Annotated in this window: 42 protein-coding genes (1 of these 42 running past the window's edge); 27 read left to right on the top strand and 15 right to left on the bottom strand. The window is 54.4% G+C overall.

Annotation, left to right across the window (positions count from 1 at the left end):
* The first annotated feature begins 233 nt into the window (after positions 1-233).
* The 3 genes from ACXJJY_RS03720 to ACXJJY_RS03730 all read left to right on the top strand — a co-directional run bounded on the left by ACXJJY_RS03720 (position 234) and on the right by ACXJJY_RS03730 (position 2,677).
* Positions 234-581: a PAS domain-containing protein gene (locus tag ACXJJY_RS03720; RefSeq protein ID WP_456385363.1), complete on the top strand. Its 348-nt coding sequence runs from the start codon at positions 234-236 to the stop codon at positions 579-581.
* A 4-nt stretch (positions 582-585) separates the two neighbouring features.
* Positions 586-1,368, top strand: a complete 783-nt coding sequence (locus ACXJJY_RS03725; protein WP_456385364.1) for an MBL fold metallo-hydrolase — start codon at positions 586-588, stop codon at positions 1,366-1,368.
* 199 nt (positions 1,369-1,567) lie between these two features.
* The gene (locus tag ACXJJY_RS03730; protein ID WP_456385365.1) at positions 1,568-2,677 is read left to right on the top strand and encodes an OmpA family protein; all 1,110 of its coding nucleotides are present in this window, start codon (positions 1,568-1,570) and stop codon (positions 2,675-2,677) included.
* A gap of 14 nt (positions 2,678-2,691) precedes the next feature.
* Here ACXJJY_RS03730 and ACXJJY_RS03735 read toward each other — a convergent pair whose 3' ends face one another.
* The gene (locus ACXJJY_RS03735; RefSeq protein ID WP_456385366.1) at positions 2,692-3,099 is read right to left on the bottom strand and encodes a hypothetical protein; all 408 of its coding nucleotides are present in this window, start codon (positions 3,097-3,099) and stop codon (positions 2,692-2,694) included.
* A 175-nt stretch (positions 3,100-3,274) separates the two neighbouring features.
* Between ACXJJY_RS03735 and ACXJJY_RS03740 the strand changes: the two genes are divergently transcribed.
* The 7 genes from ACXJJY_RS03740 to ACXJJY_RS03770 all read left to right on the top strand — a co-directional run bounded on the left by ACXJJY_RS03740 (position 3,275) and on the right by ACXJJY_RS03770 (position 12,578).
* Entirely contained in the window at positions 3,275-4,618 is a 1,344-nt protein-coding gene (locus ACXJJY_RS03740) for a TolC family protein (protein WP_456385367.1), read from the top strand.
* 21 nt (positions 4,619-4,639) lie between these two features.
* The gene (locus tag ACXJJY_RS03745; RefSeq protein ID WP_456385368.1) at positions 4,640-5,674 is read left to right on the top strand and encodes an efflux RND transporter periplasmic adaptor subunit; all 1,035 of its coding nucleotides are present in this window, start codon (positions 4,640-4,642) and stop codon (positions 5,672-5,674) included.
* Positions 5,674-8,943 carry an efflux RND transporter permease subunit gene (locus ACXJJY_RS03750; RefSeq protein WP_456385369.1) on the top strand — a complete coding sequence of 1,090 codons (3,270 nt, stop codon included), beginning with the start codon at positions 5,674-5,676 and terminating at the stop codon, positions 8,941-8,943. The genes ACXJJY_RS03745 and ACXJJY_RS03750 overlap by 1 nt, the downstream gene beginning before the upstream one ends.
* A 57-nt stretch (positions 8,944-9,000) precedes the next feature.
* A complete protein-coding gene (locus ACXJJY_RS03755) occupies positions 9,001-9,414 on the top strand; it encodes a bacteriohemerythrin (RefSeq protein WP_456385370.1) in 414 nt (137 codons plus the stop codon).
* Positions 9,415-9,497: 83 nt separating this feature from the next.
* On the top strand, positions 9,498-11,678 hold the full coding sequence (gene rlmKL / locus ACXJJY_RS03760) for a bifunctional 23S rRNA (guanine(2069)-N(7))-methyltransferase RlmK/23S rRNA (guanine(2445)-N(2))-methyltransferase RlmL (protein WP_456385371.1): 2,181 nt from the start codon (positions 9,498-9,500) through the stop codon (positions 11,676-11,678).
* Positions 11,675-12,226 carry an NUDIX hydrolase YfcD gene (yfcD, locus tag ACXJJY_RS03765; protein WP_456385372.1) on the top strand — a complete coding sequence of 184 codons (552 nt, stop codon included), beginning with the start codon at positions 11,675-11,677 and terminating at the stop codon, positions 12,224-12,226. Before rlmKL ends, yfcD begins: the two co-directional genes overlap by 4 nt.
* 10 nt (positions 12,227-12,236) lie before the next feature.
* Entirely contained in the window at positions 12,237-12,578 is a 342-nt protein-coding gene (locus ACXJJY_RS03770) for an Mth938-like domain-containing protein (protein WP_456385373.1), read from the top strand.
* 80 nt (positions 12,579-12,658) lie between these two features.
* Here ACXJJY_RS03770 and rph read toward each other — a convergent pair whose 3' ends face one another.
* The 11 genes from rph to iorA form a co-directional block, all read right to left on the bottom strand.
* Positions 12,659-13,363, bottom strand: coding sequence for a ribonuclease PH (gene rph / locus ACXJJY_RS03775; RefSeq protein ID WP_456385374.1), 705 nt, complete (start codon positions 13,361-13,363; stop codon positions 12,659-12,661).
* A 25-nt stretch (positions 13,364-13,388) separates the two neighbouring features.
* Positions 13,389-14,687, bottom strand: a complete 1,299-nt coding sequence (locus ACXJJY_RS03780) for a phenylacetate--CoA ligase family protein (protein ID WP_456385447.1) — start codon at positions 14,685-14,687, stop codon at positions 13,389-13,391.
* Positions 14,688-14,733: 46 nt separating this feature from the next.
* The gene (locus ACXJJY_RS03785) at positions 14,734-15,459 is read right to left on the bottom strand and encodes an ABC transporter ATP-binding protein (protein WP_456385375.1); all 726 of its coding nucleotides are present in this window, start codon (positions 15,457-15,459) and stop codon (positions 14,734-14,736) included.
* Positions 15,459-16,226, bottom strand: coding sequence for an ABC transporter ATP-binding protein (locus ACXJJY_RS03790; protein WP_456385376.1), 768 nt, complete (start codon positions 16,224-16,226; stop codon positions 15,459-15,461). The genes ACXJJY_RS03785 and ACXJJY_RS03790 overlap by 1 nt, the downstream gene beginning before the upstream one ends.
* Before the next feature lie 3 nt (positions 16,227-16,229).
* Positions 16,230-17,324 (bottom strand): branched-chain amino acid ABC transporter permease, encoded by a 1,095-nt coding sequence (locus ACXJJY_RS03795; RefSeq protein WP_456385377.1) that lies wholly within the window; start codon positions 17,322-17,324, stop codon positions 16,230-16,232.
* Complete coding sequence (locus ACXJJY_RS03800; protein WP_456385378.1) at positions 17,324-18,214, bottom strand: branched-chain amino acid ABC transporter permease; 891 nt, start codon at positions 18,212-18,214, stop codon at positions 17,324-17,326. The genes ACXJJY_RS03795 and ACXJJY_RS03800 overlap by 1 nt, the downstream gene beginning before the upstream one ends.
* Positions 18,215-18,284: 70 nt before the next feature.
* Complete coding sequence (locus ACXJJY_RS03805; RefSeq protein ID WP_456385379.1) at positions 18,285-19,424, bottom strand: ABC transporter substrate-binding protein; 1,140 nt, start codon at positions 19,422-19,424, stop codon at positions 18,285-18,287.
* Positions 19,425-19,492: 68 nt separating this feature from the next.
* Positions 19,493-19,924, bottom strand: a complete 432-nt coding sequence (locus ACXJJY_RS03810) for an ACT domain-containing protein (protein ID WP_456385380.1) — start codon at positions 19,922-19,924, stop codon at positions 19,493-19,495.
* A gap of 36 nt (positions 19,925-19,960) precedes the next feature.
* The gene (locus tag ACXJJY_RS03815) at positions 19,961-21,259 is read right to left on the bottom strand and encodes a phenylacetate--CoA ligase family protein (protein WP_456385381.1); all 1,299 of its coding nucleotides are present in this window, start codon (positions 21,257-21,259) and stop codon (positions 19,961-19,963) included.
* Between the two features lie 82 nt (positions 21,260-21,341).
* Positions 21,342-21,923, bottom strand: coding sequence for an indolepyruvate oxidoreductase subunit beta (locus tag ACXJJY_RS03820; protein WP_456385382.1), 582 nt, complete (start codon positions 21,921-21,923; stop codon positions 21,342-21,344).
* Entirely contained in the window at positions 21,923-23,731 is a 1,809-nt protein-coding gene (gene iorA, locus ACXJJY_RS03825; protein ID WP_456385383.1) for an indolepyruvate ferredoxin oxidoreductase subunit alpha, read from the bottom strand. The genes ACXJJY_RS03820 and iorA overlap by 1 nt, the downstream gene beginning before the upstream one ends.
* A gap of 385 nt (positions 23,732-24,116) precedes the next feature.
* Between iorA and ACXJJY_RS03830 the strand changes: the two genes are divergently transcribed.
* From ACXJJY_RS03830 to ACXJJY_RS03845, 4 genes are all read left to right on the top strand, one after another.
* On the top strand, positions 24,117-25,055 hold the full coding sequence (locus ACXJJY_RS03830; RefSeq protein ID WP_456385384.1) for a patatin-like phospholipase family protein: 939 nt from the start codon (positions 24,117-24,119) through the stop codon (positions 25,053-25,055).
* Positions 25,055-25,690, top strand: a complete 636-nt coding sequence (locus ACXJJY_RS03835; RefSeq protein WP_456385448.1) for a LysE family translocator — start codon at positions 25,055-25,057, stop codon at positions 25,688-25,690. The genes ACXJJY_RS03830 and ACXJJY_RS03835 overlap by 1 nt, the downstream gene beginning before the upstream one ends.
* Positions 25,691-25,769: 79 nt before the next feature.
* Positions 25,770-26,420, top strand: a complete 651-nt coding sequence (locus ACXJJY_RS03840) for a DUF2959 domain-containing protein (protein ID WP_456385385.1) — start codon at positions 25,770-25,772, stop codon at positions 26,418-26,420.
* A gap of 304 nt (positions 26,421-26,724) precedes the next feature.
* A complete protein-coding gene (locus tag ACXJJY_RS03845) occupies positions 26,725-27,654 on the top strand; it encodes a Tim44 domain-containing protein (RefSeq protein WP_456385386.1) in 930 nt (309 codons plus the stop codon).
* A gap of 158 nt (positions 27,655-27,812) precedes the next feature.
* Here the strand turns inward: ACXJJY_RS03845 and ACXJJY_RS03850 are convergent, their stop codons facing one another.
* Entirely contained in the window at positions 27,813-29,024 is a 1,212-nt protein-coding gene (locus ACXJJY_RS03850; RefSeq protein ID WP_456385387.1) for a hypothetical protein, read from the bottom strand.
* A gap of 15 nt (positions 29,025-29,039) precedes the next feature.
* Positions 29,040-30,134: an alpha/beta hydrolase gene (locus ACXJJY_RS03855; RefSeq protein ID WP_456385388.1), complete on the bottom strand. Its 1,095-nt coding sequence runs from the start codon at positions 30,132-30,134 to the stop codon at positions 29,040-29,042.
* Positions 30,135-30,265: 131 nt separating this feature from the next.
* Here ACXJJY_RS03855 and ACXJJY_RS03860 point away from each other — a divergent pair, with 131 nt between their 5' ends.
* From ACXJJY_RS03860 to ACXJJY_RS03920, 13 genes are all read left to right on the top strand, one after another.
* Positions 30,266-30,391, top strand: a complete 126-nt coding sequence (locus ACXJJY_RS03860; protein WP_456385389.1) for a hypothetical protein — start codon at positions 30,266-30,268, stop codon at positions 30,389-30,391.
* Between the two features lie 1,736 nt (positions 30,392-32,127).
* The gene (locus ACXJJY_RS03865; protein WP_456385390.1) at positions 32,128-40,257 is read left to right on the top strand and encodes an SDR family NAD(P)-dependent oxidoreductase; all 8,130 of its coding nucleotides are present in this window, start codon (positions 32,128-32,130) and stop codon (positions 40,255-40,257) included.
* The gene (locus tag ACXJJY_RS03870) at positions 40,244-44,935 is read left to right on the top strand and encodes a type I polyketide synthase (protein WP_456385391.1); all 4,692 of its coding nucleotides are present in this window, start codon (positions 40,244-40,246) and stop codon (positions 44,933-44,935) included. The genes ACXJJY_RS03865 and ACXJJY_RS03870 overlap by 14 nt, the downstream gene beginning before the upstream one ends.
* 272 nt (positions 44,936-45,207) lie before the next feature.
* Positions 45,208-45,489, top strand: coding sequence for an acyl carrier protein (locus ACXJJY_RS03875; RefSeq protein ID WP_456385392.1), 282 nt, complete (start codon positions 45,208-45,210; stop codon positions 45,487-45,489).
* A 10-nt stretch (positions 45,490-45,499) separates the two neighbouring features.
* On the top strand, positions 45,500-47,104 hold the full coding sequence (locus tag ACXJJY_RS03880; RefSeq protein WP_456385393.1) for an alkaline phosphatase family protein: 1,605 nt from the start codon (positions 45,500-45,502) through the stop codon (positions 47,102-47,104).
* Between the two features lie 6 nt (positions 47,105-47,110).
* Complete coding sequence (locus ACXJJY_RS03885) at positions 47,111-48,022, top strand: alpha/beta fold hydrolase (RefSeq protein WP_456385394.1); 912 nt, start codon at positions 47,111-47,113, stop codon at positions 48,020-48,022.
* Positions 48,023-48,070: 48 nt separating this feature from the next.
* Positions 48,071-49,540, top strand: a complete 1,470-nt coding sequence (locus ACXJJY_RS03890) for a hypothetical protein (protein WP_456385395.1) — start codon at positions 48,071-48,073, stop codon at positions 49,538-49,540.
* Between the two features lie 17 nt (positions 49,541-49,557).
* Complete coding sequence (locus ACXJJY_RS03895) at positions 49,558-51,927, top strand: HlyD family secretion protein (RefSeq protein WP_456385396.1); 2,370 nt, start codon at positions 49,558-49,560, stop codon at positions 51,925-51,927.
* A gap of 381 nt (positions 51,928-52,308) precedes the next feature.
* On the top strand, positions 52,309-53,124 hold the full coding sequence (locus ACXJJY_RS03900; RefSeq protein WP_456385397.1) for a sulfatase-like hydrolase/transferase: 816 nt from the start codon (positions 52,309-52,311) through the stop codon (positions 53,122-53,124).
* A gap of 10 nt (positions 53,125-53,134) precedes the next feature.
* The gene (locus ACXJJY_RS03905; protein ID WP_456385398.1) at positions 53,135-54,043 is read left to right on the top strand and encodes a sulfotransferase family protein; all 909 of its coding nucleotides are present in this window, start codon (positions 53,135-53,137) and stop codon (positions 54,041-54,043) included.
* A 90-nt stretch (positions 54,044-54,133) separates the two neighbouring features.
* Positions 54,134-54,556 (top strand): hypothetical protein, encoded by a 423-nt coding sequence (locus ACXJJY_RS03910; RefSeq protein WP_456385399.1) that lies wholly within the window; start codon positions 54,134-54,136, stop codon positions 54,554-54,556.
* A gap of 129 nt (positions 54,557-54,685) precedes the next feature.
* On the top strand, positions 54,686-55,636 hold the full coding sequence (locus ACXJJY_RS03915; RefSeq protein WP_456385400.1) for an extracellular catalytic domain type 1 short-chain-length polyhydroxyalkanoate depolymerase: 951 nt from the start codon (positions 54,686-54,688) through the stop codon (positions 55,634-55,636).
* Positions 55,637-55,898: 262 nt separating this feature from the next.
* Positions 55,899-57,284, top strand: a complete 1,386-nt coding sequence (locus tag ACXJJY_RS03920; RefSeq protein WP_456385401.1) for an efflux transporter outer membrane subunit — start codon at positions 55,899-55,901, stop codon at positions 57,282-57,284.
* Positions 57,285-57,468: 184 nt separating this feature from the next.
* Here the strand turns inward: ACXJJY_RS03920 and ACXJJY_RS03925 are convergent, their stop codons facing one another.
* Positions 57,469-57,671: the final stretch of an endonuclease/exonuclease/phosphatase family protein gene (locus ACXJJY_RS03925; RefSeq protein ID WP_456385402.1), read on the bottom strand. Its footprint extends 1,000 nt past the window's final position; 203 of the gene's 1,203 nt are visible here — the last part of the coding sequence; its start codon lies beyond the right edge, outside the window — the gene reads right to left on this strand; it ends in the stop codon at positions 57,469-57,471.

Genomic DNA, 57,671 nt, shown 5'->3' on the forward strand with positions numbered 1-57,671 from the left:
ATAAAAATCATGCTGTTTGGTGTAAAATCTCATGAGAAGGTCTCCTTGTGTTGAGGTTGATTATGTACCTGCTCCCATTATAGCAGCAACGGGCTGCCGGGAGCGAGGGGGCCTTCTCTATTATCAATGCGCTACACTCGGACGGCAATTCCGCTGCGCTCCATTGCCGCCGGTGAGCTTGGTCGTTCATCAAAACCAAAACGCAACAACACTGAAACACTACACATATCCCCATGCCTGATTTTGACTGGATCGAATGCTATCCAAACGCGGTCACGGTCTGCAACAGGGAAGGAATTATTGTCGCCATGAACCAGGCCTCGCGCCACAACTTCCGAAAAAGGGGCGGGGCAGACCTGATTGGCTCAAGCCTCTACGACTGCCATTCCATTGGCTCAGGCGAGATCATCCGCACCCTGATCCGTGAAGAGCGAAGCAACACCTATACAGTCAACAGGAAAAACCGGAGGCGCCTGGTCCATCAGGCGCCGTGGTACCGGGACGGCATATTCAGCGGCCTGGTTGAAACCATCATCGACCTGCCTGAAGACCTGCTGCCGGCCGGAGCAGGTGAGGAGTGAACACATGGAAGTCCTGTTCCTCGGCGTCGGCGAGGCCTGCGATGAACACCATGCCAACACTTCGGTCCTCCTGACCACCGGGACCGGCTGCCGCATCCTGCTTGATTGCGGATTCACCGCAGCCCACAGACTGTTTGCGCACTGCAGAAACGCCGCAGAACCGAATGCGGTCTGGATCTCCCACTTCCACGGCGACCACTTCTTCGGCATCCCCCTGCTGCTGCTGCGATTCTGGGAGACAGGAAGAACCGAACCCCTGACCATCATCAGCCAGCAGGGAGGCCGGGACAAGGTGCTCGCCGCCCTGGAGCTGGCCTATCCCGGATTTGAGGCCAAACTCCAGTTCCCGCTTATTTTCAAGGAACTGGATCCGGGGGCGAACCTGAAATTTGGCGGACTCACCTGGCAGGCCGCCCGCTCGATCCACTCCCGCCCCAACCTTGGCCTGCTGCTCCAGGACGGCCGTCACAGCCTCTACTACAGTGGTGACGGCCGCCCCACCCCTGAAACAGAACAACTGATGCAGGGCGCGGACCTCGTCATCCACGAAGCGTTCAGCTTAAAAGACAGCGTTGCTAACCACGGCTCTGTTCTCTCCTGCCTGGACCTGGCCCGGCGGGCCGATATCGGCCAGATGGCCCTGGTCCACCTGGAGCGTGGTGTCCGCTCCGGGATGATGAAGGAAATTTCGACCCTCCTGAAAGAAACTCCCCAGGTCTGGATACCCACCGAAGGTGATCGTGCTCACCCGGGAGGATCACTGCAAAATCTCACCGACTCCCGATAAAAAAAACAACCTGTATTGATAATACCTTGACTTCGTCAACCATGTGTAACGTAATAGATACTGATACGAAACCGTCCTCAGTCCGTAAAAAAACATTCATGGTACAGGCCCCTTGAGAGAGTCAAAGGTACCATGCTGTTCAAGGACATAGATACTGAGATTGACAAACACCCTGCATGAAACAGGGACGGAGACCAGAATGATCCCCCTGCCGACACCATTTAGCACAGGATGCGCCCTGAAAAGGCATTCACTCCTGACCATCTTTGGCCTGCTCACTCTTTTTCTCTTTCCCCTGCCGGCTTCCGCCTCTGAACCGCTCCTGGATGCCACCTACATAACCATGGCGGATAATTTCTTTATTCTTTACGACCCGTCCACGGCCATGTCCGAACCCTATCGGAATACCGGCATGACCAGACTGGAAATGGAAAAGGAAATTATTCGCCGATCCAACCAGAGTCTGCCTGAGCTGAACTGGCAGGCCGGTCTCTACCCGCACTGGAAAAACGGCCTGTGGCTGCACGGTTCACCCATGGGTTTCAAGCCCTACTACCGTTTACAGAAATACGACAAGGAGAAATACGGCGCCGCCCTGGAAAAGCTGCCGGTTATTCCCACCGGCCCGCCCATGCTCCAGGTCGGTCTCATGAAGCTCGAGCACCTGCTGGGTCTTCCCGGCCGCACCGAGGTTTTCATCTTTTCAGACGGGCAGCACTCCACCTATCCGGACCTGGAGCCGGACCCCCTCACCCAGGCCAGAAAACTTGCCCGGGAGTTCGATGTCTGTTTTACCATTGTTTCCAGCGCCAGGACCAGAGAGGCGAAACAGCTGCTGGCCGATATCGCCGCGGTCAACTCCTGCTCCCAGGTCATCGACTTTGACACAGTGGCCGCCCACCCGGAACACCTGCTGGGCAAACTCTACATGAAGACCAGTGATGTCCGGTTCAACAATGTCCTGTTTGATTTTGACAGGTATGAAATCAAAAAAGAGTACCAGGGCCTCCTGGACCGGCTGGGCACCTTCCTCAACGAACATCCCTCTGCCTACGTGGTCCTCTCGGGGTTCACCTGCAACATCGGCTCCGAGGCCTACAACATGCGGCTGTCCGAACGGCGCGCCAAAAGCGTTCGGGACTACCTCAAGAAAAAATTCAAGATCGATGTCCAGCGCATGCTCCTTTACTGGTACGGCTATGCAAACCCGGTGGCACCTAACGATACCGAAGCCGGACGGAGGAAAAACCGGAGGGTCACCATCGCCATCAGAAACACAGGCCCGGCAACCGGTCCCGGGACGCCCTGACCAGAAACGATGGTTCAGGAATTTCCCTCTGGTTCCGGCGCGGTGAGCCGGTGGATTTTTTCCCGGACCCGGCGCCAGAGAGAGCCGGTTACCTGCTTCAGTTTTTCCCAACTGCTGAGTGGTCCTTCCCGGCCAACCTTCAGTAGCTCTTCAGACTCTTCCCTGGCCTGAGCAAGAATCTTTTCAGATTTCCTTTCAACCTGTTCCATGGTTCGGGAGGATTTTTCCCGGGCCTTCTCCCAGGCGCTCCTGGCCGTATCGCCGGCGGCCTCTCCCACGGCCTCCACAGCTTCGGCGAGTTCTTTCTGCGCTTTTTCCCACTGGTCCTCTACCTCACGGGCCTGAACCCGAAAGGCAGCACATATCACAACCATCACCAGGATTCCACACCCGAGCTTACGGGCCCGCAACGCTCTCTCCATACCCTCAAATCCTTTTCAATCTGCCTGCAACCGATCATATCACCCCTGGCCCGGGATAAGTCTTGTCAGCAGCTGACACCCCCCGGACAAACCATTCGACTTTCGAGATAATATTATCTATAATTGATTTGCAGAAAATTTTCTCAATCTTTTCAAGCAGGGAGAATCCAGGGCCATGCGTCTGGGACGATTTATTCTACTGGTACTGTTCGCAGCCTTCATCTGGCAGCCACGATCCTCTGCAACCCAAACCCTTTCCCTTCCGGCTACCTGGAGTGTCGGAGAGGCAGTCAGATTTGCCCTGCAAAACAGCCCGGACTCAAAAATCGCCACCCTCCGGATTAAGGCCGCCAGGGCGGCCACGATGCAGGCCCGTTCCGCCTTCCTGCCCCGTCTGGATCTGAACGGGGAATACAACCGCACCGACAACCCCATGTACTCCTTTGGCAATATTCTCAACCAGGGCGTGTTCAACAACTCCATCGACTTCAATGACCCCGGGGTATCCGATACCCTGAAGCTGCAGGCAACCATCAGCTACCGGCTCTACAATGGTGGGCGCGACCAGGCCCTGATCACCGCGGCCAGAGAGAAAGAATCCGTTGCAGTGGAACAGCGCCATGCGGTGCTCAGCCAACTGGCCTTCGAAGTTGTCCGCAGTTTCTATACTATTGTTCTGGCTGAGGAAACCGTGCAGGCAAGACAGTCTGCCATCAAGGCCATCGAGGCCTCCCTGGCCGTGGCCCAGGCCCGCTTCGATGCCGGAGACCTGCTCAAGGCAGATCTGCTCAACCTGGAAGTCCAGCGTTCCCGGGCCAGGGAAAACCTGATCCAGGCACAACACGGTCTCAATCTGGCCCGACGAGCATTTCTCAACCTGCTTGGACTCGCCGAAGGAACAGTGGTGGTTGATCCCACCCTGGACAACATGCAGGAAATACCGAAAAACCTCAATCCGACGAACCGGCCTGAACTCAAGCGCCTGAACGCCATGATTCGGGCTGCCAGGGCCGGCGTTCGCCAGGCCCGGGGCGGACGCTACCCCACCGCCGACGCCTTTGGCAGCTGGCAGGCCGAAGAAGGCCTGGAACTGGACGGATCCGGTACCTCGTGGATGGCGGGCGTCAAACTCAATTACACCCTGTTCGACGGCCGACGGACCGCGGGCCAAATCGCCGAGGCCAGGGCCAGGCTGACCGAAGCCCTGGAACAGCGCCGAAAAATGGTCCTGTATATCAATCTTGAAATAGAACAGGCCAGACTGGCCCTGCAGCAGGCTGAAGAACGCCTCCAGGTTACGGAAAAAATGGTCGAACAGGCGCTGGAGACCGCCCGTCTCTCCCGCGAACGGTTCAAGGAAGGAGTTATCCTCTCCTCGGACCTTATCAGTGTGGAAAATCGGCTCACCGACGCCCTGGTCCGTTGTTCCCAGGCCCGGACAGAACGCCGTATCGCCATAGCCGATCTGCGCAGAGCAGTGGGCCTCAGCCAGTTCTCTGCTCCTGGTACCCAAAAATAATCACTCCTCAACGGTTATCCCATGAAACCATCCCTGCTCGTTAAGATGCTGGGCATCAGTTGCCTGCTTATCCTGACTGTTTCCACCTCCTCCCGGGCGGAGGAAGGGAAAAAACAGGTTGCTGCGCCACCACCGGTGGAAGCTACTGCTTCTGAAGTGGAAGTCACTAAACTCGTCGATCAGACCGAAGTGGTCGGTACAGTGGAAGCGGTCCAGCAGGCACGGATCTCCGCCAAGGTCAGCGGTACCATCAGCGAAATGCCCATTGTCCTTGGCTCCCGGGTGAAAAAAGGTGACCTGCTGGTCAAAATAGCTGCTGAAGAGATCTCGGCCCGGGTGCTCCAGGCCCAGGCCCAGCTTGAACAGGCACGGCGCAACCTGGAACGGGAAAAGAAACTGCTGGCCAAAAACGCCTCCACCCGGGAAACCGTTAAATCCATGCAGGACATGTATGCGGTCGCCAGGGCCGCCTATCGGGAAGCCCGCTCCATGCTCCGCTACACCACAATCACCGCACCTTTTACCGGCGTTGTCACCAGAAAAATCGCCAGTGTGGGCGACCTGGCCACCCCGGGAAGCCCGCTTCTGCAGCTGGAAAACAGTGACCGGCTCCAGGTGGTGGCGGCCATCCCCGAGGCCTTGGTGCTGGCCATCAAGCTCGGCGATACCCTGCCCATATCCATTCCGGCTCCGAAACTGGACCTGACCGGAACCGTGGCTGAAATCGCCCCTGCCGCCGACAAGGCAACCAGGACTTCTCCGGTCAAATTCGACATCCCCACCGCTCCCGGCCTGCGCACCGGCCAGTTTGCCCGGGTCCGTCTGCCGGCCGGATCCACACAGACCATGTTTGTGCCGGTGTCGGCCGTGGTACCATTTGGCCAGATGGACAAGGTGTTTGTGGTTGAAAAAAACATCGCCCGGCTGCGGCTGGTACGCACCGGTATGCAGAAAGGCAATCAGATGGAGATTCTGGCTGGCCTGGAACCTGGTGACATAGTAGTAACCGACAACAACCGCCATCTTGTGGACGGCACTCCCCTGATACTGCGCTAATGAACCAGGACAAAAACGACTCAAAAACAGTGGAGCATCCGGGATTTGCCGGTTGGCTGGCAGCCGCCTTTGTCAACTCCAAACTGACCCCCATCACCATTGCCGGATCGCTGCTGCTCGGCCTCCTCGCTGTTATCATGCTGCCAAGAGAAGAAGAGCCGCAGATCAAGGTTCCGATGATCGACGTCATGGTGGCCATGCCCGGAGCCTCGGCCAAGGAGGTGGAGCAGCGGGTTTCCATTCCCATGGAAAAGCTGCTCTATGAACTGCCAGGAGTCGAGTACATATATTCCACCTCCATGCCCGGCAAATCTTTGCTTGTAGCGCGTTTCTATGTCGGAGAAAGCCTGGAGACCTCCATAGTTCGCCTCAACCAGAAACTGGCCACCAATTTCGACCGCATACCGCACGGTGTCTCCCCGCCACTGGTCAAACCACACACCATCGACGACGTACCGGTCCTCGCCCTGACCTTTCACAGCACCAGATATGACCATTATACCCTGCGCCGGCTGGCGGCCCAGGTGGACGATGCCATAAAAAGCATCTTTGCCGTGGCCGAAACGAGGTTGATTGGCGGCACCCGTCGTCAGGTCCGCATTCAGTTCGACCCACTCCTGCTGGCCTCACGAAACCTCTGTGCCGGCGATCTGATCCCTAAACTGCAGCAGGCCAACCGCCAGTCCTACTCCGGTGACTTGCAGTCCATGAACAATGAAGTGCTGCTGCAGACCGGCACCTTCCTTTCTTCGGCCAGGGAGATACGCCGGATCGTGGTCGGGGTCCATGGAGGAAACCCCGTTTATCTGGAAGACGTGGCCAAAGTCCTCGACGGCCCGGAGGAGCCGGACAACTATGTTCTGTTTGGCCGGGGCCAGGGTGCGCCTGAAGAGGCTGCGGTCACCCTTTCGGTGGCCAAACGGCCCGGATCCAACGCTGTCAAAGTGGTGGAAACTGTTCTCGATAAAGTGGAGAGTCTCAAGGGTACTCTCATCCCCGAGGACATCGAGGTCACTGTAACAAGAAACTACGGCGAAACCGCGGCAGAAAAATCCAACGAGCTCCTGCTGCACATGGGAATTGCCGTCTTCGGCGTGGCCCTGCTCATTCTCTTTTTCCTGGGCTGGAGGGAATCCATCATCGTCATGCTTGCCATTCCCTCTACCCTGGCCCTGACCCTGCTGCTCTTCTACCTTTACGGGTATACCCTCAACCGGATTACTCTCTTTGCCCTGATATTCTCCATCGGTATCCTTGTGGATGACGCCATTGTGGTTGTGGAAAACATAGTCCGCCACCTGCGCCTCTCCGCCAACCGAAACCGCCCCCTCACCAAAATCGCCATAGAAGCGGTGGTGGAAGTGGGCAACCCCACCATTCTCGCTACCTGGGCAGTCATTGCCGCTATCCTTCCCATGGCCTTTGTCGGCGGACTCATGGGCCCCTACATGCGGCCCATCCCCATCGGCTCGTCCGCGGCCATGATATTTTCACTGCTCATCGCCTTTACGGTCACTCCCTGGGCCGCGGTGCGAATCCTGAAAAAGGACTGCAGCGAGACAGAATGCGCTGTTGAACCGGAAGATGACAAGGATCATGCTCCGGATGATTTCTTTACCCGGATGTATCACCGGATCATGGACCCGCTTCTGGCCCATGCCTGGGCCCGGATCGTGTTCTTCCTCATCATTACAGCCATGCTGCTTGGCGCCTGCTCCATGGTCTATTTCGGCCTGGTCAAGGTGAAGATGCTGCCCTTTGACAACAAGTCCGAATTCCAGATCATTATCGACATGCCTGAAGGGTCGACCCTCGAACAAACCACCCGGGTGGCCCTTGATATGGCGGCCGAGATCGGCAGAGAACCCGAGGTCATCAATTACCAGATCTATGCCGGCACAGCCTCGCCATTCAACTTCAACGGACTGGTGCGCCATTATTTTCTGCGCTCAGGGCCAACCATGGCCGACATCCAGGTCAACCTGCTGCCCAAGTCGGAACGAGACGAACAGAGCCATGATATCGCTAAACGGATCCGGCCGGTGGTCACTGCCATTGCCCGGAAATACGGAGCTGCGGTTGCTGTGGCCGAAGTACCGCCCGGGCCACCGGTTCTTCAGACTCTGGTTGCCGAAATCTATGGCCCCACCGACAGCGACAGGCTCAAGCTGGCAGCCAGAGTCAAGGAAATTTTTGAGACCACCGAAGGGGTGGTCGACGTGGACTGGTACCGGGAAAAGGATCGGGCCAAGACTGTGATTATTGTTGACGAGGAAAAAGCGGCCCTGAATCATATTTCTGAGTCCAGGATCACCCAGGCCATCCAACTGGCCATGGGCTCTATCTCTCTTGATCTCTTTCACCAGCCCCGGGACAAGGAAGAGATCAACATGATTCTGGAGCTGCCCCGGGCCATGCGCAGCCGGGTGGAAGGGCTGCTCAACATCCACCTGAGGGCAGGACAGGGTCCGGATGCACCGCTGGTACCGCTGCGCGAACTGGTCAGGGTAGAGGAACGGCCAGTGGACCAGCCACTCTACCGCAAAAACCTCAAACCGGTGATCTATGTGACCGGTGACGTGGCCGGAGCCGCTGAAAGCCCGGCCTATGCTATCTTTGCCATGAATCGAAAGCTTGCAGACCTGGACGGCCGGGAATTTGGGGCCACCAGCGAAAAAATCGATATATTCAACCTCAACCAGCCCTTTTCAGAGACCGAGCCTGCCATGAAATGGGATGGAGAATGGCACATAACCCTGGAAGTCTTCCGGGACCTGGGCCTGGCCTTCTGCGTGGTCATGATCCTGATCTACATGCTCATGGTCGGCTGGTTCAAGGATTATGTCATTCCACTGGTGGTCATGGCCGCCATCCCTTTCTCCCTCATCGGCATCCTTCCGGCCCACTGGGCATTTAACGCCTTTTTCACCGCAACCTCGATGATCGGATTCATGGCCGGGGCCGGAATCGTGGTGCGAAACTCTATTATTCTCGTCGACTTTATCGAACTGCGCCTTGGCCATGGCCTTCCTCTTGCGGAAGCCGTTGTCGAAGCCGGAGCCATCCGTTTCCGCCCCATGCTGCTCACCGCCCTGGCCGTGGTGGTTGGCGCCTCCGTTATCCTGGCCGATCCCATCTTCCAGGGTCTGGCCATAGCGCTAATGTTTGGCGAAATCGCTTCACTCCTCATCAGCCGGATGGCTGTGCCGGTCCTTTATTTCATGGTCAAAAAACACGAACTGCGGGCAAATCCGCAAATCAACACCTGAGCATCACAACAACCGGCAACCGGACAGATATCCAAATGCCGGAACCAGGGAGGAGCCATGGACATCATCGAAATATGGAAACCGGAATATATAATCGGGATAGAAGAAATAGATCGGCAACACAAGTACCTTTTCGAACTCTTCATCCTGCTGGATAATATTCGGACCCAGCCGGACAACCAGTTGTCACTCCAGCAGGCGCTTATCTCCCTGCAAGACTATGTGGAAATTCACTTCTCAAGCGAGGAAAAATATCTCCGGCATCACCCGGACTTCGAGGCGCACCGCAGGCTGCATGAATCCTTTATCGAAAAGGCCGGGGAATTTTCCGCCAGCTTCGAAGCAGGCACTCTCGATCTGGAACAGGTCGTCGAATACCTGAATAAATGGCTCCGCGACCACATCCTTGGCGTCGACATTCCCTACTTTAAGGAGCTGAAAAAAACATTTGACGGTCCTCTCCGTTCATGAACAACACGCCCGCAAGATCAAAGAAACCCTCCCCGTCCGTACAACGAACCACCCGCAGGAAACAGCGTGCCAGGGCACCTCTGATGTTCACCGCCACATGCGGGGCTGGCCTTGAATCATTGCTTGAACAGGAAATCAAGGATTTTGGAGGCCAAAACATCGTCACCGCGCCCGGAGCGGTTTCCTGGCATGGTCAACTCGAAAGTGGTTACAGAGCCTGTCTCTGGTCCCGTTTCGGCTCCCGCATACTTCTGGAGCTGGCCCGTTTCCCTGCTCCGGATGCCGACACTCTCTACCACGAAACCGGTACAATTGACTGGGATGCCCATTTCTCCCCAAAAAACAGTTTCGCGGTCTACTGCACCCTGACCAATGCCGAACTGAACCATTCAAAATATGCGGCCCTCCGGGTCAAAGACGCAATTGTCGATCAGTTCCGCATCCGGGCTGGCAGAAGACCCGATGTTGATGTCTCTGCCCCTGCCATACGCTTCAATCTTCATGTGCTGGAAAAAGAGGCCACCCTGTCACTGGACCTTTCCGGTGACAGCCTCCATCGCCGTGGTTATCGCCAGACAGCAGGCGAGGCACCGCTCAAAGAGACGTTGGCCGCGGCCATTGTTCACCTGGCCGGCTGGCGCCGAGATACACCTGCTGATACAGTCCTCCTTGATCCCATGTGCGGCAGTGGCACCCTGCTTATCGAAGCGGCGCTCATCTACGGAGATACAGCTCCCGGTCTCATGCGTCACCAGTTTGGTTTCATGGCCTGGAAAGGACACCGGCCCAAACTGTGGCAACGCCTCGTGGAAGAGGCCCTGGAAAGAGAGGCCCTGGGCATGGAAAGAAAATGGCCGCAAATAATCGGCTACGACGCCGACCCTGCTGTGGTGTCGGCGGCCCGGCAGAATATCGCCAAGGCCGGCCTTGAAGACAGAATCCAGGTGAGCCAGCGCCAGCTTGCTCACCTGGATTCACCCGCTTCCAGCGGCCTGATGGTAACCAATCCACCCTATGGAGAACGTCTATCCCGAAAAGAGGCGGTGAAATATCTTTATCGATGCCTGGGAAGAATTTTTCAGGATCGTTTTCCTGGTTGGCGGATAGGCTTCTTTACATCCAATCCAGACCTGGCCGACATGACCAGGCTGTCCTGGCAGAAAAGGTTCCGGCTCTACAACGGCCCCATAAAATGTCGCCTTCTGGCAGGTGTTACCAAAACAAAAGAGCCCGGACACGAAGCGAAAAACTCCTGGACCCTGCATGATGTGGAGAGTACCGGTCCGCCCCGTGATTTCGCCAACCGGCTGCGCAAAAACTGTCGCGATCTTTTTCAGTGGGCCAGTCGGGAATCGATAACCTGTCTGCGTATCTATGATGCTGACATGCCGGAATTCAACCTCGCGGTAGACCTTTATGAACAATGGGTTCATGTGCAGGAATACGCACCACCAAAAACCATTGACCCGAAAAAGGCCCGAACCCGACTCAACCAGGCCCTCCAGGTCATCCGTGACATGCTCCAGGTGCCCCACAGCCGAATTTTCATCAAGACCCGCCAGCGCCAGAAAGGAAGAACCCAGTACCAGAAGAAACAGGGCCCTGGCAAACTGTACGAAGTCCGCGAGGGAAATTGCCGTTTCCTGGTCAACTTCACCGACTACATCGACACCGGCCTCTTTCTCGACCACAGAACCACCCGGAGGATGGTTGGTGAACTGGCCAAGGGAAAACGGTTTCTCAACCTCTATGGCTACACCGGCTCGGCCACGGTACATGCGGCCATGGAAGGTAGCCTGTCGACCACCACGGTGGACATCTCCTCCACCTACCTTGCCCGGGCCCGCGCCAACATGTCACTCAATGGCTTTGGCGGCCCACAACATCTCTTCGTCCAGGCCGACTGCCTGCAATACCTGCGGGAGACCAGGGAACGCTTCGGGCTGATCTTTGTCGATCCGCCCACCTTTTCAAACTCCCGGCACCGGAAGGAAACCTTCGATGTCCAGCGTGATCACGAACAGCTGCTTCGCCTGGCCATGCACCGGTTATCCAAAAACGGCCTGCTTATTTTTTCGACCAATTTCAGAAAATTCAGGTTTTCCCGAGCCCTGGAGAAAGAATTCCTGACAGAGGAAATCACCGGTGACACCATCCCCCGGGACTTTCAGCGCCACAAAAATGGCTTCATTCACCGATGCTGGAAACTGCGCCACCGGGATGGTGTCCCTGAAAAGGACAAAATTCAACAGCCATCAAAATGAATCAGGGAGCAGAAGTCATGTATCCTGCGGCCTTCGAGACGGTACAGATCGTTGATGAAAACAACCGGGAAATAGCCGCTGTTCCGCGCCACATCATGCGCGAACAGAATCTCATCCACCGGGCCAGCTATATCCTTGTTTTCAACCGGGAAGGAAAACTCTTTGTCCAGAAACGAACCATGAACAAAGATGTGTATCCCGGATCTTTCGATATCGCTGCCGGGGGAGTAGTCCTGGCCGGAGAGAGCTATGAAGAGGCGGCACAAAGGGAACTGGCTGAAGAACTTGGGGTGAAGGGTGTAAAACTGAACTTTCTTTTTGACCGATACTACGAAGACAGTACCAACCGGGTCTGGGGACGCATCTTCTCCTGCAGGCACGACGGACCTTTTGTTCTCCAGAAAGAAGAAGTTGACTGGGGCCGGTTCATGGACATGACCGAGATAATGGCCCTGGGAGAACGGGAACCGGTAACACCGGATGGGCTCGAAGTTCTCAACCAACTGTCTGGGGATCCGGATCTGCTTGCAAAAATAAAAGAGGGCTGAACAACAGGATATGATTGAAGAGTACAGTTTCGGACATGTGCGAATACAGGGCGAGACCTATACTGCGGACATTCTTCTTCAGGGAGACCGGGTGCTTCCTGGGTGGTGGCGCAAAAAAGGTCATGGATGCAGCCTGGACGATATCCTGGAAGTGCTGAAACCCAAGCCGGAAGTCTTTATCCTTGGCACCGGAAGCCCGGGTCTTTTGCGACCGGATCCGGACCTGGAAAGGGAGCTGGCAGCCCGGGGAATACTCCTCATAGCCGAACCCACCGCCGTGGCTGTCCAGCGATACAACGAGCTGCTCAGGAAACGGGAGGCCATTGCCGGGGGACTGCACCTGACCTGCTGACCCGTGCCGGACCCGCAACCGGAAAGGTCGGGATCAACGGTCAACCCGGAGGATCTTTCCCGGCTTGTGCGGGGCGGACCTTATTCTTTCCAGAGCCTGAACAGTTTCTCTGTACCCTTTGCCGCCAACATGGCCATCCGGCCAAAATTTTCAGGTGCAAAAGGAGTTCTTTCGGCCGTGCTCTGCACTTCTATCCAGCGACCATCACCGGCCATGACAAAATTAGCGTCAACCTCGGCCTTGCTGTCCTCCTGATAGTCCAGATCCAGCAGAACCTCGCCGTCCACCAACCCGACACTGATGGCAGCCACCGGCAAGACAGAGGGCAGCTCCGGAACCATCTCCCTTTCCACCATCCGCTCCAGGGCCCTGCGCAGGGCCAGGGCTGCTCCGGTGATGGAGGCGCAGCGGGTCCCGCCATCGGCGTTTATCACGTCACAGTCAACCCGCAGGGTATGGGGTCCCAGTTCCGCCAGATCCACCATCATCCGCAAAGAGCGGCCGATCAACCGCTGAATCTCGTAAGTCCGGCCCGACCTGCCGGTAGCCGCCTCGCGCCGGCCACGGCTGTGGGTGGCGCAGGGAAGCATCCCGTACTCAGCCGTAATCCATCCCTGACCGGTCCCTTCCAGAAAACCGGGCACCTTTTCCTCCACAGTCACGCCGCACAGCACATGGGTGCCGCCCATCCTGATCAGTACCGAACCATCGGCATGGGGCTGGGCGTCATACTCCAGGGAAACTGTACGCAGATCATCAGCGGCCCGGTTATCTTTTCTGCTCATAGTATTGTTCCCGCTCTGATGACTGTTACAATTTTCTTTTGTCAACAACCCGTTGGGATTTACCCTTGGAGCGTTCCAGAGTTTTTTCTTCTACCAGTTTCACATCAACGCCGATCCCCAGCTCTGCGGCCAGGCGACCCTTGATAAGATCCACCATTTCCCTTTGTTTTTTCATGGAGTCAAAGAAAATGGACTCCACCACCTCGACCATGACCGTTACCTTGTCGGAGTGGTTTTCCCGCTCGATCACGATCTGATAATGGGGTTCCGTACCCTCGATCTCAAAAAGCACTTTTTCGATCTGGACCGGGAAGACATTGACTCCCTTGATAATCAGCATATCATCACTTCGGCCGATGATCCGCTGCATCCGGGTGAACGTCCGCCCGCAGGAACATGGCTCGGGAATGAGCCTGGTCAGGTCCCGGGTCCGATAGCGGATCATGGGAAAGGCCTCCTTGGTCAGGGTGGTGACCACCAGCTCACCCACCTCACCAGGAGCCACCGGCTCCAGGGTCTCCGGGTCGATAACCTCAAGGAGAAAATGATCCTCATTGATGTGCAGCCCGTTGCACTCCTGGCACTCGCCGGCCACTCCGGGCCCCATGATCTCGGACAGGCCGTAATTGTCGGTGGCGACGATGCCGAGCTTGTCACGGATCTCATGACGCATGGCCTCAGACCAGGGTTCGGCCCCAAACAGACCCACCCGCAGGGACAACCCGTTGGGATTGACCCCCATTTCCATCATGGTGTCGGCGATGATCAGAGCATAACTCGGGGTGCAGACCAGGGCCGTGGTCCGAAAATCCTGCATGATCTGGATCTGACGTTTGGTGTTACCGGCCGAAATGGGGATTACCGAGGCCCCAATCCGCTCAGCCCCGTAATGGAGCCCGAAACCACCGGTGAACAGACCGTAACCAAAGGCAATCTGGATAACATCATCCTTGGTGACCCCGGCGCCGGTCAGGATCCTGGCCACCAGGTTGGACCAGTTCTTGAGATCGTTGCGGGTATAACCGACCACCGTGGCCAGCCCCGTGGTTCCGGAAGAGGAGTGAATCCGGACCACATCGCGAAGCGGGACAGCAAAAAGGCCGTAGGGATAATTGTCGCGCAAATCCTGCTTGGTGGTGAACGGCAGCCGGCGGAGATCATCCAGGGACTTGATATCCTCGAAATTGACCTTCAGCTCATCAAATTTTTTACGGTAGAACGGCACATGGGTGCCCACCCGGTACAGGGTTGACTGGAGTCGTTCCAGCTGCAGCTGTTCCAGGCTTTCCCTGTCCATACATTCTTTTTCCGGTTCCCAGTACATGGCAAGTTTGAAGGTAGAAGTTTGAAAGGTGCTTTCAGGATAACCGTTACTCGATCTTTTCGCGGCCAAGATAGGCCCTCTGCACATCGCGATTGGCCAGCAGATCCTCGGCCGGACCCTGGAGGATGATCTTGCCGGTCTCCAGGACATATCCCCGGTCGGCAATGGACAGGGCGGCCATGGCATTCTGCTCCACGAGCAGGACCGTATTGCCCTCATCCCGCAAGCGGACAATCACCCGAAAAATATCCCGAACCACCAGGGGAGCCAGGCCGGTGGACGGCTCGTCCATCATCACGAGCCGCGGCCGGGACATGAGAGCCCGGCCCATGGCCAGCATCTGCTGCTCACCACCGGAAAGAGTTCCGGCAAGCTGCTGTCGTCGCTCCCGGAGCACCGGAAACAGATCATACTGATGCTCCAGCTCCCGGAGCACCGCGGCCTTGCCCTCTTTTTTCTGCAGTACATAGCCCCCAAGAATCAGATTCTCCTCCACCGTCATGGTGGCAAAAACCTGGCGTCCCTCTGGAACCAGCACACAACCGGCGGCGACAATATCCTGGGCGCTCATCTTCCAGCAGTCCCAGCTGCGAAACTCGATCTCTCCGGCCATTGGCCGTACCAGGCCGATGACAGTGGTCAGCAGGGTGGTCTTGCCAGCCCCGTTGGCCCCGATCATGGTGACGATCTCACCGCCGTCCACATGGAGAGAGATATTTTTCAGAACCCGCAGTTTGCCGTACCCGGCATCAAGGTTTCTGATCTTGAGCATCAGACACTGACCTCCTCGTCCTCACCCAGGTAGATCTTGATCACCTCGGGGTTCTGCTGGATTGCTGTCGGGACATCCTCGGCAATCTTCTGCCCGAAACTTAAGACCACAATTTCATCGGAGATGTCCATAACGAGCGACATATCGTGCTCAACCAGGAGAACAGTGATACCCATATCGCGGATCCGGGTGATGAGCCGGGCCACTTCAGCGGTCTCGTAAATATTGAGTCCGGCGGCCGGTTCGTCCAGGAGCAGCAGTTTCGGCTCCGTGGCCAGGGCCCGGGCCATTTCCACTGCCCGTTGCTGGCCAAAGGCCAGGCTGGTGGCCTCCATATCGGCATACTCGGCGATATCGAGCAGCTCCAGAAGCTCCATGGATTTATCCCGGATCTCCCGTTCCTCCCTCCATGTGGAGGGCAGATGGAACATGCCGGCAAAAAAACCAGCTCTGGAACGCACATGGCGCCCCACCATCACCGATTCAAGAGCGGTCATGCCGTGGAACAGGTTGATATTCTGAAAGGTTCGCGACATGCCGAGCGCTGCGATCCGATGCGGCTTCATACCCTGGATCTCATGGCCCAGGAACAGGATTCTGCCCGAAGTGGGTGTCAGATTACCGGCTATCAGGTTGAAAAGGGTTGTCTTGCCAGCCCCGTTTGGGCCAATCACCGCCTTGATGACCCCGTCACTGACCTGGAAACTGACATCATCCACAGCCCGCAGGCCACCAAACCGTTTACTGACCGACTCCAGCAAAAGCATACCCTAATGTCCCTCCACATCCATGCTTTTCCTTTTTCCCCGGCCCAGGATAGCTTTCAGGTTCAGGCTCAAAATGCCATTGGGCGCAAAGAGCATGACCAGGATCAATATAGCCCCGAACACGGCATCATCATAGGAACCAAAAACCCCACGCAGGGAGAGAAAGGTCAGGACCACACCCATGATCAAGGTGCCCCAGAGATTAGCCATCCCGCCCACCGCCACCAGGGCTACATAGCGGACAGACTTCATCACCGAGGCCTCGGAAGGGCCAATACCACCGTTGTAGTGGGTGAGGAAGACCCCGGCCAGGGCCGCATAGACGGCACTGAGTACAAAGACGTTGAGCTTGAAACGAGCCGTGTCGATACCCATGGCCTCGGCGGCTTCCTCGGAACCGTGAATGGCCCGCAGGGCCCGGCCAACCCGGGAGTCGATCAGGTTAAGCAGCAGGACAAGACCGATGATCAGCATGGCCCAGGCAATGTAGTAGTTTTCTACCCGGTGTCCGAAGTTGCCTGAAACCGTCAGGCCACCAAGACCGCCAAGGGCGGGCAGAATCGTGAATCCCGGAACCTCTGAGATCCCGTCGGCCTCGCCGAAATACTCACTGGCAAGCACGATGCGATAGATAATAGTGCCAAAGCCAAGCGTGGCCATGGCCAGGTAATGTCCTTTCAGCTTGAGCACAGGAATTCCAAGCACAAAGGCGATAAACGCCGCTACGCTGACCGCGGCCACACAGGCTGCCCACGGCGAGACCACCAGCAGCTGTTCGCCATAGAGATCCTGGCCCGCCATCAGCATGCCGAGCCTGCCAAGCCACTGCACCACGCCAATATCCTGCATGGCCAGAAGATTATGAGTGGTCAGGGCGGCGGAAATATAGCCGCCAATGGCGAAAAAACCGGCATGGCCAATGGAAATCTGCCCGGCATAGCCCATGAGCACCGACAATCCGATGACCACCAGACCGTAATAGGCAGCCATGGTCAGCTGGGTCAGGTAATATTGAGTCCCTGTGGTCGTGGTCAGGATCTGGACCAGAACCACCAGGATGGCAATGCCGGCAATGGGGAGAAACCAGGAACGACGCATCAGAACTCCTTCAACCTCGCGGCTTCACTGGAACCAAAGAGTCCATGGGGCCGGACAAAGAGAATGATCAGCAAAATGGTGATGGAGATCGCGTCCTGAAAGGCCAGCGGGACCACGGAAACCGAATAGGCCTCGATGACCCCGAGGAGAATTCCGGCCGCCACCGCGCCCATGGAATTTCCGAGTCCGCCGAGGATGGCCACCGTAAACCCCTTAATCGCAAGCGCTGTCCCGGAATCGTACTGGGTATAGGTTATCGGCGACATGACACAGCCGGCCAGGGCACCGATCCCGGCGCTGAGCATGAAGGAGAATGTGACCATGTTGCGGGTGTTGATACCACACAGGATGGCGGCTGTCCGGTTGGCGCTGCAGGCTCGCATTTCGCGGCCAAGCGGCGTGGCCTTGAAAAAGAGACTGAGCCCGGCCACCACCACGCCGCAGACCCCGATCACCCAGAGAACCTGGGGTGAAATCCGGGCCGGACCGATGGCTATGGTCGTAATCTCGTTACCGTAGAAATAGGGCAGAGAGCGGATGGATTCACCCCATATGTGGAGTGCCACTTCACGAATCAGAATAGACAGACCGATGGTGATAATGATCATCCGCAAAACGGATGGATTATCGAGCCAACGAATAAATATCATCTCGATCATCGCCCCGACCAGCATAGTGATGACCACGGCTCCGGCAATGGCCACCGGCAGGGGCACCACCTGCAGAAGAGAAATGGAAATCATCCCTCCAAGCATCACGAACTCACCCTGGGCGAAGTTGATGATCCCGGTGGTGTTGTAGATGATATTGAATCCGATCCCGACAATGGCATACATGATGCCATAGGTGATGCCGGCAAAGAGATACTGGAAAAAAAGTTCTGTTGTCATGTGCGATATGGCAAAAAAAACGGACAGAAGAGAAAAGGAACACTCTTCTGTCCGCCCGGGGAACGCCTTGTTAGTTACCCTCGTAGAGAACGAACCTGCCGTCCTTCACAGTCAACATGACAAAGGAATCCATGCCCAGACCATTGTGATCCTCAGGAGAAAAGCTGAACACGCCCCCGGTCCCCGGGAAATTCTTCAGGTTTTCGATGGCATCACGAACCCTGGCTCGATCCTTTCCGCCCTTTTCGATGGCAGCGGCGAGAATTCTCATGGCATCGTAGCCATGACCACCAAAGGTCGAGGCCTCTTCCTTATAGCGGCTCTCGTAGTCCTTTTTGTACTTCAGCAGCAGTTCTTTTTGCGGATCAGAATCCGGCAGAGAGTCGGCCACCAGCAGCCGGCCAGCCGGAAAAATGATGCCCTCGGCCGCCGCTCCGGCAGCCTTGACGTATTTGATATTGCCAAAGCCATGACTCTGGAACAGCGGCACATCCCAGCCCGCCTGGCGCATATTCTTGGCTATGATGGCCTGGGCCGGAACGATGGACCAGTTGACCACAGCCTGGATCTCTTTGTTGGACATAAGCTTGGCAACCAGAGCGGAGAGATCGGTAGCCTTCTTGTCATAGACCTCGGCCGCAACCACCTTGATGCCGAATTCCGGGGCGATCTTCAAAAGCTGGGCCTTGCCCGCCTTGCCAAAGCCTGTGTTACCGGCAACCACGGCGATCCTGGAGATCCCCATCTTCTTCATCTCTTCGTAGATCTTTTTGACGGCAAACGAATCCTTCTGGGGTGTCTTGAACACATAGCCTGCCACCGGATTGACGATCACCTCTGCCGCGCCGCAGGAAATGAGCGGGGTCTTGCCCTGTTCAGCGATCATCTTGATTTTCATGGTCTCGCCGGAGGTTGAAGGTCCGATGAGAGCCAGAACCTTCTCCTCTTCGATGAGCTGCTTGGCAAAGGAGATGGCCTTTTCCGGGCTGGCGCCAGAATCCTTGATAATCAGGTCGATCTTATCTCCATTGATACCGCCGCTGGCATTGATCTCGTCAACGACCATCTGCGCGGAACGCGCTTCAGGCGCTCCCAGAAAGGACGCAGGTCCGGTAACGGCAAAGATGGCCCCGACCTTGATTTCCCCGGCAAAGGCAGCAGGCGCAGCCAGCAGGCACAATGCCATGGATCCCAATACAATTTTTTTCAAGACTCCTTTCATACATCCCCCTCTATGAATTATGAATTTGTGAAGGTCAAAGCGTGGGCTTTGGGCCTTTACAGAGCACAGACCTGATCCCCGGTAAGAATAGTAAAACCGGCTGCCTGGAGAATTTCAATGGCTTTGTCCATATCATCGAACCGGAAGATGAGCACCGCGTTCTCGCCGGATTTATTGACAAAGGCATACATGTATTCCACGTTAAGACCTGATTTTTCCACTGTTTTCAGTACGCTTGCCAATCCTCCCGCCCGATCCGGCACCTCCACGGCAATGACGTTGGTCTTCCCCACGGTGAAGCCGTTTTCCTTCAGCGCCTGTTTGGCCTCCTCCACCTTGTCGACAATGAGCCGCAGAATACCGAAATCAGCGGTGTCGGCTACGGACAGTGCCCTGATATTGATATCTTTCTCAGCCAGGACAGAGGTAATCTCGGCCAGGCGTCCCGACTTGTTTTCCAAAAATACCGCAATCTGTTCTACACGCATGACAAACCCTCCAGGGGGCAGGAACGTCCCACCAGCTTAAATCTTCCTGTTATCGATAACCCGCTGCGCCTTGCCTTCCGAGCGCCGGATCGTCCGCGGTTCAACCAGTTTAACCGCACAGGTCACCCCGAGCAAATCTTTTATTTCCACCTGGATCTTCCTGGCCAGGGACTCCAGCACCTTGACCTCGTCGGAAAAGATCTGCTCGCTGACCTCGACCAGGACCGACATGGTATCAAGGTTGCCCTCGCGGTTGACCTCGATCTGATAATGGGGCTCCACACCCTCGATTCCCATAAGCACATGTTCAACCTGGGACGGGAAGACATTGACCCCGCGGATGATGAGCATGTCATCTGTCCGGCCGGTAACTTTTTCCATCCGGACCAGGGTCCGACCGCAGGGGCAGGGCTCGGCAATCAGCCGGGAGATGTCTTTGGTCCGGTAACGGATAATCGGGAAGGCCTCCTTGGTCAGGGTTGTAAAGACCAGTTCCCCGGCCTCGCCATAAGGCAGAGGCTCAAAGGTGTCCGGATCGACGATCTCCGGCAGAAAATGGTCTTCGAGGATATGCATGCCCCGGTCAGTGTGCAGGCACTCCATGGCCACACCCGGGCCGATAACCTCAGACAGCCCGTATATATCCACCGCCTTGATGCCGAGCTTGCGCTCCACCTCCTCACGCATATTCTCACTCCATGGCTCGGCGCCATGGATGCCGACCCGAAGCTTGAGCTCTTCGGGTGAGACGCCCACATCGGCCATGGCATCGGCCAGGTTCAGGGCATAGGAGGGAGTGGCCAGGAGGACAGTGGACCCGAAATCCCGCATAATGGTAATCTGGCGTTTGGTATTGCCGCCGGAAACCGGAATGACCGTTGCTCCGAGCCGCTCGATACCGTAATGAGCACCAAGACCTCCAGTGAACAGGCCGTATCCATAGGCGTTGTGAACCATATCGCCGCGGGTCACCCCGGCCATGGACAGAGCCCTGGCCATGACATCGGCCCACATGGAGATATCACCGGCCGTGTAGCCGACCACCGTGGGCTTGCCGGTGGTGCCTGAGGAGGCGTGCACCCGGACGACCTCCTCCATAGGTACGGTAAACAGGCCAAACGGATAGTTGTCGCGCAGATCATCCTTGGTGGTAAACGGCAGTTTGCGCAGATCGGCCAGGCTCTGGATATCATCTGGTTTGACCCCGGCCTCCTCCATCTTGGCCCGGTAGGGCTCCACCTTGTCATAAACCCGGCGCACCAGTTTCTGCAGCCGCCGCAACTGAATGGATTCCAGCCCCTCTCGTGGTAATGTTTCGATCTCTTCCCAGTTCATAACGTCCTCATGTAACCTGTTACCAGCCTCCTGTTCCCGGAGCGAGACTGATCCGTCTCCTCTTTTCCGCCTCCCGGTCCGGTCAGGCGACCAGTTCCCGACCGGCCAGAAAGGCCTTTTTGTTGACTTCGCGAAAAGCCTCTTTGACCTTGGTATCGATCACATCCAAAAACACCTGGGGATCCACGGGGAGAAAATGGGACATGGCGCCAACCATGACCACATTGGCGGTCCGCAGTTCCCCGATGTCCCGGGCCACATCAAAGGCGTCCACAGGCACCACGTTGATGCCGCGGGTGGTCAACTCATCGAGAATGTTGTTCGGATAGCTGGCCTTGCCGATGGCCACGGCCGGAGGAAGGATCTTCTGGGTGTTGACCACCACGGCGCTACCCGGGTGCAGATAGGGCAGATACCTGGCCGCCTCAAGAATCTCGAAAGAAACCAGGATATCGGCTTTGCCAAGCTCGATCAGTGGCGAGTACACCCGCTCGCCGTAACGCAGGTGTGCCTCCACCGAGCCACCGCGCTGGGCCATCCCATGCACTTCGCTCTTTTTCACATCAAAACCGGCCGCCAGCTGAGCATAAGCCGCCACCTCGCTGGCCAGCAGGATTCCCTGACCACCCACGCCGCAAAAGAGAATATTACCGCCCTGTTTCATCAGTTCTCCTCCCGGCAGGTGATAGCCTCAAACTTACACAGTGACGCACACTGCCCACAACCATTGCATTGCACCTCGGTAATCTCTGCATAACCTTTCTGTTTTTCCCTGTAGCCCCTGGCTCTGGCTTCTTCCTCTGTGAGCGGATGCCAGCTGATGGCCGGACATCCCAGACCGACGCAGGCCCGGCAGCCCGTACAGTTCTCCAGGTTCGTATAGTAGACCGGTTTTTTCCGGGCCCGCTCCTCGGGCAGCAGGACGCATGGAGCGCGGCTGATAATGACCGAGGGTTCGGTGGACTCGATCTCCTCTTTGAGTACTTTGCGGGTGGTGTTGATATCGTGGGGATTGACCACCACAACCCTTCGTACGCCCACGGACTCGCAAAGTTTTTCCAGGTCAATGGCATTGGCCGGCTCTCCCTTGATATTCTTGCCTGAAACCGGATTCTGCTGGTGCCCGGTCATGGCTGTGATACGATTATCGAGGATGATCACCGAGGCATAGGATTCGTTGTAGATGGTATTGATCAGGCCTGTAATACCGGAATGCATAAAGGTGGAATCACCGAGAACCGCCACCAGCTTGCCTTCCCCAGCCTTGCCCAGAGCCTTGGCCATGCCATGGGCGATGGTCACCGCGGCCCCCATGCAGACACAGGAGTCCATGGCCGAGAGCGGTGGCAGAAAACCAAGTGTGTAGCAGCCGATATCACCTGAAACAAAGACATCCTTCATCTTTGACAGGCCGTAAAAGATACCTCGATGGGGACAGCCGGCACACATATTGGGCGGCCGCAAAGGCAGCTCCAGAGGCTCAAACAGCTCGCCCACCGACTCAGGATCTATGGATTTGCGGACTATAAACGAGTTGAGCTCACCCTGGGCCGGAATCATGTCCTTGCCACGGCAGGCAATACCCATGGCCTTGATATGATTTTCCAGGAAAGGATCCAGCTCCTCCACCACGATCAGCTCATCCACCGAGGCGGCAAAGTCGCGGATCATCTTTTCCGGAAGTGGCCAGACCATTCCCAGCTTGAGCACTGCGGCCTCAGGAAAAGCCTCTTTCACATAATTGTAGGCCGTACCCGCACAGATAAAGCCCCGGGAGCGATCGCCGTCCTCCACCCTGTTTTCCGGCAGGGTCTCGGCCATCTCCCCGGCCCTGGCCATCCGCTCTTCGACAAACCCGCGGCGTACCCGGGCATTACCGGGCAGCATGACAAACTTGGCCGGCATCTTTTCGATGGACGGTGTGGCCGTTTCCACGCGCTCGCCTTTGGGCACCACCCCTTTGACGTGGGCGATGCGGGTGGTTATCCGAAAGAGCACCGGACAGTCCAGTTCCTCGCTCAACTCGTAAGCCCTGAGCATCATATCCTTAGCCTCAGCCGGGTCGGACGGCTCGAGCATGGGCAGCTTGGCGGCAAAGGCGTAATTGCGGTTATCCTGCTCATTCTGGGAAGAATGCATCTGTGGATCATCGGCATTAAGGATGACCAGGCCGCCACGCACTCCCGTGTAAGAAGCGGTGAAAAGGGGGTCAGCAGCCACATTCAGCCCCACATGTTTCATGGTCGCCAGGGCCCTGACTCCGGCGAACGAGGCCCCTATGGCAACCTCAAGGCCAACCTTTTCGTTGGGTGCCCACTCGCCGTATACACCTTCGTATTTCACCAGGTTCCCCATGACCTCGGTGGAAGGCGTCCCCGGGTAGCCCGAAGCGACCTGCACACCGGCCTCCCAGGCTCCAAGCGCAATGGCTTCATTTCCGGAAAGCCACAGTTTATCTCTGTCAAGTCCCACGATTCATCTCCTATGTTATCCCAAACACGCACAGGATGGCAGTTCCTGCACCAAAATCCTCTCTGATCCGCCATAACAACGGGACCGGAGCCGCGGCAGGAGCTTCCTGCCGTGCAAGAGCCCTGCAACCGGGCCACGACACAGGCTTCACAGATTGAAGAAATGTAATAAACTTTCCCTTATAGGCAAGACCTTTTTGTGTTTCCGTGCAGGAAGACTGTCTGTTTTGGGCAACACGGTTGACCTGAAAACAAAAAACCGTCCTGTTCTTCTCTCCGCCAGGCATACAAAAAACAGAAGCCGCAAAGCGGCAAGCCCCTGTGACATATCCCCCCTGCTGTGTTACAATCCCGCCACACCCACTAAGCCCTGAAAGGAGGCAAACATGCGGACAGCCCTGGTACTCGGCGGCGGTGCAGCTCGCGGCTGGGCACACATCGGCGTCATAGCCGCTCTCAAAGAGGCAGATATCGTCATTCACCAGGTGGTCGGCACAAGTATCGGCGCCCTGGTTGGTGCCATTTATGCTGCCGGCAGTATAGAGGATTTGCGTTCCAGGGCCCTGAAGATGGACTGGAAACAGGTGATCGCCTACCTGGACATCGTCTTTCCCCGTTCCGGGCTTATCGACGGCTCCAAGATAAACGGTTTTGTCCGGCAGATGCTCAACAACAGGGACAGAATCGAGGACCTGCCCCTGCCCTTCACCGCAGTGGCCACGGACCTGAGCTCGGGCGGCGAGGTTGTCCTGGATTCCGGGGATATTCTCCAGGCGGTACGGGCCTCCATCGCCATTCCCGGCATGTTCACCCCGGTACCATACAAAGACAGCTACCTGGTTGACGGCGGCCTGACCAACCCGGTACCGGTCAGCGTGGCCCGGCTGGCCGGCGCGGATTACGTGATCGCAGTGGACCTGCACCAGGACATCACCTCCCGGACGGTCAAACCGCCTTTTGATCCCCGGAAAGAACATCTCCTTGCCGCGTCGACAAGCAGGCTGGTCGAAATGCTGAATCGACGGCTGGCCATGCTCGGCCTGAATCACAGCCTGCATATCAACGGCAACCGTAATCAGAAGAAAACCCTGCCAAGCATATACGAAGTCCTGGTGGCTTCCATCAATATCGTGGAAAAACACATCACCGAGGCCAGACTCGTGGTAGACCCTCCCAATCTGCTTATCCAGCCACGGCTCAGCCATATCCGGTTGCTCGACTTCGATCGGGCCGAGGAGGCGATCACCGTTGGTTTCGAGACCACCAAAAAGGCCCTGAAAGGCCTGGACCCCAAGGACTACCCTCTAACAAGAGAAAATTCATGATGGAGTATTTCAACGAATTCTTGACCGTTGCCCTGGTGCATCTGCTGGCGGTCGCCAGCCCTGGGCCGGACTTTGCCATGGTCCTGCGCCAGAGCCTGGTGGCAGGCCGCCAGGCAGCGCTCTGGACCAGCGTCGGAATCGGCACCGGAATCCTGATCCATGTGGCCTATGCCCTCATGGGCCTGGGATTGATCATATCCCGCTCGATCGAATTGTTCAGCATCATCAAACTGGCTGGGGGAGCCTACCTGCTCTACGTCGGCTGGAAATCCCTCCGGTCGAGGCCAGACGCTCCGGCCACGAACCAGGCCGTGCCCGGCCAAACCAGGGAATATACTGCCTGGCAGGCATTTCGGACCGGATTCCTGACCAATGTCCTCAACCCCAAAGCCACCCTGTTCTTTCTCTCCCTGTTTTCAGTGATCATCAAGCCGGAAACCCCGCATGGCATTCAACTTTTTTACGGCCTTTACATGGCGCTGGCCACCGCGACCTGGTTTTGTGGCCTGAGCATGGTTCTGACTCAAGCGAGAATACGGCGGGGAGCCATCCGGTTTGGGCACTGGACGGAAAAGGTCATGGGCTGGGTTCTCATTGGCCTGGGCATCCGACTGGCCCTGGCCAGTCGCTTCTGAGCATCCGCTTGCAGATTGCCGGTAAATGCTCTATTTTTGTCACAACCTGTAAAATATGGACATTGCCAAGGAGCTATTCATGTCTGCCCCCTTGAGAATCATTCTGATCTGTAGTCTTGTTCTCCTGGTTACCGGGTGCACCAAGGTCTATTACAACGCCATGGAAAAAGTCGGCATCCACAAACGCGACATCCTTGTCGACAGGGTCCAGGCCGCCCGGGACAGCCAGGAAGAAACCAAGGAACAGTTTGCCTCGGCCCTGGAGCATTTCAGCAGCGTGCTCAACTTTCAGGGAGGTGCGCTGGAGGAAAAATACTTTGAACTCAAAGCAGAACTGGAACGGATAGAAAAACAGGCCAAAGAAGTACGTCACCGTATCGATGCGGTGGAAGATGTGGCCGAGGCCCTGTTCGACGAATGGGAGACCGAACTCGATCAATACGCAAGCGCCAGCCTGCGACAGGCCAGTGAACAACAGCTTCGGCAGACCAAAAGACAGTACACCAGGCTGATCCGGGCCATGAAAAAGGCCGAATCCAGAATCGATCCGGTCCTTCAGCCATTGAGAGACCAGGTTCTCTTTCTCAAGCACAACCTCAATGCCCGGGCCATTGCATCTCTCCAGACCGAGCTGACCAGGATGGAGACGGATATTTCCCGACTGATCCAGGAAATGGAAAAAGCCATGGAGGAGGCGGACAGTTTTATCAAGGCCATGAAGTCAGCATGACCTCCAGTACCAGCGGCCACAGGTTCAACCCTGGTCAGCAACCTTGTCTGCAACACATCCTTATTCAACACTTCTCACTAAATTATGACAAAACGGAAACCAGGTAGTAGTTTGTAAAGACAAACTAGTGTCTGTCCAGAAATGAGGATTTTCGTTCGAGTTCAAGGAGCATAGAAAAATAAAAAGCGCAGCATATTAGACATATGTGAGCATTTTTATTTTTCGTAGCGACGCATAAATCGGGCGAAAAGACCATTTCTGGACTGACACAAACTACCCATACTCCAACTTTACAGGAAAAAACATGTTCACGTATCTTAGACGTCTGACCCCGTTTTTAGTTGTCTTTTTCACACTGGCCTTCATGGAGGCCGGCCTTACCGCCCAGTATGCCGATGCCCGTTCCCGGAGCGGCGGCAGGTCTTTCAAGAGGATCACTCCCCAGAAAACCACTCCCACGAAGCCCTCCAAACAGGTAAATGACAACAAGCCCGGCTTTGGCCGCGGACTTGCCGGTGGATTACTGGGAGGTGCCCTGGGTGCCATGCTGTTTGGATCCATGTTCGGCATGGGTGGCTCGGGAATGGGAATCCTGCCGCTTCTGATCCTTGGCATTATCGGCTATTTCATGTATCGCCGGTTCATGGCCAGGCCTGCGGCAAACGTCGGTCCTGGCTACCGGACCCCGCCGGCACAGGGCTCTTTCCCGGACATGCATGACGATCGTGCAGGCACAGGTCAACCGGGGAACTCAGAACCACCACCGGTGCAGCCTGCCGGCGAACCCGCGAAAACAGGTCTTGCCGAAATCCAGGCCCATGACCCAGGATTTGACCCGGAACATTTCAAAGAAATGGCCTCCGACGTTTTTTTCAAGGTGCAGGCTGGATGGATGCGCCGCGACTTGGACAGTTACGGCCACCTGCTTGGTAAAGAGCTTGCAAGAGAATATGCCCAGCATTTCGACGAAATGCGGCAGAAAGGCATCATCAACAAACTGGAATCCATTGGTATCCGCCAGGTGGAGATTGTCGAAGCTGGTTCTATGAACGGTGAAGATTTTGTCACAATCCTCTTCACCGCCAACCTGCTGGATTACACTGTGGATGAAAAAACAGACGAGGTGATCGAAGGAAGCATGACCGAACCGGTCAAGTTTGCCGAAAAATGGACTTGGGCCCGCCCCGTGGGCACGGAAAACTGGAAGCTGGAAGGAATCCAGGCTGTCGAATGAAGAAGAACCGCTGAAAAAGCAACAATCGATCGCCTTTCAGGTTAAACCCTGAAAGGCAAAATATATTCCTGCTTGTGCCCTGCCCTGCTGTCCCCAGGAACAGGAACGCTACAGGTTATCATGGAATACCGAGGCCTGGATCAAATGAAACACAACAGTCAAGGAATCAGTTGGTACTGAAACAGGACCTGCAAGTTCGACGACGAAGAGCCCCGTATTTCGACCTGCTGGAGAATGGATAACTGGTCGAAAAAGACAGAAGGCGTTTCCATCCGGGGGTTACTCCAGTCCTGCCACCACTGGAGACCATGCCAGCAAAACGAATGAAACGAAAAACTTCTTCCCTCGTCTGTACTTTCCATCACCACCAGATAGCTCCCCACATTGAAAATAGTATACAGACGGCCGTCTACATGTCTGCTGATCTGAAGATAGGCGGTGCGGAAACTATTTCCGAGAACAGGCACTGAAGACCACTCGTCGGTTGAATTGCTATAACGAAAAAACCGGATAGTCCTGTCCACAGCCCAAACCAGATAGATGTTACCCGAGCCGTTAGTTACCACACTGAAATGACTGCCAAAGGGATCCCGATCGTCCGCTGCCCCAAAACTGATTATCCTATCAGACCATAAGCCGGTCGCAGGATCATTTCCTTCGAGAGACGACCATTTCATCATGTTTTGTATTCGCCCCTCCAGGAACCGCACATCAGTATAAACTAAACCGATTTTTTCGCCGGAAACAATCATCCTCGCGGACTTGGCACCCAGGGAATTTTCGCTTCCCCAGGAATAACCGCTATAATACCACACATTCAGAGGATCATCACTGTAGGCCATATGAATGGTTACTGTGAAATCGACAACGGTGTAAGCGACATAAACCCTGCCATTCACGTCCACGGCCAGCGTCGGAGCCCGTGAGCGCTCTCCAGCGCCCGTTACCACCCGGGTTTGGACCGGCCCCCATGTTCCGGCCTGATCATCATAGATCGTTTCGGCGTAAATAATGGCTCCATACAGATCCCTGTAGGCGATATGAAGCCTGTTGTTTTCAAGGAATATATCTCCTGAAGATGTCTGATCGGTATCGCGCAGCGAAAAAGAAACGCGCCATTGTGTTGCTCCCCTGGGAGCGCTCATCAACACCAGGCTTTTCGGGGCGCAATCACTTCCCGTGTTGACCAGAAGATGCTGTTTACCATCAGCAGTGATTTGAAGATGTTCTTGTTGCCGCAGGGAAATCATACCTTCGGCGGTACTTGCGATATTTGTGAATGTTCCGGTGAGAAACTGCCGCGACAGGACAGTGTCTGCCGAGCCCAGGAGCAGGTAAGTCAGCACAGCAACAACTGCAAATGCTCTCATATCAGACCTCTCTCATCAGAAACTTGAATACGCTTTCCGAGGATTTTTTCGGCTGTTCCACGGAAACTTGTAAAAACTCTGCGGATGTTCTGGCAGGGGATTATTGTCTATCCTGATCGGGGGATAGAGGGTGCCATCGATCCATTTACCCATAGGATAGAAGTTCCCATCTCCTGCCAGCACTTTCCTCGCTTCTTCACGGCGCCTAAATGTATAATCCGCCAAAAACGCAAGAGGTCTGAACACTGCCCATGATTTCAGAGCAAGAAAAGGATTTTTTCCCGGCGTTACATGATCAGCCACAATCTTGCAGCCATTGTGTGACTGCGAAGGAACAATGAGAAACTTTTTATTTTGATTCGGCAGAGCAATATTTCTAAACAGATCGATTGCCATCCGGTGATCGTTAACCTTGTCCTGATCATACACCTGTACCATCAAGAATGTGTCCTGGGGAAAATTTTGTAGCTGATTCTGTGAGATGTTGTAGGTGTACCATGGTGCCATAATGAACATGAAGCGTCCTTGCGCTCCCCAGCCTTTTTCGACAAATCCTTTGTACGCCATCGCAGGAGTCGCACCGCCACCGAAAGAATGGCCGACAAAAGCAACGCGACTTAAATCCATTAAATTGCCATATCTTTCTACAGCCGCCAGAAAACCGTTCCACAAAGTATCGTAACGTTCGTTGACATCAGCTCTCAATGTCTTATATGGCACATAGACAAACACGTATCCGTTACTGACCACATTCCTGATCAAGTCCGGATAGGCTGTTTCCCATTTTGTCGCCCCATAGGCATGTGAGAAGAATATGGTCGGGGCCTTACCACCGTATCCCTCGGGGTAAAACACATGGATCGGTTTTCGGCGCCACATGGGGTTTCTCATCCTGAGAACACCCACCTGATAGGGACCTTCAGCACCATATCCAGATGTTACCGGCTTTATGTTTTGTGCACAGACAGCGATATTGGCCTTGTCGTAATCGCGGCTCTCCCGCCCTCCGAACCGTTTATTTCTTGCACTCGCGCAACTGCCAAGCAGCATGAATACCAGAAAAACACTCAGAATAATGCCAAGTTTTGTTTTGAGAGTGTAAAAAGCCATGACCTCCTCCTGTGCCTCAATCCGTGACAAAACAACAGTAATTTTTTCAGGAAACCGAGACCAATATATTAATTTAACGGGAACAAATTGAATACTCGCCTAAAAAAGAGCTCTCTCGAAAGATTAAACAAATGTTACAGTTTATCATTGAGCAATTTAACAACGAATTCCATACAAGCCGCTCAGGGCTGGCCCAGGACAGACTGTGCATCAACCGGTTTGGCAACCTGTCCCAGCAGATCGCGCTTAAAAAATAGCACATGTCACCGCTTTCGATTCAGGACATGTCCCTTTTGACGATGATGTTTTCCCATGAACAACTCCCAATGCAGATAAGAAAGGGTGAGGCAAAAAGCGCTGTACGCTGGATATCTGGACATTTTGAACCGACTCTTGAGGCAGTATCATTAAGCGCTATAATCTTTCAAAGGCCTGACAAGTAGCGCCGAAAAATCGAAAAACGATAACTACACAGGGAGGAAGTGCGTTATAAGAAAAAAAGGAAAAATGTCGTCAAATTGTCAAAGAACGGTCGGTTTTACTCTGCCATGGCGGAGATTTCCCCCACTGCGAGAGAGTAAGACGAAAAATTATTCACGTGAAGAAACAGACCAGAATAGATATGCCACCACTGATTCAGCGGCTATGATTAGGATATGTATCCGTACAAAAAATTCACTGCACTCAGTATAAACATATTCCGAATATAAACGATTTACTCTGATTAAGCCAAAAAAATGATTTCTCTCCATTGCAGATGAATCAGCAGGCCTCCTCAACAGATACATTAAACAGGCTGAAGTCATGGACGAGCACAGCAATGTTTCCACATCCACCTACCGGAGTCATGCTGCATGGAGTATCCGGGCACGTATCTTCAGTGGCCGTTTGAACTCTCGCTCCCCTGCATCTATCGAGCAGGTAATACCAGACCATGGACCAGATCTTACCGCAACCACAGGCAAAAAAAGGAACGCATTTTGCATAGACAAAAACAGTTCTCTTGCATGACGAGGCTGATCCGGAACGGATACCTCTCATGCCGCTCCTGGCATGGCACAACCGACAGCGGCGGGCGGCCGAAAGCAGAGATACCATGAACAAAATTTCGGTACTTGTAATTACCGTACACACCCGTCTTAAACGATATTTTACAAAACCATTCACGACGGGTAGAGTTTGACCTGTTGGCAACAGGTGCCCTGAAAAGGCAACAGCCCCGGTCACAAAGGCTTCTGGAAATGTTGACAGATGATACTTTGCACAAAAAATCATGAATAGACCACGAGTTGATGAATAAATTACTTGAAATTGAGACCGCAATTGATCAAAGTCGACACGCTACTTCCTGACCAAGAAAATAGATGATCTCGTAAATAGTCCATTACGCTTTAAAGATTGTTAAACATAGATAGCAAGCGAAGCGAGACCTTCGACAGTTCGATATACAGGTAAACGAACGGAGTGGGACTCCGATGTGTAGCGGTGTCGGCCAAGCGGAGGCGTACCTGTTGCACGTTGAGCATTGGCCGTACCCGCTACAATGCAGCAGGTCGGACTTTTCAGGACGCCATCAATGAAAATTGTGATGATAGTAAATATCGGCTCAGCCATTTTTTGAATTTCGCTGGTTATCACAATATTTTTGATTTTTCTTTTCACAGAATTACCTTCAGATGCTACGTATGAAAATACCCGAGGATTTTCGCATGATCCCCCCACAGAACAGATTGCAGTGTACGATTTTCACGCCACGGTTTCCCGCGACATCTCCAACCCTCTCCCAGGTAATAGATGTTTTCCGCACAAGCGTCCATAGATCCTCACAAGGTCAGCCTTCTCTCTTTTCAAAACTCATCACCCAATTATAAGGTCTGTTTTCCACAAAACAGGCAAACCAGGGAGGAGAAGGCAATTATCTCTTCCACCGACTCATCTCCGAAGGAACAGGAACCATTACGTACCCGGAGACCAGATTCTCACAGGATCAACCATGAAGGACAACAAGTTCACAAAATTTGTCTTCACCCCAGCCGGTCTCTGTGACGGGACCCTGGCTGTGGCCGCCTGCCGAGCCGGAGGTATCGGTATTCTCAACACCGAACTTCTCCAGAGCGCAGACACGGCCAAGACCATTGCCAGCCAGCTGGACTTTATCGCTGCAAAGACATCGGCTGAGTTCGGGCTGAAGCTCGACACCGTCGAAGACGAGCTGCTTGACCTGGTCAGGGAATACTTGAGCCACGGACTGCGGTGGCTGATCGTGGACTCCGAAAATCTCCCGCCAGCTGACAAAGTCAAAAAACTGCGCAATGATGGCATCAAGGTTCTGGTCGAAACCAGAAATTGCCACTGGCCCGACAGACCGGAAGACCTTGCCATAGATGCTCTTCTTCTCAAGGGTAATGAAGCCGGAGGCTTTGTTGGAGAAAATTCAACCTTCATCCTTCTGCAACACTGGCTCAGAAAAAGCGATATACCTGTTTTCATCCGAGGTGGCCTGACCCCTTCGGTCGCCGCCGCTGCCGCTGCCCTTGGTGCTGCCGGCGGGGTCTTCGACAGCCAGATCCTGCTCATGGAGGAGTCCCCCCTTGCCTTGCAGTTGAAACCTCTGCTGCAGAACCTTTCCGGAAACGAGACTGTGGCCGTTGGCGACAACGAAAGCGGCAGTTTCTTTCGCCTGCTGCGCAGACCTGGAGCCAACAGTTCGGTCCTCGCATTCATCGACCAGGCCGCAGGCAGGACGCAGCCGGAACTTGCCGAACTGGTCCGCAGCCGTTCGGGCTGGTTCCAGCCCTCATCCGGACTTTTTCCTGTAGGCCAGGACATCTGTTTCGCTGGTCCATGGCGTGAAAGATACGGCGTCTTATCGGCCCTGTTCAAGGAGGTGGACAGGGCGGTGGCCACCAGTCTTGACATAGCGGTCGCTAAAAAATCACTGGCCGAAAACTCTCCACTGGCCCGATCTCTCAACACACCTCTTCCCGTTGTTCAGGGACCGATGGCAAGGGTCTCGGACCGAGCCGAATTTGCCGCGGCGGTATCCAGGGGTGGTGGTCTGCCTGTCCTGGGACTGGCCCTGATGCGCGGTAAACCGCTGGAAAACCTTCTTTCGGAAACAGCCATGATGCTCGGCAAGGCGTCCTGGGGTGTCGGCCTACTGGGATTCGCGGAAAAAGAGCTGCTGGACGAACAACTTACCCTGATCAGCAAATACCATCCTGGATACGCGGTTGTCGCTGGCGGACGTCCCGAACAGTCTGCCCGTCTTGAACAGGAGGGGATACATGCCTTCCTGCATATCCCGGCGCCGGAGCTTCTGGCTCTTTTTCTCCGGGAGGGCTGTCGCCGTTTCATATTCGAAGGACGTGAATGCGGTGGTCACATCGGACCGGTCAACAGCCTGGTCCTGTGGAGTTCCATGATTGAACGTCTCCAGCGGGAGATGGCGATACAGAAAATTCTTCCGGAGAGCGTCGAAATACTTTTTGCTGGTGGCATCCATGATGCACTCTCGTCGGCAATGGTTCAGGTGATGGCGGCGCCGCTTGTCGACCAGGGTGTAAAAATAGGCATTCTGATGGGAAGCGCCTACCTCTTCACCAAAGAGATAGTCTCCTCCAGGGCTCTGGTTAAAACCTTCCAGGACCAGGTGATAAAATGCGATCAGACGGTAAGCCTGGAAACAGGTCCGGGACATGCCAGCAGGTGTGCTGCCACAGGATTTGCCAGGTACTTTTTCCAGAAGCAGCGTCAGCTTCAGAGGGAAAAAAAATCCCAGGAGGAAATCAGGCGCATACTCGACAACCTGGTCCTGGGACGGCTGAGAATTGCCTCCAAAGGTTGCGGGAGGCTGGACGAGTCCGATTCTCTTTGTGAATTTGATGAAACAAAGCAAAAAGAAGAAGGGATGTACATGGTTGGACAGGTCGCGATCCTGCGTGACCGGCCAACCGACATAGTCACGCTTCACCGGGAAGTAACCCAGGAGGCGATCAGACTCCTCGAAAGTCGGCTGCCCAAACAGGCTTCCCTTAAGACCAGGGTAAGTAAACCTCTGGACATCGCCATAATTGGCATCGGCTGCCTGCTACCCGGAGCAACGACCACCAGAAAGTACTGGGAAAACATTCTGGACGGCAAGACCGCCATTGACGAAATACCTGCCCACCGGTGGGACTGGCGACTGTATTATGACAGCGACAGGAACGCTAAAGACAAAATTTATTCACGCTGGGGAGGCTTTCTTGAGGATCTTCCCTTTGATCCTTCCCGCTACGGTATGCCGCCCAATTCCATCAACCATGTGGATCCCATGCAGCTTATGGCCCTGGAAATCGCCAGGCAGACCCTGGAGGATGCGGGGTATCCCGGCAAACCGTTCTGCCGGGAAAAAACTTCCGTAATCATAGGGGCCAGCGGGGGCACCGGCGATGTGGGTATGCAGTATGGTCTCAGATCTGAATTACCCAGATTCATGGGAAAACTTCCTGAAGACACCGCCAGACGGCTGCCCGAATGGACCGAAGATACCTTTGCCGGCCTGCTGCTGAATGTGATTGCCGGCAGAATTGCCAACCGTCTCGACCTGCACGGGGTAAATTTCACCACCGATGCCGCCTGTGCCTCCTCTCTGGCTGCAATCTACCAGGGAGCCCTTGAGCTTCTGACCAAACGCAGTGATATGGTCCTGGCCGGCGGGGTCGACACAGTCCAGGGGCCTTTCGGATACATGTGCTTCAGCAAGACCCAGGCGCTTTCTCCGCGGGGCAGATGCGAAACTTTTGACGCCTCTTCCGATGGGATCGTTATCTCGGAAGGCATTGCCATGGTCGCACTTAAACGCCTGGAGGACGCGAAGCGCGACGGGGACAGGATTTACGCGGTCATCAAGGGCGTCGGCGGCAGCAGTGACGGACGGGCCAAAGGACTGACAGCTCCTCTTCCGGCCGGACAGCTCAGAGCTATGAAACGTGCCTATGAACACCTGGACTTCGGCCCTGAATCGGTCGAGCTGTTTGAAGCACACGGCACAGGCACGGCAATCGGTGATGTGGCTGAGTTGGAGAGCACAGCCACTCTCCTGAAGCAACATGGTGCCGGACCCGCGCAGGCAGCCATCGGATCGGTCAAAACCTTGATCGGCCACACGAAAGCGGCTGCCGGTATCTCGGGGCTGCTCAAAGTGGTTCTATCCCTCCACCATCGCGTTCTGCCTCCGCACTGTGGCGTTAACCAGCCGCAGGAAATATTTCTCCACAACGACGCCCCGCTGTACCTGCCCGACAAACCCCGTCCCTGGCTCCGTTCCACCAACTCTCCACGCAGAGGAGCGGTCAGTGCCTTTGGTTTTGGCGGGACAAATTTTCACGTTGTGCTTGAAGAATACTCGGAGGAATACAGGCCATGGCTCTTTCAGGCAGTCCGGGACAACTGGCCTTGCGAGCTTTTGGCCTTCAGCGCTGGTGACAGACAAGAGCTGCTAACACAGATCAACACAGTGAAGGATGCGGCCGCCTCCTCCCGGGTGGAGCTGAGGGATCTGGCCGCCAGCCTTGCGGCCCGCTGGACTTCTGACAGGGAAGTGATGTCGATCGTCGCCACTGATTTTTCCGACCTGAGACGCAAACTTTCCCGGGCATCGGAATATCTCAGCGGCCAGCAGGACGATCCCGGCCCGAAAATTTATCACAGCGGCCTCATGGTCAGAGGGGGCAAACTCGCTGTCCTGTTCCCCGGCCAGGGGGCTCAGTATCCCGATATGCTGCGGGAACTTGCCCTCCACTTCCCCCTGATCGCCGACACACTGGCAAAAGCCGACACCGTGACCAGGGACGATTTTACCAACCGGTTTGCTCCGGGCAACCATCTCAGTCATTTCATCTTTCCCAAGGGGTGTTACGACGAAGCATCTCAAAAAGATGCTGCCCAAAAAATCACCTCCACCGACATTGCCCAGCCGGCTCTTGGGGCTGTGGAATCATCCCTGTGGCTCCTGATGGTAGAGTTATTTGGCCTTACTGCCGACATGGCGGGTGGTCACAGTTACGGTGAATTCGTGGCCCTATTCGCCGCCGGTATCATCGATTTTGAGACACTCATGCACATTTCCGTCCGTCGAGGCCGACTCATTGCCGATATCGGGACAAATAACAGGGAAACCGGAACCATGGCCGCTGTCATGGCTCCGCGAGAGCAGGTGGAAAAGATTCTCTCCAATGTCGGAAAAGTGGTGGTTGCCAACCACAATGCGCCGTTGCAAAGCGTGATTTCTGGGCCGACCGCCAAAGTGAAGAAGGCTGTGGAAGAATTCAGCGATGCCGGAATCAAAAGCGTCATGATTCCTGTCTCGGCCGCCTTTCACTCGCCGTTGATCGAAGGAATAACCGGCGAATTTTCCGCCGTGATCGATAAAACGGACTGGAAACAAGGCACTATGCCCGTTTATTCCAACACCACGGGCGGGCCGCATGCGGATGATGTGAAAAGCATCAAGGCCACAATGACAAGGCATCTGGCCAGTCCTCTGGAATTCGTCAATGAAATAAAGAGGATGTATGCAGACGGGGCCCGAACATTTCTGGAACTGGGACCAAAATCAATTCTTGGTGGATTGACGAAAAAGATTCTGGAGGATGTGCCATGCAATATCATCTCATCCGAGGACAAGGGAGCCGGTCTTTCCGGTTTACTGCACATGCTTGGCAGATTGATATGTGCCGGTCACCAGATCGACCTGAACCCTCTTTTCAAAGGTAGAGACTGCCTGATCGGGAATCCCCTGGACGTGTCTTCTCTTTCCAGGCCCCGTCCCCGGGCGGATCATCTATGGCTGCTCAACGGCAGCGGAGCGAGAAGGATCAATGAACCTGTCCGCCAGGTTGGCGTGACGATTGAGGACCTGGTTTCCATTGAGGAATCAAACAAAAAACAAAATCTGCCCAAAAAGGAGACTCCAGATATGGATAAACACCAAGGCGACTCTGCAGACCATGCGGAGTTAATGGAAAACTATCTCGATATGATGCGCCAGTTCCTTGAGACGCAGGAACGGGTCATGTCGATGTATCTGCAGGGAGGAGGGAGCGTCACCCCGGCTCGGCGCCGCTCTCATACCCTCCGCGTGCCCCGACGCCCATCCCGCCCTTCAACCGATCTGACTGCCAGGCCTCCGCAGCCTAAGGCCGGCCCGGAATCCACTATCCAAAGCCAGGCCCCGGGAAAGGACATAGCTGACAAGCCAGCTCCGGCGGCCACCGGCGACGACCTCAAGTCCGGGGTCAACCGGAAAAAAAATGATGACAGGCACGCCCCCCCTTCCCAGGCCGGAATAATGGAGCGGGACAAACTCACGGCCGCCCTGCTCGAAATCGTCGAAGAGAAAACAGGGTACCCGCAAGACATGATAGGGCTGGAACAGAACCTGGAAGCTGATCTTGGGATCGATTCCATCAAGCGGGTTGAAATTGTGGGAGAACTGCTCAAGGTTCTGCCCAAAGATCGGGTCCAGTCCATGGGCGAGGAAGAACGCTCTCAACTGAACACCCAGTCGACCCTGAAGGGCATGGTTGATATCCTGCTGACAGGGGAGGAGGATTCGCGCCCTTTTGATCAAACCGGGGCGGAGCACGAGGTACTGGCCGCAGACCTTCCGTCCCGGTATATCATAGAACCTGTAGCCGAGCCCCTGGATGGGAAAGCGGCAACCCATCTGACGACCGGTTTTTTTATAATCACCGGGGATGACATGGGGCTCGCCGACGAGCTGGCGGGCTTGCTGTCCGCTAAGGGCTGCAAGCCGATCCTGCTTCCGTGCCAGGCCCTGGAGGACGAACAGAGCCTGGAACAGTGGTGTGCCGCCCTGACAGTACCCGCCGGAGAGCTTGCCGGTATAATTCATGCGGCTCCACTCTCGGCCCCATGGCTCCCCATGGAGACGAAATCCGACCAGTGGCGGGCAGAACTTTTCACCAGCGAAAAATCATTTTTCCTGCTGCTGCAGCGGACGTTACCGCTTCTACATGAAAATGCCCATATTGTCTCCATCAGCGGTCTTGGCGGCTCCTTCTGCCGCCTTACAGTGCCGCACGGTGGACTTTCCCTGCAGGGGGGCACTGCAGGTTTTATCAAGTCCCTCCTGGAGGAAAAACCGAATTTCCGTCTCAAGGCGATTGACCTGGACCCTGACCTGGAACCTTCACGTATGGCGGAACTGGTACTGGCAGAGACAGAACTCGTCGGAGGCCGGCAGGAGGTCGGCTATCCACGGGGCGAACGGACAATTTTCAAAACAGTCCCGGCCTTCATCCCGGAACATAAAGGAAACATGCCGGCAAACATGGTGGTGTTCGCCACAGGAGGAGCAAAAGGTGTCACCGCAGAAACTTTGAGAGTCCTGGCGCAACCGGGCAACACACTGGTGTTAGCCGGACGCACCGGATTGCCGGAGGAGGAACCTCCGGAACTGAAAAAACTTGTAACCCTGACCGACATCCAACACTATTTCATAGAAGAGGTCCGGGCCGGCAGGCTTGATCTCACACCGGCCGAAATCAAACACCGGGCCATGAAAATTTTATCGGACAGAGAATTAGTTGCCAATTTGGAGGACTTCCGTTCAAAAGGAGCGAACGCAATCTACTGCCAGCTGGATATTACCGACGAAAATGGCGTCAAAACACTTTTTGAAAACCTGTACGGACAATACGGCGCCATCCACGGTATCGTCCATGGTGCCGGAGTAATAGAAGACAAGTTACTGGAAGATAAAACTGCGGAGAGCTGGTCCCGGGTAGTCGAAACAAAAGTAATCGGACTTATGCTGCTGCAGAAATACGTTCGCCCGGACTCTTTGAAATTCTTCACTGTTTTCAGCTCAGTGGCCGGCAGATATGGTAACTCTGGTCAAACAGACTATGCCACGGCCAATGAACTGATGAACAGAATATGTTGCCAGTTACAAAAAATATGGCCGCCGCATGTCACGGTCAAAGCTCTCTGCTGGGGTCCCTGGGGACCGACCAGGCACGGCTCCGGCATGGTCACTCCGGAAGCCGAAAAAAAATTCCAGAAAAAGGGAGTGGCCCTGGTCCAGGGAGACGAAGGGCGCAAGCTTTTCGCAAACGAGGTATTGGCTCCGCAAGACAGGACAGTGGAAATCATCTGCGGCCGTGGAAAATGGGAAAAGCATGAATCTGACAAGGGCCGGGTGTTTCCGGCCAGTGCATCCACTCCTTTCTTCACCCGCAAGAAAATACTGCCGCCTGATGCCAGGCAAAAAATAATAACTCTCCGTCCCGACACCACGCACAGGTTCTTAAACGAACACCGGATAGACGGGATAGCGGTGCTTCCGGCAGCTGCCGCTGCCGAAATAATCGCCGAAGGAGTGTCCCCCCTCTATCCCGGACTGAAAATTGTCGAGTTGATTGACCTCAGAATGTTGAACGGCATCAAGATAACCGACTCAAGCCAGAAAACAGTACTCGAATTAGACCCTGTAGAGTTTTTTGAAGACAAGGCTCTCGTCAAGGCCGCCCTGAAATCGAGCGGAGAAAACGGCAGACAGATTGTCCATTACCGCTGCACGGTACGGCTTGCCCGGAAACTACCCACAACCGCAAACCGTCTTCCCCGGGCAGATCTTTACCAGGAAAAAAAACTTGCAGTTTCCAAAGCATATGATGAATGGCTGTTCCATGGTCCCGCCTTCAGAGTGATTGAGCACATAGATGGAATGTCTGGCGCCGGGGCTCTTGCCGGTCTGCGCCGCAGTGAGCCGGAAGAGTGGCTCTCGAATCTTGATGGACAGGACCACCGGTGGATCCTGGATCCGGCAGTACTCGACGCAGCTCCGCAGATGGGATTACTGTGGGCCAGAATGTTTCGTGGTGAATCCGCTCTGCCGGTACGATTCGGCCGCATCATAAGACATGATGATAGCTTGCCGCCGAAACTGTCCATGGAGTTTTGCCGCCAGGAAACCGAGGAACCCAATATCATCTTGGCCGATATATTTTTCACCGGCAAAAAAGGCAATGTGGTCCTGAAGATTGAGGGTCTCACCTGTGTGTCGAGCAAAGAACTGAACCGCCTGGGAGGCACTGCCTGTGTCACAAATTAGCATCAGAACAAACGGAGCGGTGGCTATCATCGGCATGGCCTGTATCTTTCCCCAGGCTCCGGATCTCAAATCCTTCTGGAACAACATCCTCAAGTCTGTCAATGCTGTGGATGACCCGCTCCCTGAATGGGAAGCCGGACGTTACATCGACTCTGGCCGCATACATACAGCCAAGGGCGGCTATCTCAAAGACCTGTACCGTTTTGATCCACGACTAAGCGGTATCATGCCCAAATCCCTGGACGGCGGGGAACCGGATCAGTTTCTTGCCCTTCGGGTTGCCTGGGAAGCCCTGGCCGATGCCGGATATCTCGGAGATGACCATGATCACTCACAAACCGGTATCATCCTCGGACACAGCACCTACCTGCATCGAGGTCAAGTCAACATGGTTCAGCACCATATCGTGCTTGATCAGACCCTGGAGCTGCTGGAAGCACTGTTTCCCGGCCTCACTCCGGCCGGAAAAGAAAAAATCCGGCAAATCCTGGAGGCCAGACTGCCACAATCCAATACAGACATCTATCCCGGCCTGGTTCCCAATGTAATGACCGGCAGGATCGCCAACAGGCTCAATCTCAAGGGACCCAACTATCTGATTGACGCGGCCTGCTCCTCTTCCCTGCTGGCACTCAATGCCGCCATCGAGGAACTACGGAGCGGCCGGAGCCGATTGATGCTGGCGGGCGGCGTCAACGCGTCTCTGCCCGCCGAAGTCGCGATCATATTCACAGAGCTCGGTGCCTTGAGCCAAAAAGGAAGGGTCTGCCCCTTTGCAGCCGATGCCGACGGCACCCTGCTGGGAGAGGGCCTGGGCATTGTCGCGCTGAAAAAGCTCGAAGACGCCCTTGAGGACGGAGACAGGATCTATGCCCTCATCCGGGATATAGGGCAGTCAAGTGACGGCCGGGGACAGGGACTGCTGGCACCGAGTGTCGAGGGCGAAACCCTGGCCATCGAAAGAGCTTACAGGTCATGCAGGGTCGACCCAGAGACCGTGCGTCTCGTTGAGGCCCATGGCACCGGCATTCCTCTAGGCGACAGGACAGAAATCAAAGCCCTTGGCAATGTGTTCGGGCAGCGCCGTGGACCATTGCCGCACATCGCTCTTGGTTCCGTCAAATCTATGATCAGTCACTGTATTCCAGCTGCGGGCATAGCTGGAATCATAAAAACTGCCCTGGCCCTGCATCACCGCATACTGCCCCCGACGATATGCGACAAGGTCAATCCGGATCTTGATATAGGCTCCACGCCTTTTTACATCAACACCTCGGTCCGCCCCTGGATATCCAGCCCGAACCTTGTCCGCAGAGCAGCCGTCAACGCTTTTGGTTTTGGCGGTATCAACACTCACGCTGTTCTGGAAGAAGCACCTGACCATGCCCGAAGACCGAAATCCTCTTCGAACTGGCCGCAGGAGCTATTTGTGTTCTCAGCCCCCGACAAAGACACCCTCAAGGACAAGCTGAAAGACCTTCTTTCTTCGCTTGATACCGACACACCACAGTCCTTCGACTCCATGGCCGCCATCCTGGCTCTCGAAGACGAACAGCAGGAACACCGCCTGGCTCTTGTGGCAGCCAACAGGCAGGACCTCAAAAAGAAAATAAAAACCGCCCTGAAAAACCTTGTCGACCGAAGGGAGGCCAGCTGGACTCTACGCAATTCCATCTCCTTCGCATCCCGTCCCCTGGACGGTAAACTGGCCTTCATGTTCCCTGGTGAAGGGTCTCAATATCAGGATATGCTTCTTGAACTCACCACCTACTTTGACGAGGTACGGGAATGGTTTGACTGCTGGAACGGAATATACAGCGATGGGGAAATATCGCGCACCGATATCCTCTTTCCGCCACTGGATGAAGATGTAAAAAAGATACGTTCTTCACTCGAAGAGAAACTTCAATCAATGGATATCGGCTCAGAGGCAGTGTTTATCGGCAGCCAGGCGCTTTTTTCACTGCTGGAGCATCTTGGCGTCAGGGCCGACATGATGGTCGGCCACAGCACCGGAGAGTCCTCGGCCCTGGTTGCTTCGGGTGCCATCAGAGCCAGCGGAAAATCTTCACTGGCAGAACTTATAAAAGAGCTGAACATCGTCTACCAGCAGGTTCAGACCGCCGGTGACATTCCCACTGGAGCACTGCTTGCCGTTGGCGCTCTGCCCCGGGAAACAATTCTCCGGCAACTTGAACAAGCTCCGGGAGACCCGATAATCGCCATGGATAACTGTACCAGCCAACTGGTACTTTTCGGGAGCAGGGAGAGCATTGCCACTCTCCAGAACGATCTTGTACAGATGGGGGGCATCTGCATCCTTTTGCCTTTTGACCGGGGGTACCACACGCCGCGCTTTGCTCCGGTTTCCAGGGCATTCAGAACATTTTACGAACAGATTAATCTCGGTGCCCCGAAAACACCGCTCTACTCGTGCGCTACCGCAGCTCTCTTTCCTGACACTCCCGAGGAGGCCAGACAGCTGGCTGCAAGACAGTGGTCAACTACAGTGCGGTTCACGGAAACGGTCCGCAGAATGTACGAGGATGGTGCCCGATGTTTCGTTGAAGTAGGCCCCTCGGCGAACCTCAGCGCCTTTGTTAACGATATCCTGACAGGAAAAGACGCGATCGCACTACCGCTCAATGTCAGAAAAAAAAGCAGTCTCCAACAATTTCTCACGGTCCTTGGCTTCCTTTATGTCAGCAGAGTGGGAATCAACCTCGACAAGCTGTATCGCACCCGGACTATCGCCCGGGAAAAAGATACGGCAACCGGCATACTCCTTGATAACACCATGCCGGTACTGCACCTGGACGACCATGATGTAGCGGCCCTGCGCAGCGTCGTTCCGGTTTCCCAGACCCTCGGGGATCCCGGATCCACAGTCATGCCGTTCCCGCAAACAGAAATGGAAGGAGTCAGCGAACCCACAGCAACCGATACATCTTTTCCTCCAGAGACGCACGAACCAGACCGGTGGAGCCGGCAGACGGCCGGACCGCTTGCCGGCCTCCGGGAAGAACCTGTTCGCGAGGACGAGGTATCAGCCCCTTTTCTGGATATCATAGAAGAGCTTGACAGCGATCAGTGCGTGGCGCGATCAGTGCTTGATGTTTTTGCAGATCATTTTCTGCAGGATCACATTCTTTCCGGCCGCAGTTCACTCCTGGAAGACATGGGCGGCCTTTCATGCGTTCCCCTGATGGTGAGTCTCGAAATAATGGCCGAAGCCTGTGCTCTTGTCGCAGGGACCGTCGAGTTACAGGCAATAGAAAACATCAAATCTTTTGACTGGATTGCTCTTGATACCGATGAAATCATCCTTGATGTCCGGGCTGAGCGTCTTGGGGATATGCCGGAAAAATACAGAGCCGTTATTCTGCACGACGGCAAGACGGTGGTGACAGCTCTTTTCTCGTTCCAGGCTGATAAATTCCTTAAACCCTTACCTCCCCTGACGGGTGGCCGGAAGTACCGATGGCGGCCGGACGAACTTTATACTACCGGCATGTTTCACGGGCCAACATTTCAAAGTATACGCCAGATTACGGCCTGGTCCGAAACCGGTATTGAAGCCGAGCTCAATACCCTGAGCCTGACCGGATTTTTTGAACCAGAAATGACTCCGGAGATGATCCTCAACCCTGTACTGCTGGACGCTACCGGGCAACTTGCAGCCTACTGGATCGCTCACCAGGAGGGTCCGGCGTTCAACTCTTTTCCATCGACCATAGAACGGATCGAATTCTACGGAAAACAGCCCGCTCATCTTGACGACCTTACTCTCACCGGCAGAAAACCACCTGGCTCCGGAGCCGGAGACCATCTCTGGGAATACCAGTGTCTTGATAACCGGGGCAACATCGTTTTCCGGATGTCGGGCCTGTCCTGTATTTTTTTCTCTGTTTCACAGAGATTTTATGAGGTGCGCAAGGATCCGTTACGGGGTAGACTGGGACGCCCCTTTGCCGGGCGGCAGGATGATGTTGTCCTGTGGCAGCTGGATTATCTGCCGGAAAAATTCTGTGCCCAGTCCGGGCGTATTTTTCTGCGTATTCTCGCCAAAGCCCTGCTATGCTGGGAAGAATACGAAACTTGGATCGAGATGGCGTCCAAACCATTACATAGACAGATGGAATGGCTTTTCGGGCGCATCTGTATCAAGGAAGGTGTCATTCATTGGCTCAGAAACCACAAGGGCTTGAGCGTCTTCCCGGCCGATCTCATTGTACTTCATGATGAGCGCGGGGCTCCCAGCGTTGAACCGGTTGTGGATCTCAACGTTACCCTGCCGGAAATATCCCTCAGCCATGACCGGCAGATGGCTCTGACCGCCATCGCTCCTCCTGGCCGGGATATAGGTATCGATTTTGAGCATCTCGACAGACCTTTTGATATCGAACTGATCTCGGCAACACTCAGCCCCTCTGAAAAGAGTATGCTGGAAGGACTGGAAAAGGAACAGAGACGAGAAAAAATGTTTTATGTCTGGTGTGCCCGAGAGGCTGCTGCAAAATATTTCAAACAGGGTCTCCAGGGCGACCCTGGACAGTACAAGGTTGTTTTCAACAAAAAATGGCTCCAGGCAGTAGTCAACCTCGGCGAACACCAGGTACCGGTGACCATACTGAAAGAAGGATCCTGCATTGCAGCCCTGGCTATCGACTCACCCTGACAGTAAGCAGCCACGGGGTACGCGCCAGGCCCATATTTCAAGAGGAAGAACGCAGGTCGCCCCCCCGTCTTTCCACTATGGATGCGGACCAGCCGCGTCTGTAAAATCAGGATTTTCCCGACAGAGTATTGTATTCCCATTAAAAATGGGACATTGCATATATGATGCCCGGTTGCCAGGACGAAAAAATTTCATTTTAAAAATCCTGCAAAAAAACTACCACAGAACGAATTTACCGCATACAATACATTTATCAGGAAGGAATCTCAAACATGTCACCTGTTAACAAAGAAAACGTCGTAAAATCACTGATTGAAATCATCGAAAACCTGGTACAGGACTGGGGACTTGATCTGGCCGATGGAATATCTGGCCGGACGTCCCTGGTCGAGGATCTGGATTTCGCTTCGGTCGACATTATCCAGCTCTGTGTCGCGATCGAACAGTTCTATGGAAAAAAAATAGGCTTCCAGTCCCTGCTGATGGAAGACGGAAGTTATGTGTCCGACCTGACAGTCGACCAAATCGCCGAGTATGTGGCGCAGAGGGTGTAAAGGAGATACCATGGGAACAAAAACACTGCTGATCGGCCTTGACGGCGCCACCTTCACCATTCTGGACTCACTGACCGGCCAGCACGGAGAAGAAGAAATAATCATGCCTTTTCTGGCATCACTGTACAGAGAAGGATCGCGGGGAATTCTTCGTTCAACGCCCAATCCCCTTACTCCGCCTGCCTGGGTATCTCTGATGACAGGCTACTCTCCGGGACATCACGGTATATACGATTTTATCCGCTCCGAAGAGGCGGACAACGACATTTTCTTCACACTTTATGACGCGAGAGACTGCAGGGTTGAAACAATTTGGTCCCTGGCCAGCAAGGCCGGCCAATGTATCGTGGCCCTGAATTTCCCGTTCACAGCTCCGCCACCAGACGATATCAACGGGGTCATGATTCCCGGCTTTATTCCCTGGCGCCATCTCAGGAACAACACCACTCCCAAAGATCTGTACGACCGTCTGCGCCAGAACCTGCCAGACTTCAACCCCCGGGAACTGGCATGGGATTTCGAGCTTGAAAAAAAGGCGGTTACCGAACTCTCCGCCACGGAAAGAGAAGAATGGATTCGCTACCATCTTCCCAGAGAGCGTCTCTGGTTCTCTATTGCCAGCTATCTGATGGAAACAGAACAACCCGACCTCATGGCGATAATGTTCGATGGTGTCGATAAAATACAGCATCAGGCCTGGCAATTTCTTGATCCGGCGCAGCAGAAAGCCGGGAGGGATGAATACTACCACCGCATGCGTTCACTCTGTCTGGAATATTTCCGCAATCTTGACAGCTATATCGAAGGACTGGTCACCAAGGCCGGCCCGGACGCACAGGTATTTCTGGTTTCGGATCACGGCTTTACCACAACTTATGAAGTCGTGCGCATCAATACCTATCTGTATGAAAAGGGCTACCTGCAGTGGAAAGAGATGCCCGACACCGCTGCCGCAAAAAGACGTGAAGAAAGTATGTTCGCCAATCTGGACTGGTCAAAGACCACAGCCTACTGCAGTACCCCTTCCAGTAACGGCATCACAATCCGGATTGCCAGAAACCCCGAAGATCCGGGAGTGCCGCCAGAGGACTACGAGCGCTTCAGAGACCAACTCATCCAAGATCTCAACGAGTTGCGTGATCAGACCACCGGCGAACAAATCATAACCGGAATCCATAAACGCGAGGATGTCTTTCCCGGTCCGGCCATGAACGAGGCTCCGGATCTCCTCCTGGTACTGCGGGATTTCGGTTTTGTTTCCATAAAAAACAAGAAGCCGGTGGTTTTGCCGCGGGAAGAAGTCGCCGGCACCCATCATCCGGAAGGTATTCTTATTGCCTGCGGCAAAGGAATCAGAAAAAATGCGCTGCTGGCTCCAGCCAGCATTGTCGATGCCGGAGCGTTGCTGCTGTACAGTCTGGGCCTGAAGGTACCGCGGAACATGGAAGGACGGGTGCCCGAAGATCTGTTTACCGATTCCCGTCTGCAGGAGAAGCCGATACGCCTCGGGGACCCAACCGTTTTGGAAAAAAAGGAAACAGGAGCGGAGACGATGCCCGAGGATGAAAAGAAACGACTTATGGAACAGCTCAAAATGCTGGGCTACATGGAGTGATAGCCGATGCCCCTGACCGAAATCAACGGAATCAAACTCAACTACATGCGAGTTGAGTGCAAGACAAGCGAGGTGGCCGAAGAACTGGTCCTGATCCATGGACTGGCTACCAGCATGGGATTCTGGTGTCCCCACTACGTGGAGGAATTCAGTGCCGCTTTCCACGTCACCCTCTACGACCTGCGCGGTCATGGTCGTTCTTCTGTACCGCAAAAGGGGTATACCCCCGACAGCATGGCCAGGGATCTGGCAGGTCTGCTGGAATTTCTGGGGATTGAAAAGGCACACTTTCTTGCCCACAGTTTTGGTGGAGCCGTGGCTCTGTGCCATGCCTGCCGCAACCCGAAATCCGTTGCCAGCCTGGTTCTTGCCGACACCCATCTTTCGGAAGGAAGAAAAAATGCCGGCAAATTCTTCTGGAAACAGGGCCGAGACATCGCCAACCTGCTCAACAGGTATGACATTGCCCTCAACAGCGACGATCCTTTTTTCGGTTACCACCTGCTGACGATAATAGCCAGAATGAAAGTCGGCCAGGCACATTTCGCCCCTGAGATTCAGCGGGCACTGGGGTCACTTATCTGTCGTTTCGACCGGCGTACTGCAGAGAAGTGGCTTCAACTTGTCGCCACAGAAGAGGCTGAAAAAGAAATCATGACTCCTGACGGCCTAAGTCCGGAGAAGTTGTCCCGCCTGGACCTTCCCCTTCTGGCCATGTACGGGGAACATTCCCAGGCGTTGCCCACGATGCATTTCCTCAAGGATATCTGGCCACAGGTGGAATTCCATGTCTTCCGCAACGCGGGCCATTTCTTCCCCCTGTCCCGTCAGGACGAAGTGATTGAAACCTGTCAGCTCTTCTGGGGCAAATCACAGTCCCCACCTTTCGCGTCCCTGCGTCAGCAGCTCGGCTATTGAACAGAAAGCCGCAACAACCCAACTCCATGACGATCACAGGCTTCAGCAGTGACTGACTACCATCGGCTCGCCATTCATCCAGGCCTGCGGCAGCAGGATTTTCGTCTCATCGCCTATGGCGGCTTCGGTGACGGCCTCAACGCCTACGCCCACTCCATGGCGTGGTTCAACGGCCATCTCTATGTTGCGACGACCAGGGGAAACTTCCCTCTCATGAAGGCGCGACTGCCCATCGCGCTGGACCCATGGCCGGTGGAATGTCCGGAGAAGCCCTTTGACCTTGACCTGCGGGCCGAAATCTGGCGCTACGATCCCGATACCGATACCTGGGAGAGAGTATTCAAGTCTCCGGTCATCACCGGCAGCCACGGCAAACCCATCCCCAGGGAACTGGGCTACAGGGGAATGGTGGTCAACGAAGAGGAAAATCCACCGGCCCTCTACGTGGCCACCTGGTCACCGGCAAAGGGTCGGGGGCCGGTACTCCTGCGGACTGAAGATGGGCGGAATTTCGACATAAGCTGCGAACCCGGCCTGATCGGCCTGCCGGTAACCACCATCAGAACCCTGGCCACCTTCAAAGGACGGCTCTACACGACTCCGGCAGGTGCCCGGGGAGGTAACCCCAATACCTCGTCCCATTCCATTGTGTACGAAAGCCGGAACCCGGCCGCCGGGCAATGGGAGCCGGTGAGCGACTTCGGTTTCGGCGATATCGGTAACAAGACTGTTTTTGAGATAGTAGGGTTTGGAGACTATCTCTATGTCGGCACCTTCAACCTGGGAGGATACCAGGTCTGGCGAACCGACGCCGAAGGGAAACCGCCGTACCGCTGGGAACGGATAATCGAAAAAGGGGCCTACCGCGGTAAACATAATCAATGTGTCCTGAGCATGTATCCCTTCAAGGGAGCCCTCTATGTCGGCAGCGCCATCCAGGGCGGCGGTATCGACAGGCAGAACAACATCGGTCCGGCGCCACCGGAACTCATCCGGATTCATACCGACGGCTCCTGGGACCTGATCGTTGGCGAGGAAAGGAACACCCCTGCCGGCCACAAATATCCCCTTTCCGGCTATCTGTCAGGATTTGACAACTTTTTTAACGGCTACTTCTGGAAAATGTGCGCCTATGGTGACTGGCTCTACCTGTCCACCTTTGACTGGAGTATCATGATACCGTATGCCAGAAGAGAAAGCTGGCCGCAGAGTTTCGTCAATATCGTAAACGAACTGGGCGAAAAGTTTATTATCGACAACCATGCAGGTTTCGATCTTTTCCGTTCCTATGATGGAGAAAACTGGATCCCGGTGACAACCAATGGCATGGGCAATCCTTACAATATCGGCCTGCGAACCATGGTCGCCTCTCCTGCAGGATTGTTCCTCGGAACGGCAAATCCGTTCGGCCCCAAGGTCATGCCCCTGGGAGGTCATAAATACGTTCGTAATCCCCGGGGGGGATGCGAAATCTTCCTCGGGACCAGAAAAACGAAAACATCAACAGATGCAACATAGACAAGGAAACGAATAAAGTGGCAGAAGAAGCAAAAAAAGTTGCAGTTCCGGCATTGCTGAAAAAAGACCTGCAGGCCTTCCGGGTCGATGACGGGCAGCAACAGACCTATATCATACGGGACAAACACACCCGGCAATCCCATTATTTTGAACCCTGGCAGTTTTTTGTCCTCGAGGTACTGGTCGGTTGCGAGGACTTCGCAAAACTCTCCTCTATATTCGAAGACCGGTTCGGTCGTCCACTGACGATTGACGAGGCCGAAAAACTGTTCGAACAGGTTGAAGAAAAAAAGATTTTCAGAATACAGGCCTTTTCTCACCCGATTCTTGAAGGGTTAAAAGCGAAAAAGGAGGGGAAGGCCTCGACAGCAACCAGCGGTAAAACGGTTTCCGACGAGGAATTGCCAGCCGGAATCAAGGATGTCATCGGAATGGATGACAGCGTTTCATTCCGGGGATTCAAGCTGTTCGACCCCAGCCCGCTGCTCAAGATACTCACGCCGCTTGTAGCCCCTCTCCGATACTCCACCTATCTGATACCGACCTTTTTCTTTGTCTCGCTCTACATCGCGACAAAATACTTTGTCCTGATAGAACAGGATATATCCTATGTACTTGACAATATAACCTTTCTTGAACACATCCTCCTGGGCATGATCACAGTGAATCTCGCTGTGACAATCGCCACGGCATTTGTGGCCCATTCTTTTCGAGCTACGGTCCGGGCGGTGTGCCTGGTTTTCTATTTCGGTTTTCTGCCTCGCTTCATGCTCCGTATCGGCCATGTCCAGCAGCTCAGCAGGCGTGAAAGAATATGGCTGCATGCCACCCCTCTGGTCGTCCGGATAGCGCTCTTCAGTTTCGGCATTCTGTTGTGGTATATCACAAGAGGACAGGCCGCAGGGCAATCCCTGTTTGGCCTTTCTCTGGCCACGATCAGTGGTGTTTCTTTTCTTATTACTGCCAACCCGCTTATCAAGAGCAGCGGATACTATCTGCTCTCCGCCTATGCCAACGAACCGTATCTCAAGGAAAAGGCATATAAAACCCTGCTGAACAAACTGCACGGACGGGTCTATACATCGGCAGACAGCGCTATTCTCAGCGCCTATGCCCTGTTGTCCATGCTCTGCCTGCTGACCGTAATCACTGTCGGCTTCTACTTTGTCGGGCACTTCCTCAAGATACAGATAGGGCCGGCCGGAATACTTGTAACCGCTCTTCTCTTTGCGGCAGTCTGTTACCGGATCTGGCGACAGCTCAAAACAATCGCCGAGCAATACGAACGTTCCGTTCAGTTTGAACGATGGCGCAAACGTCTGGCTCCCGACACCAGTGACAATATTATCCCCGGCCGTCAGAAAAATATTACCAAATCGGTTGTCTGGACTTCTGTCGCACTGATCACCGCCCTGCTGCTGATGGTGCCCTGCAGATACAATCCCGGCGGAAATTTTGTCATCATCCCGGGTAAACAACAGGAAATAACCTCAAACTATCCCGGTATTATCAAGGAAGTCTATTTCAACGGAGGCGAAACAGTTGCCGTCGACACGCCCATCGCTGTTCTCGACTCATCCGAGTTCGAGTACCAGAGAAACCTCTATGCTTTCAAGGTCAAGGAACAGGCGGCAATCATCGACAATCTGAAAGCCAAGCCCCGTCCCGAAGAACATCTCCTGGCCCTGAGAAGCCTTGAAGTCGAAAGGACCAAGGTCAAATTCAGCGAAGCAAAGCTGAAACGGGCACGGGAACTGTTCCTCAAAGATGCTATTTCCCTGGAAGAGCTTGCCGATATCGAAAAACAGTATAATGTTGACAAAATGCAGGAAGAAGAGCGCACCGCCAACCTGGCCCTCACGGACGCTGGTGTCGCCCGGGAAGAACTTGAGGCGGCCATGGCCAAACTGCAGCGATTCAAAGAAATGCGGGACTACTATCAAAGATTGATCGACCAGTCCGTGCTGCGTATGCCTTTCACCGGCACCGTGACCACTCTGCAACTGAAACAGAAAATCGGAAGTTTTCTCGAAAAAGGTGAACCATTTGCCCTGGCCGAGAATACCGAGAGGGTGACCGCCCAGATCAATATACCTGAGGTGGACATAGATTTCGTCCGGACCGGGGCATCTGCCGAACTCCGCCCGCTGGCCTATGAAAACCTGGCATTTCATGGCACAGTGACAAGCATTGGTCCGGATATCACCGAAGGACAGTTTGGAAAATTCATGAGCGTCATGGTAACCCTTGAAAACCGCGATGGCACCATCAGGTCAGGAATGACCGGCTACGCGAAGATACAGAGCGATGAACTTCCCCTGTGGAACATCCTGTCCATGGGCCTGAGGAGATTCGCGAGAATAGAAATCTGGTCCTGGCTGCCGTAGCAGACAGTTGAAAGTAAAACCAAGGCTCAAGAACTCGGTGCTGGGAAAAACACAGGCGTTTCAAACAGAATTTTGATGCAGCATTCATTGCTGGAATCGTAAAAAGTCCATTACACTTTAAAGATGGCTAAGCATAAAAGTTCGATATACAGGTAAGCGAACGGAGTGAGACTCCGAGGCTTAGCGGTGTCGGCCAAGCGGAGGCGTACCCATGGGACGTCGAGCATTGGCCGTACCCGCTACAACGCAGTAGATCAGGCTTTTTGCGACGCCATCTTCATTGCGCACGTCAGCTTTTCACTGGCATATCAGATAATTATCTCTCCCGAGCCTCAAGAGAGGACCGGAAACGACACCATTACATTTTTTCTGGACAGTAAGATGGCAAACAATATTGTATTTATAATCATGGACAGTTGCCGCTATGACACCTTCACCATGGCGGACACCCCCAATATCGACCGGATCGGCACCGCTGAGAAGCGGTACACCTATGCCTCCTGGACAGCCCCCTCCCACTACGCCTTTACCATGGGCATGATGCCGCATACCAGTCCGGTTGGCGTTTTTGCCTCCACAGTGTACAAGGAAGAGTTTGTCCTGTGGACGGACAGAACAGGGCTGCCCGATATCTCTTTCAAGAATTTTCTACCGGAAATTTCCCTGCCGCGGGTCCTGGGTAAACTGGGCTACAGAACCATTGCCCGGGTTTCACTGCCTGTATTGAATAAATTCACGTTGATCAGCCGTGATTTCGATGATTACAAGCTCATGGAGAACCATAATGATTTCTCCGGAATGATCGACGAAATGGTCTTCTCTCCTGATCAGCCGCACTACTACTTTCTCAATCTCGGCGAGACGCACTATCCCTACATGCTCAATGACGATCAACTGCCTCATATCTCCGGCGTACATGGGGTCTTCAAATCCCTGGACAAAAGAGACCAAAAGCAAAGCTCTCGTGAAAAATTCTTTGATCCCGAGCAGATGCGGATGTTGCACAGGCAACAGGTCAAGTGTGTCGAGTACCTGGACAGACAGATCGGCCGGCTCATGGAGAAAACCCCTGAGAACACGTGGTTTATCGTCACCTCGGATCATGGTGAACTCTTTGGCGAAGACGGCTATTTCGGCCATGGGCCAGTGATGCACGAAAAGTGTTTCGAGGTTCCCTTTGTGGAAGGAATGAAATAAAGAGTACCGGATGGCACCCCCTCTTTTCCTGCTGGCTCCGCCACGTTCCTACACTTCCGTCATCAACGCAATGATCGGTCAGCATCCGCAAACCTTTGGTCTGCCGGAGCTGAACCTGTTCAACGTTAAACAACTCAAGGACCTGTGGCGCCGCAAACCCACAGACAACGTGACACAACCAAAGCGCAGAAATGGCTTGCTGCGGGCGGTGGCCGAAATATACGGGGGCGAACAAACCGCAGCTACCGTTCTCATGGCCAATCACTGGGCTGCAGCCCGACAGGAACGAAGTTCAGGAGAAGTATACCGGGAACTGGCCGACAAACTAGATCCGCTTATCATTGTCGAAAAAAGCCCTCTGTATTCTCTGTCGCTCCGTTATCTGCAGAGAATACTCGAAACATTCCCGGATGCCCGTTTCATCCATCTTGTTCGTCATCCAGTGGCCCAATGCAAGTCGGTGATGAAACTCAACGATGGCATCTTTGCCCTCTGGGTCAACGCATTGGAGTTTCAAAAAGACAGAGCTATCATCGAGCCACAGATCGCATGGTACAATATCAACATCACCATAATGAACTTTCTCGACATGGTACCCGAAGAAAACAAAATGCGTCTGCAGGGTGAAAAGTTAATGGAGCATCCTGTCCGGTACCTGCGCCAAATATGTCAATGGCTCGGTATTCGCGACGACGACGCGTCCATTGACGAGATGATGCATCCGGAGCGCTCCCCATTTGCCTGTTTCGGCCCTATAAATGCCCTCTACGGTAATGACCCGAACTTTCTCCGAGGGCCCAGTTTCCGCCAGCACAAACCCAAGCCCCCTCCTCTGGAGGGACCTCTTCCCTGGCGGGATGACGGGCAGCGGCTTTATCCTGAAGTCATGGACATGGCCCGCGCTTTCGGCTATCACTGACTATAGACCAAGGCGCGTCATGCGGTACCCGTCACCGTAGCCATTTCCGCATAACCTGTATCAAGACCACCATAAGGACCAACTCCAGAGATGACCGACGAGCGACAGACAGAGCCAAAGCAGAAACCTGGCACCAGGCAACCTATAGGACTCCTGGATACGGATCCAGAGAGCGGAAACAATACACCAGAAGATCTGCCCGAATCTCTCAAGGCGCTCAGACAGGCAACGATAACCCGTTTTCGCTCAGCCCAGGTCCGCAGCTTCATTGAAGAACAGATTGAATATGTCAATCTGAACCGTCAGGTAGCCAAGGCCATTCAATTTTTTTTCGACGAAAAAGGCCGGCTGCCTGCCAATGCGCCAATCCATGAAATCATTGCCGAACGGAAAAAAATCGAGTCAACGATCCGCTGGTTTGAGGCCATATGTAAAGAGCTAACCAACGAACTTGCCCAAATAAAGGAAATAGAAGATGCATTCCTGGACTATCTAAGCTCGCAGGAAGATTAAATTAGCACCTATAAAAAACACCATTTTCACCCACGGACAGCCAGACGGGCCGACAAGACTTCAAGGAGCGGCCAAGGTGATCCTGCCGGAAAGGAAAGCCAGGCAAACAACAGACACCGGAGAAGTATTATGTTCCATCGCGTCAAAACTATTATACTAATCTCTGCTTATCTCATCCTGACGACAACCGGCTGTGCAGCCACTGCCGACTCCATAAAAAACAACAATATGAGCGAAAGAAAACTTGAGCGTTTGAATGTACACGGGCAGGACCGCAGCTTCATCGTCTACAGGCCGGTTTCTGCCTTAGCTTCCCAGTCGCCACCGTTAATGATCGTTCTCCATGGGGGATTGGGCAATGCCGAAGCCATGGAGCGGACAACAGGCATGAACAAGGTCGCAGACAGGGAAGGATTTATCGTTGTTTATCCAAATGGTACTGCCCCGAGATATGCCATGCGGAGAAAGGTTAAAAACATGAGAACCTGGAACGCCGGCTCCTGCTGCGGACCAGCAGTCCGTTTCAATGTGGACGACGTTGCCTTTATCTCAAACCTCATCGAGAGGATGCAGAGCGAGTATGGTATCGATCCCCGGCGGGTCTATGTGGCTGGATTTTCAAACGGTGCCATGCTTGCATACCGGCTGGCCTGCGAAATCCCGGAAAAAATCGCTGCCATTATTGCCGTATCAGGAACGCTGGCCGTGGACAGATGCAGTGACAGTGCTAATCAGGTCGCTGTACTCCATATCCACGGAGAAATGGACGACAATGTTCCCTATAAAGGTGGGAGGGGGCACAACAGCAGGGCAGGTGTGCGTCATCGTTCGGTCGAGGAAACCGTCAGGATGATGACGGCAACCAGAAACTGCGCTTCACCCAAAGTGGAAATTCGCCACGGTGTGATCAAGGACACAACCTATACCTGCGCCAATGGCGCCCCCTTTGAGCTGATCACCATTAAAAACGGCGGACACGTCTGGCCGGGAGGTCACGGGCGGCGCAATACTCCCGAAGACGGTCGATATATCTCCGCCAGCGAAAAAGCGTGGACTTTTGCCCAGAAATTTAAAAAATAACCGTCTCATCGTACAACTTTCCATCGCCAGTCTGGTGCAAAACACAGCGAGAGACGATGATTGTCCTATTCAGAAGTGCGGAGATACAGTGAACAACAGCAACAACGGAACAGCAACAACACCACATTTTTTCCGCTCCTTGATACGGAACCCAAAAAGATCGGCGACCGAACCCGAACGGTGCCGCCCCGGTTGCCGCCGGGTCACGATTACATCCAGCCGCGGCAAAAACACCATTCCGATTGCTGTAACTGCAATCCTCATGCTGGTCGGACTAAGCTTCCTGCAGGGATGCGCTGTTACGGAAGATTTTAAACCTCCTGTCGTTACCGCCCCGGAAAACTGGCGCACACCTCTGCCGGCAAACCTCGCCGCACCTGACAGTAAATGGTGGGAGCAATTCCACGATCCATTGCTCAACGAGCTGATAACCAAGGCTCTTGAAAAGAATAACTATCTGAAAATCGCTCTTTACAGGGTCGACGAACTTCAGGGTCGACTGCGCGCGACAACTGCGCTGAAATATCCCCAGCTCGGGTACGATATCAGGGCTTCCCGGCAGCAGAAAAGCGCTGCCGCCGACAATTTCTATACGGACAGAGTTGGATCGAACTTTCTTCTCCAGCTTCCTGTAAGCTGGGAGATCGACCTGTGGGGCCGGATTGCCAGGTCTAACGAGGAAGCAAGAGCCCAACTGCTTGGTGCGGAAGAAAATCGTAAGGCGGTGGTGATGAGCCTGATCACCGATGTGGCGTTGAACTACATCAACCTGTTGACCCTGGACAAAAAACTCAAAGTTTCACTCGATACTCTCAAAACCAGGAAAGAGCTGCTCAATGTCTACATGATCAAAAAGGAAAAAGGGCAGATATCCAACCTTGAACTGGCCCAGGTCCTTTCCTCGTATGAGGAAATCAGGGTCCTGATCCCTGAAATAGAATACCAGATTTCAATTCAGGAAAATCATCTCAACCTGTTATGTGGGCTTAACCAGACACAGATTCCCAGGACACGCTCTCTCGAGGACCTTGATGCGCCGGATATACCCGCCGGCCTCCCCTCGGACCTGTTGTCCCGGAGACCGGATATCCGCCAGAAAGAACAGGACCTTATCGCAGCCAATGCCCGTATCGGCATCATCAAGACAAAATACTTTCCCTCGATATCATTAACCGGTTTACTGGGCTATGTAAGCAGGGAACTTTCCGAACTGCTTACCGGCCCGGCCAATGTGTGGAGTCTCGGTTCAGACCTTGCCGGTTCTGTTTTTACAGGCGGGAAGATAAGCGGCGAGCTTCAACAGGCCCAGGCTGTATACCGTCAGGTTCTCAACGATTACCTGTGGAGCGTACAGACGTCTTTCAGAGAAGTCAACGATTCGCTGGTCTACCTGCAGAAACAAAAAGAACAGTATGCCGAGCTGCAACGATACATAACCGTCCTGCAGGACTATGAAAATTACGCCAGAATCCGCTATGACACAGGGTACCTGCGATACCTCACCGTGCTGGATGCCCAAAGACGCCTCTACTCTGCTCAAATCAAAAATGTACAGACAAAAAGCAACATTTACGCCGCTATCATAAAGCTCTACAAATCCATGGGGGGCGGATGGATTGGGCTTGCGGATGAACTGGTGCAGAAATGATACCAACCCCTGATCATAACCTGCCGGCGTATCAGGGGTAATTCCACCCTCCCGTTAACTGCTGTCGAGCGCAAACCACCTTCCTGTTCGTCGAAGACCACAGCGCGAAAACAAAAACTACCGATCGGCGAAGTTATGCAACATCCTGAGAGCGACTGTGGTCTTTTTCAACGGTTGCGCCCCTCTAATTGTCTCCAAAAACTATCCCGGCAACCACCCCGGCATGATCCGAAGGCCAGAATCCTTCCGGAGTCAGGCTGTTATTTCTTGCCCCAACACGAATGGCACGTACCTTTGCAACCTCCCTGTACCGCGGGAGCAGGAAAATATGATCAATCCGTTCATAAAGCCTGGCGTATGGGTCATCGACAGTTTCGTTGAAACAAC

It is taken from the genome of Desulfolithobacter sp. (assembly GCF_054025815.1).

Bases quoted from the DNA above. Each gene is read 5' to 3' on its own strand.
- yfcD (WP_456385372.1), top strand. From the start codon at position 11,675: ATGAATCAGGGAGCAGAAGTCATGTATCCTGCGGCCTTCGAGACGGTA.
- ACXJJY_RS03740 (WP_456385367.1), top strand. From the start codon at position 3,275: ATGCGTCTGGGACGATTTATTCTACTGGTACTGTTCGCAGCCTTCATC.
- ACXJJY_RS03840 (WP_456385385.1), top strand. From the start codon at position 25,770: ATGTCTGCCCCCTTGAGAATCATTCTGATCTGTAGTCTTGTTCTCCTG.
- ACXJJY_RS03830 (WP_456385384.1), top strand. From the start codon at position 24,117: ATGCGGACAGCCCTGGTACTCGGCGGCGGTGCAGCTCGCGGCTGGGCA.
- ACXJJY_RS03780 (WP_456385447.1), bottom strand. From the start codon at position 14,687: ATGTACTGGGAACCGGAAAAAGAATGTATGGACAGGGAAAGCCTGGAA.
- ACXJJY_RS03865 (WP_456385390.1), top strand. From the start codon at position 32,128: ATGAAGGACAACAAGTTCACAAAATTTGTCTTCACCCCAGCCGGTCTC.
- ACXJJY_RS03915 (WP_456385400.1), top strand. From the start codon at position 54,686: ATGTTCCATCGCGTCAAAACTATTATACTAATCTCTGCTTATCTCATC.
- ACXJJY_RS03850 (WP_456385387.1), bottom strand. From the start codon at position 29,024: ATGAGAGCATTTGCAGTTGTTGCTGTGCTGACTTACCTGCTCCTGGGC.
- ACXJJY_RS03860 (WP_456385389.1), top strand. From the start codon at position 30,266: ATGTTACAGTTTATCATTGAGCAATTTAACAACGAATTCCATACAAGC.
- ACXJJY_RS03815 (WP_456385381.1), bottom strand. From the start codon at position 21,259: ATGAACTGGGAAGAGATCGAAACATTACCACGAGAGGGGCTGGAATCC.
- ACXJJY_RS03820 (WP_456385382.1), bottom strand. From the start codon at position 21,923: ATGAAACAGGGCGGTAATATTCTCTTTTGCGGCGTGGGTGGTCAGGGA.
- ACXJJY_RS03875 (WP_456385392.1), top strand. From the start codon at position 45,208: ATGTCACCTGTTAACAAAGAAAACGTCGTAAAATCACTGATTGAAATC.
- ACXJJY_RS03920 (WP_456385401.1), top strand. From the start codon at position 55,899: ATGCTGGTCGGACTAAGCTTCCTGCAGGGATGCGCTGTTACGGAAGAT.
- ACXJJY_RS03770 (WP_456385373.1), top strand. From the start codon at position 12,237: ATGATTGAAGAGTACAGTTTCGGACATGTGCGAATACAGGGCGAGACC.
- ACXJJY_RS03720 (WP_456385363.1), top strand. From the start codon at position 234: ATGCCTGATTTTGACTGGATCGAATGCTATCCAAACGCGGTCACGGTC.
- rlmKL (WP_456385371.1), top strand. From the start codon at position 9,498: ATGTTCACCGCCACATGCGGGGCTGGCCTTGAATCATTGCTTGAACAG.
- ACXJJY_RS03845 (WP_456385386.1), top strand. From the start codon at position 26,725: ATGTTCACGTATCTTAGACGTCTGACCCCGTTTTTAGTTGTCTTTTTC.
- ACXJJY_RS03910 (WP_456385399.1), top strand. From the start codon at position 54,134: ATGACCGACGAGCGACAGACAGAGCCAAAGCAGAAACCTGGCACCAGG.
- ACXJJY_RS03810 (WP_456385380.1), bottom strand. From the start codon at position 19,924: ATGCGTGTAGAACAGATTGCGGTATTTTTGGAAAACAAGTCGGGACGC.
- ACXJJY_RS03885 (WP_456385394.1), top strand. From the start codon at position 47,111: ATGCCCCTGACCGAAATCAACGGAATCAAACTCAACTACATGCGAGTT.
- rph (WP_456385374.1), bottom strand. From the start codon at position 13,363: ATGAGCAGAAAAGATAACCGGGCCGCTGATGATCTGCGTACAGTTTCC.
- ACXJJY_RS03905 (WP_456385398.1), top strand. From the start codon at position 53,135: ATGGCACCCCCTCTTTTCCTGCTGGCTCCGCCACGTTCCTACACTTCC.
- ACXJJY_RS03755 (WP_456385370.1), top strand. From the start codon at position 9,001: ATGGACATCATCGAAATATGGAAACCGGAATATATAATCGGGATAGAA.
- ACXJJY_RS03795 (WP_456385377.1), bottom strand. From the start codon at position 17,324: ATGCGTCGTTCCTGGTTTCTCCCCATTGCCGGCATTGCCATCCTGGTG.
- ACXJJY_RS03900 (WP_456385397.1), top strand. From the start codon at position 52,309: ATGGCAAACAATATTGTATTTATAATCATGGACAGTTGCCGCTATGAC.
- ACXJJY_RS03725 (WP_456385364.1), top strand. From the start codon at position 586: ATGGAAGTCCTGTTCCTCGGCGTCGGCGAGGCCTGCGATGAACACCAT.
- ACXJJY_RS03800 (WP_456385378.1), bottom strand. From the start codon at position 18,214: ATGACAACAGAACTTTTTTTCCAGTATCTCTTTGCCGGCATCACCTAT.
- ACXJJY_RS03730 (WP_456385365.1), top strand. From the start codon at position 1,568: ATGATCCCCCTGCCGACACCATTTAGCACAGGATGCGCCCTGAAAAGG.
- ACXJJY_RS03790 (WP_456385376.1), bottom strand. From the start codon at position 16,226: ATGCTTTTGCTGGAGTCGGTCAGTAAACGGTTTGGTGGCCTGCGGGCT.
- ACXJJY_RS03855 (WP_456385388.1), bottom strand. From the start codon at position 30,134: ATGGCTTTTTACACTCTCAAAACAAAACTTGGCATTATTCTGAGTGTT.
- ACXJJY_RS03785 (WP_456385375.1), bottom strand. From the start codon at position 15,459: ATGCTCAAGATCAGAAACCTTGATGCCGGGTACGGCAAACTGCGGGTT.
- ACXJJY_RS03735 (WP_456385366.1), bottom strand. From the start codon at position 3,099: ATGGAGAGAGCGTTGCGGGCCCGTAAGCTCGGGTGTGGAATCCTGGTG.
- ACXJJY_RS03880 (WP_456385393.1), top strand. From the start codon at position 45,500: ATGGGAACAAAAACACTGCTGATCGGCCTTGACGGCGCCACCTTCACC.
- ACXJJY_RS03750 (WP_456385369.1), top strand. From the start codon at position 5,674: ATGAACCAGGACAAAAACGACTCAAAAACAGTGGAGCATCCGGGATTT.
- ACXJJY_RS03745 (WP_456385368.1), top strand. From the start codon at position 4,640: ATGAAACCATCCCTGCTCGTTAAGATGCTGGGCATCAGTTGCCTGCTT.
- ACXJJY_RS03835 (WP_456385448.1), top strand. From the start codon at position 25,055: ATGGAGTATTTCAACGAATTCTTGACCGTTGCCCTGGTGCATCTGCTG.